Here is a 57,671-nt window from a genome sequence, read left to right on the forward strand (position 1 = left end):
AGCCGAAGCCGAAGCCGAAGCCGAAGCCGAAGCCGAAGCCGAAGCCGAAGCCGAAGCCGAAGCCGAAGCCGAAGCCGAAGCCGAAGCCGAAGCCGAAGCCGAAGCCGAAGCCGAAGCTTTATCAATTCGCGATACGGAAGAGGTTCTGGCGCTTCAGGATGCGAATCAGCATCTCTGCGCGTCTGTGAAGCATCTAGATGCCGAGAACGAATTTCTACGCGCCGAGCTCAGAGAAATTCTCGAAGAACTTCAGCTTCTGAGAAATCTTCTGCCTGTCTGAATCAGAGGCCCTTGCGATGATGGCGCTACGCTGCTAAACCACCGCCACCGCAGGACAAACGGGCAGTAGCGCAGCCTGGTAGCGCATCAGTCTGGGGGACTGGGGGTCGTGGGTTCGAATCCCGCCTGCCCGACCAGTCCTGCGGTAATTTCCAAAAAGTTAAGTTTGTTAAAAGGCCTAAGAGGCCTTTTTCCCGTCTGTGCGCTCTTCAGTCCAGAGCGTCCACAGCAGGTGAAGCGCCGCCATGATTGCTGGCCCCAAAAATAGACCCAGAAGCCCCCAGGTTTCTGCTCCCCCAAGGATACCGAGCAGAACCCACAGGAAAGGCATCTTGGTGCTGCCACCAATCAGAACAGGGCGCACAAAATGATCTGCCACAAAAATCACGACTGATCCGAGAGCCATGACGACAATAGCGCCAATCATGCTGCTCTTGGCGAGGAGCAGCAAGGCGACCAGCCCCACGGTAGGCCATGCCAGAAAGGGGATCATCGCTGCGACTGCCGTCAGCATGGCAAACAGGAGTGGCTGGGGTGCGCCTGTCAACATATAGGCTACACCCATAATCGCGCCTTCTCCCAGTCCAACAAGAACCAGCCCTGCAAGTGTTCCGTGAACGGAAGAGATCATCTGCTTGGCCAGACTTTCCCCTTGGGCCCCAAACAGTCGATGGGACCCAACAAGCCCTTTACGGATGACGTAATCGCCGTCCTTGAGCAGGAAGAAAAGCGTCAGCAGTGAGAACGCAAAGAGCGTTCCTCGTCGAGCCACCTGAGATCCGACCTGCTTTGTCATCTGCATACCGTGACTTACGTCCACAGAATGGAGCAGGCGGGACAGGCGCTGAGGACTTGTCATGTGGTTTTGCCACCAAGTCGTGGCCTGGGATGAGATGAACGGAAGATGCGGCACCCACTCTGGCATCGGAATACCATTGTTGCGGACGTCATCTATCCACTCGAGTGCACTTCTGATCTCATCAGCAAGCTTCACGCCGACGAGTGAGACCGGGACGAGGAAGATCAGGGCAACGACAAGGGTGAAGACCATCGGAAGCCAGTCACTTCGGCCAAAACGGCGCTCCGCCCGCTGGTACAAAGGCCAGAGCGAAATGGCAAAAACACAGCCCCACAACAGAGCCGGCAGGAAGCTCTTGAGCGTGTAGAGACCGATAGCGACAAAGAAGAGAGCCAGAAATCCGCGAGCCCGCCGCTGGATGGTTCCGGTAGAATCAGACGCTTCTACCGGGATGACTTCAGGGGAGCGAGGAGGGAGCTGGTCGATCATGGGGATCCTGAAAATGGAAGCCTGCAAAGAAGATAGCGATGGCTACCTGCGTCGGATAAGTCCAACTTGCAGGCTCCGGGAAACGCTACGGCTGTCAGTTGAACAGAGAGCATCCGGATTGAATGGTGAGCCCAACGGCCTGTTGGGAGAATTGTTGCCGGTATGCAGCCTGAATTGCACGAAGATTGTGCTGCAGGTTCTTGTCAGCCGGGGCGACGACCCAAAGAATGCGGGAAGGCTCCCGGCCGACAATATGCGTCACCGTGTTCATCCATTGACCGTCAGCATTGAAAACGGTCAGGCCGCTCGGAAAGCGTGGAGTGATTTCCTTCGTCACGAAGTCCTGCCATTCAGTATCCGTGATCGGGAGGCCGCCTGGGCGGGTCTGCCCGAACATCATCCGAATTTGCAAAGTATCCTGAGCGCGCATTTCGCGGCAGAGGTCGGGTGTGACACTTACGGGCACAACGCATCCTCCCAGAAGAGGAAGCGCGAGGATGAGGGCGGTGAAGCCAAGTTTTTTCATAATGTTTTTCGCGTCAGAGCATTTTGAAGAATGAGAGCCTCATCAGGCGTGAAAAGCCCCCGTCTGATGAAAAGGTCTATTAGAACAAGATTGACGTTGAATTTGAAATCATCCGTGTCCCGAACGTGTGCAAAAACGCTTGTCAGCGGAAGCAGATGGAAGCTCTCGACTTCGCCATCTTCTGCGATGGGGGTAAAATCGCGTGGCAGAATCAGGTCGTAGCAATGCAGGACATCTCGCCTGAGCCCCTCAGGGCGCTCCATGGCGTATTGAAGGCGGCTGACCGGCTGGGCATGGCCTGCCAGGCTTTCAGGGATCCCAGCCTCTTCCTTCGCTTCCTTGATGACGGTTGTGTGCGGATCAAACCCTGCACTCATGCCGCCAGCCACAAGATGATCGAGTTTCCCCGGATCCAGTCGTTTGGTCATGCTTCTGCGCGCAATCCAAAGCATGGGGCCGGAAGGATGGTCTTCAACCAGACCATTCAGATGCACGCCCTCGGCAGCAACCCCGAGAACCGGAATGGCACCTCGATCTACCTGACCAACGACAACACCAAGATCGTTCCTGACGTCAAAGGGCTCGTTATGGGAGGCGTACACACCCTGTTGGGCCAATGTCTGTGAAAGAGGGAAAAGCTCCTGTCCCGAAGCAACTCCGAAGCCTGTCTTATCTTTCAGGCCTAAATCTTCCAGCAGATCTGCGATTTCAGGAGAGATCCATCCGATCTGTTTCTGGGCGCAGAAAAACGGAAGCCGGTTTCCTGGCAAGCGGGCACTGTTACAGGCCTCGATATGGCGAAGAAAACGAGAAAGGGACGGGGATATGGATTTATCGAACACGATGGAAAGTTTCGCATGTGCAGGAGAGATTGCAAAGCGAAGCCTCTCTTTCTCATAGTCCGGCATGTCAAAGAAATACGATTCGACGTCGGAAATGCTGCCGCTAGGGCAACTCTGGAAAAAAATCCGCCCCGAAAATCCTGTGCGTACCTTCTTTTGGGTCGGCGTAGCTCTTGTTCTTCTCCTTGTTGAAAGCGGAACGACTGTTGCAACGCCCTGGGTCTTCAGTCGCATGGTTGCTGCCCTGTCAGAGCATCAGGCGCTTCTCGCAATTCCTGTCTGGCTGATCGCACAATATACGATCATTCGGGTGGTCGCGGGGATTTCAACTCCTCTCCGCGAAATGCTTATTGCCCCACTTGAGGCCGATCTTCAGCGTCGGGTGGCTCTAGTCGGGCTTGAGCATCTTCATGCCATGAGTGTGCGGTTTCATCTGGATCGCCAGACCGGAGCACTGACAAGAACGCTGGATCGGGGCTCTGATGCCGTCGGAACGCTACTCAGCCTCGTACTTTTTAACGTGCTGCCCAATACGATTGAGTTAGTGATGACGCTTTTCGTCATCCTGCGTGTGTTTGACTGGCGATATGTCGCGATTGTTGTTGCCGGGATCGGCGTTTATGCGGCTGTCTCCTACGTTTTTACGCGGATGCGCATGACAGCGCGGAGGGCGCGGAACACAGCCAACAGTCAGGCGCAATATCAGCTTGTCGACAGTATGCTGAATTTCGAGACTGTTCGAAGTTTTGCAAACAGTCGTCAGGAAATTCTGCGGTATGACCGCTCCAGGCAGGCGCTGAAAAGTGCGGAAATCCGGCTAAAAAGACTTGTTGGCTTTTCCCAGATGGCGCGAAGCCTGTTGATTGCCTGTGCAACGACGGCTCTTCTGGGGTTGGCCGCACATGATATTGTGCTGCACCGGATTGGTGTTGCTCAGTTCGTCCTGATCGGAAGTTATCTGCGTGGATTATATAGTTCAGTGGGGGCGCTGAATTATGTGAGTGCCGGATGGCGCAATGCCCGGGTTGATCTTGAAAACTATCTTGAGCTTCTGGGGACGCATTCTGAAATCGTCGAAGCAGCCAACCCTGTCCATCTTCCGGTCAGGCTGGCTGATGGTGGCGCAGCAAGGATCACATTCGATCATGTGTCCTTCAGTTACGATCCTGCGCGTCAGATTCTTCATGATATTTCACTGGAAATCCCTGCAGGCACATCCCTGGCCATCGTAGGGCATACCGGGTCTGGCAAATCCACCATGGGGCGGCTTCTGACGCGGGCCTATGATCCAACGTCAGGTGCGATCCGGATTGATGGTCATGATTTGCGGGATGTCGCTGTGGAAGATCTTCAGCGCGTCATCGGGACTGTCCCGCAGGATACGGTTCTGTTTAATGCAGGGATTGGAGAAAATATCGCTTACGGAGATCCCTCGGCTCCGGAAGAAGAGGTTCATCAGGCAGCCCGTAAAGCGCAGATTCATGACTTTATCGATGAACTGCCAGAAAAATATGAAACGGTTGTTGGCGAGCGTGGACTGAAACTTTCTGGTGGCGAAAAACAACGTGCGGCGATTGCCCGTGTGCTGCTCAAGGACCCACGGATTTTGTTGCTGGATGAAGCAACCAGCGCACTCGATACGTGGACGGAAGCCGCAATCCAGCAGGAGTTGCGCGAACTGGCCCAATCACGGACGACCGTCATCGTAGCGCATCGTCTTTCAACGATTCAGGATGCGGATCAGATCGTTGTTCTTGATGCCGGGCGGATCGTTGAGCGCGGTACCCATTTTGAATTGCTCCGTAAAAACGGCTATTATGCCCGAATGTGGTCGGTTCAGGCGGGCGAAACAGTCATGAGGGCTTGACGAAAGGCCGATCGTTCGCCATAAGCCGCGCCTGATTTACGGAACACGCCGGGCCTCGCTGTCCTGCGTCATCCAGCATCGAGGAAAGTGCTACCATGTCTCGCCGTTGCCAGGTCACGGGCAAGGGCGTGCTGACGGGCAATAACGTCAGCCACGCCAATAACAAGTCCCGCCGTCGTTTTCTCCCCAATCTGCAGGAGACCACGCTGATCTCCGATATTCTTGGTGCTTCGGTGCGTATGCGCCTTTCCACCAACGGTATCCGTACGATCGAGCACAATGGTGGGCTGGATTCGTTCCTGCTGGGAACGCCGAACCGCAAGCTTCCTGAAGAAGCTCAGGTCATCAAGCGCCGTATCCTGCGCGTTCAGGAACGTAAGGCTGCACAGACTGCCTGAGAAATCTTTCCGGCTTTGGTCGGTTCATAAAGATTACTCTTGAAAACCATGGCGGTCTGGGTCATTCAGCCGCCACTGGGACAAATCAGGTTCGGCTTTAACGAGCCGCAGCGGAGGTGTTTCAGTCCAGACTGAAACACCTTTTATTGTTTTTTGGAGGTTCTCCGTGTCTGAAAGCGTTCAGGAAGCCAAATCGGCTCTCTCGAAGATCCGCAACATCGGTATTACCGCACATATCGATGCTGGTAAGACCACCACGACCGAGCGCATCCTGTACTACACGGGTGTCTCCCATAAGATCGGTGAAGTCCACGACGGCAACACCACCACCGATTACATGGCGCAGGAGCGTGAGCGCGGCATCACCATCACGTCCGCTGCTGTGACGTGTGAGTGGAACGACCACCGCATCAACATCATCGACACCCCGGGCCACATTGACTTCAACATCGAAGTGAACCGTTCGCTCCGCGTGCTCGATGGCGCCATCTTCGTGATCGAAGGTGTTGCAGGCGTGCAGCCGCAGTCCGAGACCAACTGGCGTCTTGCTGACCGCTATAACGTCCCGCGCATCATCTTCATCAACAAGCTCGACCGTACGGGTGCAGACTTCTACTACGCTTTCAGCACGCTGAAAGAGAAGCTGGACATCGTTGCAGTTCCGCTGCAGCTGCCAATCGGTGCTGAAGAAAACTTCGTTGGTGTTGTCGATCTCGTTGAGATGCGTGCCATCATCTGGGAAGGCGGCGAACTTGGCGCCAAGTTCCACTACGAAGAAATCCCGGCTGACCTGAAGGAAAAGGCTGAGGAAGCTCGCCAGACGCTTTTGGACACGGCGCTCGCCATGGACAACGAAGCCATGGAAGAGTACTTCGAGAAGGGTGACGTTGACGTTGCTACGCTGAAGAAGTGCATCAAGAAGGGTGCGATCTCCGGTGAGTTCCGTCCGGTCATGTGTGGTACGGCGTTCAAGAACAAGGGCGTTCAGCCCCTTCTTGATGCCGTTATCGACTACCTGCCGGCTCCTGACGAAGTTGAAGGCATCCGCATCGCTCCGCCGGAAGGCGAAGAGGTTGACGAGAACTTCCTGCCTATCGTTCCGGTTGATCCAGACGGAAAGTTTGCTGGCCTTGCGTTCAAGATCATCTCCGACAAGTACGGCACGCTGACCTTCGTTCGCGTCTACCGTGGCGTTCTGAACGCTGGTGACACGATCCTGAACACGACGAAGGGTCACAAGGAACGCGTCGGCCGCATGTTCCAGATGCATGCTGACAAGCGTCAGGAAGTGAAATCCGTTGGTGCGGGTGACATTGCTGCGTTCGTTGGTCTGAAGGACACGGTCACGGGTGACACGCTGGCTGATGCCGCTGATCCGGTGGTTCTGGAGCGTATGCAGTTCCCGGTTCCGGTTATCGACATCTCTGTCGAGCCGAAGACCAAGGACGCCGTCGAGAAGATGACGCTGGCGCTGCAGAAGCTGACGGCTGAAGATCCGTCCCTGCACCTCAAGACGGATCAGGAAACGGGTCAGACCATCCTGTCCGGCATGGGTGAGCTTCACCTGGACATCATTGTTGACCGTCTGCGTCGTGAATACGGCGTTGATGCTAACATCGGTGCGCCTCAGGTGGCTTATCGTGAGACGATCACGAAGCCGCACGTTGAGACCTACACCCACAAGAAGCAGTCTGGTGGTTCGGGTCAGTACGCTGAAGTCAAGATCGAGTTCGCTCCGTCTGACAAGCCGGACGAGATCATCTTCACGAACAAGATTGTCGGCGGTACGGTTCCGAAGGAATACATTCCGGCAGTCGAAAAGGGTATCCGGATGCAGAGCACCACGGGTGTTCTGGCTGGCTTCCCGACGGTGGACTTCCAGTTCACGCTGCTTGACGGTAAGTACCATGACGTTGATTCGTCGGCTCTGGCCTTCGAAATCGCTGCCAAGGCCTGCTTCCGTGAAGGCATGAAGAACGCCGGTCCGGTGATCCTTGAGCCAATCATGGACGTGGAAATCACGACGCCGAACGACCACGTCGGTGACGTCGTGGGCGATCTTAACCGTCGCCGTGGCATCATCCAGAGCCAGGAAACGTCTGGTTCAACCGTGATGATCCGCGCACAGGTGCCGCTGAAGGAAATGTTCGGCTACATTTCCCATCTGCGTTCTGCAACGAAGGGTCGTGCATCCTTCACCATGCAGTTCCACCACTACGATCCGGTGCCGCGTAACGTGGCAGAAGAGATCATGGCAAAGTCCGCTTGATCTTTTCACCTCCGGTGAACGACAAACCCCGTCAGAGCAATCTGGCGGGGTTTTTTGTTGAATATCAGTGAGCTACGGATGCAGCTTCACAATAGAGCTAACACTTAGTCCGTCATTGGCGTTTTTGCTGTTAGTTAGATGGAAGGGCCGAGAGCTTTTTTTGCGCTACATTTAAGTGAGAGCTAAGTGATAACGCGCAAATTACCGGATTTTGGCTTTGTTAATGGTGATGAGCACCATTTAACGCAGGCTATGCCTTGGATGGGCGGCCTGATGGCAAGCGCAATCTATTTTGCCTCTGTTTCCGTCAGGCAGATAGAAATTGTTTGGCTTGGATTTTCAGTGTCCGGTGCTCTGAAAACAATATGCCGCCCCTGAAGTTATTGGGAATGCATCAATTGCTCTCAGTGGTCCGAAGCATGTGTTGATCCGGATCGGGTGGCTGGCCGGTTCTCGCCGAATAAAAGACGGTGTCTGTGGTGGGAGATAAAATATTCTCCCGCCACAGAGCTGTTAATCAGTGCAGGTTATCAGTGCGGCGGATAAAGGCTGCAACATTGTCATGTAACTGTTGAAGAGCAGTTGGGTCCACGTAAACCATGTGTCCAGAAGAATACTGAGCGTATTCGATATTCTTCTGAAGGTTCAGAGGCATCGGCAGGTGCTTCATCTCGTAAATGCCCTCATAATAAGGCGTTGCGAGATCGTAGTAGCCGCCATTCAGCATGACATGCAGATTGGGGTTCGTCTTGATGGCCATGGCGAGATCGCTCATGACGTTCGGAACGCCCTTCGGCTGATAACCGTGGCCTGGCTGCGTGTGCTTGTTGTCCCAGTGATCTTCCGGGTTGAACAGGCGATAGGTCTCGTCTGTGCCGTACTTTAGCGTGTTGCGAACATAGTCGTTGAAGACCGACACATAGGCCGAACTGATGGCGCTGGACTGTGGATCGTAATCCACTTCTTTGGACATTGGATCAAGCGTTGGGCTCGAATAGCGTGTATCGAGACGACCCGTCGCCATGCCCGTCTTGGCCTGGAGTTGCTGCTCGAACTGGCCGCCATTTACGCGAAGGTCTGACCGCAGGATATAATCAGTCGGAAGGCCGGTGTAGTCATGGAGCTTTTCGGCAATGGCCTGACGCTCATTCTCGGGCAGGTCTGCACCCTGACGCAGAGCTACGGTGTAATCCGTTACTGCAAAATGTTCGACTTCCTTCAGAAAGGCTTTCAGATCAGCATGCTGCTGCGGCAGGCAGTGGTGATACCAGGCGGTCGCGGCGTAAGTTGGAAGTGCAAGAACGTAAGGGTCGTCGACGCCGGGATTGAATTGCGGGCCATCAGCGCTGTTGTCGTAGTTCAGGATCTGGGAAAGAAGAATGACACCGTTGAAGTCGATGTTTTCTTCCTGCTCAAGATCATTGATGACGACTGCTGAGCGCATCGTACCGTAGCTTTCACCGAACAGATATTTCGGTGAGTTATAGCGATGGTACTTCGCTAAAAACTTGGAAATGAAGTGCGTGAAGGCTTCACCGTCTCCGTCGACCCCCAGAAATTCCTTGGCAGCATCCTTGCCTGCGATCCGGGAAAAGCCTGTCCCCGGTGCGTCGACAAACACCACATCCGAAACATCAAGTAGGGACTGTGGGTTGTTGATCAGAGCGTATGGAGCGGCGGGAAGATGCTGGTCGCCCGGCGTATTTACGCGGCGTGGTCCGAACGTGCCCATATGAACCCAGACGGATGCTGAACCAGGACCGCCATTATACAGGAAGGTGATCGGGCGCTTGGCTGAGGGGGCGCCTTCTTTGAAATAGGCTGTGTAGAACATGGAAGCGACAGGAGGATTTTTATCCTCATCATCCTTCCCGGCTTCAACCTTGACCCCGCGTTTGTTCAGAACGTCGTTTGAATCATTATAGCCTGCACCATGAACCAGAATGGTTCCCGCAACAGCCTGATAAGGGATGGTCGTACCATCAACGACGACCGTAGCGCGCGTAACGCTATCGGCATTCGGCGCAGGTGTATCCTTGCCTGTCTCTGCGGCGAAAACAGGTGTTGCCATCATGGCAACACCGAGAAGAAGAGCCTTGCGTAGCATTCAGAAAGGGCTTTCTGCTGATTGTGTTGCCCTTCTCTAAGCGCATAGCTGCCTTGCAGACAAGACGTTGTTATAATGTTTCGTTTTTAACCGAAAGCACGGTTGGCGTGCATGATCGCGATGCCAATTTCTCTGAGCAGATTAAAGCACCGTTCCAGTGGTTGGAAGATCTCACGATGTTCGCGTGCAAAGCCGCTTTCTTCTCCCGCACCTCCGAGTTCTCCGAAATCAAGATTGGAGACGCTGAGAGCGGACATGGGAAACAGGTCATCCAGAAGATCGAGCGAACGTGGAACATCAAGGCACAGGATAAGATTTGTGATGGAATCCCGCGTCAGGTTATTGCGTGGCCCAAAATAAGGGATGCGGGTGGAGAGAAGCCATAGTCGGTCAATGAGAGCAAACCGGATGGCATGAAGCAGCTTTTCACAGGGTTCCATATGCGGTGCATCTGGCCATGCTGCCCGCAAGGCGATGTGGTCTGTCTGGATACGACGGAACATTGCAGGAGCGCTCGTCCAGAACTGTAGCACTTCGAGACCGTGTGAGATGGTCAGATAATTCTGGCGCTCTTCTTCGTCTTCCGCTTTTGAAGCCCGATCAAGCCATGTTCCCGGATCAAGCTGGCGTACGGTTGCCCGCAGAACCTCCAGATCAGAATGGGCTAACGCCTGACGTGCAAAATCCATGGCCTCGCGGAAACGCGGCGAACTGGTTACGAAATGTTCGAAAGTTTCCGGATGACGCTGTGCGGCGTTGCCCAGGCCATGCAGAACATTCGCCCACCAGCCCAGTTGCTGGAGAATGGCGTTGTTCGGAATGGCCCGAAGCTGACTGGGGTGTGTGATACGGGTTACGGTTGCGGCATCAGACTGTCGCGCAGAAGGGCGCGAGCCTGTCTTGTCAATAAGAGATGGCCCGAAAGCGCTCAGAAGAGCCGCGTATCCTGGATCGTTGACGAGCGTGCCCATATCGAGCGCAATCGTGGAAAAGAAATCAGCGGCAAAATCGGGACGATCATAGACCGGATCGTTTACGCTGGTGGGAACATGAGCAACGTGCTCGGCCAAAGTTGCGATGGTGGACGCGGCAATACTGTTTGTCCCGAAGAGCGTGTAACCATCGCCGCCCTGAAAGGCTGTTTCCACCCGACAACCCACACCAGCGTCGCGGAAAGCAATCCGTGTCCGGGCAGGGGAGAAGTAGTCGAGGCGTTGGCGCAGACTGAACGGGTGCGCACCGCGGCCAATACTTTCACCGTGCGTATCGAACAGCGTCAGGGAGACATCTTCAAGGTCATGTTCCTTGAGAAGATCCAGCGTGCGCATCCGTAGACGTTCGACAAGATTCGTTGCCGCCAACTGACCAACGTAGCGCCCAGAATCCGAATACCCGAACTGTAGCGACAGACGACCGTTGGCGCGCAGATAGTTTCGCCAGTGTGGAGAGCGGAAGGCTTCCTCAAGAATTGTCTCGCCATTTTCCAGCGCGCTTTCTGTCTCGAAAAGCGGGGAAATTTCGATCTGATGGTCCTGAATGCCAAAGAGGCGTGCAAGCCAGAGTGTGGCGAGCAGAGTGTATCCACTTTCCGTCTCGGCAATCAGGAAGCGGATGGGCGAACCGGAATCGATATGCTTGAGGATCTGCGCCATCGTCATCATCAGGCGAGCAGCAGAAGCGGGCTCTACAAGAAGTGAACCAAAATCCACGTGACGGGGTGTCAGATCGTCGAGAGCATCATTGATGCGAGACAAGAGTACGCGGCGGCGGGACGGGAGTGCGGGGTCATCCGTCAGGCCGAGGCGCGTCCGGGCAACATTGTAGATCTGAGCGGCATTGAGGCGTGTATGAATATGCGCGATGCTCAGACCATGGCTCATGAAGCCAGCACGAATGGTCCTCAGCGTCAGGGTTGCTGAAGCGTCCAGATCTGTGGCGGCATCGCGGAAGAGGGGAAGAAGCTCGCGTGCATCGAGGAGAGCTTTCTCGCGATGTGTGATCAGTGTCTGGGCAAAGTCACGAATGGTTTCAGGTGCGGCATGCTTTCCGGATGGGCAGGCTGCATGTTGCGTCTTGACGGCTTCCATGGCGCGACGGACGCGCATTGCCAGAGCTGACTCCTGCAGATTGAGGCCAATAAGGCCTGTCTCAAGCCGCTCAAGTTGCGCAAGTTTGAGTTCCAGCCGGATGCGGATCGTGTCCCACCAGCCGATGTCGTTGCGCCCATCGGTATCAAAGCCGACCCAGCTTGCCAGAATAACGGGAGCTGGATCGACGTGATCGGCTTCATTCGCCCATCGGGAGGTCATGTGTTCGATAAGGGATGCGCTCAGGTTATCGAGTGCATCGCGGCCCCGCAGAATTGCTGCAAGAGCCAGGGATTGTTCATGTGCGAGTGTCGGTGGCGTCGCGCGTCGGTGCGTTGTCAGGCATGGCAGGGGCAGTTCAGGATCTGAAGCCCGTTCAGCCAGAAGAGCATAGACATGATCTGCCAGAGCAAAAGTTGGGTGAGCCGTAAAAACGGCTGCAATGGCAGCTTTGGAGAGGACTTCCGGAGAGGCTGCCTGTTCGACCAGGCGTGCTGCAACCTGTTCGAGACGCGTTGCAGGATTGGCGTCATCCAGGCCAACATACTGACGTAGATGAGCAGCACGCTGGATGAAATGTTCGTCGCGCAAGGCACGAACGGTCTGTTCCAGCTCCTCGATCTTCTCGCCCTTACCGATAGACAGATCCTCACCAATGGAGGCAATCAGATCACCCAGACCATTACGCTCTTTAATAAGCTGCGTGGTCATGGTGTCGATGCGTGCGGAAAGGGATGTGTCGTGCCGGGAGGCGCAGTCAGACATCGGGAGCAGTCTCGCTTCTGCGGAAGGTAAATTGAAAACGGGCAAGTTATGTTCCATGCCCGGCCTGTAAGCGCAACCTTGTTGCGAGCGCGACAGGGCATGAGGATGATGCTATCGAGGCATACATGCATCCGGATATGAAGAAAGATGTCAGGCAGGCCAGTTCACAGCGGCCTAATTCGCCTTCCAGATTGGCTGGGGCTTTGCTGATCGGCATGGGGGCGCTCGCGACGGGGACGACCTATCTTGCGGCGCATCACCTGCATGAAGAGAGTTGGGCTCTCAGTATTCTTAGGGCTGGTTCAAAGGCCGGTGTCGTCGGCGGACTGGCGGACTGGTTTGCTGTAACGGCCCTGTTCCGGCATCCGTTGGGGATTCCCATTCCGCATACGGCTATTCTACCACGGCAGAAAGTTCGTCTGGGTCAGGCTCTTGGAAAATTCGTCTCCGGTCAGTTTTTCACCGAGGCCGATGTCCATCGCGCGCTTTCAAAAATCGACCTGCCGGGCCTGATCGCCGATGCTCTGAACGAGTCTTCGACCCGTCTTACATTGGTTGCGACTCTCAGGGCCAGTATTCCCAGCCTCTTTGATCGTCTTGAAGACGGCCGGGCAAGCTCCGCGTTGTCCCGGGCGTTGCCAGTTCTTCTGAACGGTGAGGAAATGGCTCCTCTGGTTTCGCGTGCCATGCGGGCCATGGTCGACAGCGAAATGCATCAGGAGGTGCTGTCTTTCCTGCTGGCCAAGCTCAAGATGACAGTTGCGGCAAAAGAAGGTGACCTAAGACAGTTTGTTGAAGACCGTGTTCGTGAGCAGGGTGGTCGTTTCCTCGGATGGGCCATTGGAGGCTCTGTTTCCAATCGTGTATTGACGGCTCTCCAAGCGGAAATCGAACGTATCGACCCCATGGATTCGGAAATCCGACATGGTTTTACGGCATGGGTGAGAGCCGAAATCGATCGTATGGAAACTGACCCCGAACGTCGTCAGGATATGACGCAGGCTATTGGCTCGGTTCTGACTCATTCCAGTCTCAAGGCGTGGAGCGGGGAACTTTGGGATCGGGTCCGTCGCATGGCGGAAGAAGATTGCACTAAAGACGATGGCTGGAGCGCATCGGTTCTGGATGCTGCCATTATCGGGTTGGCAGGCTCAATGCGTGAAAACGATGCCCTGCGAGAGCGGATCAATCAGGCCGTGGAACGTATGGTTTCCAGGTTGCTTCCCGGAATAAGGGACAAGCTGGCCGGGTTCATTGCCAATGTCATGGCAGGTTGGGACGGCGACGATCTGGCGCAGCGTCTGGAGGCTCGTGTGGGGCGAGATCTCGCCTACATCCGCGTCAACGGGACTGTAGTGGGTTTTCTGGCGGGGGCTGGCCTTGATGTCATTTCCCGTCTGTTTTTTGGTGTCTGACGGGCTTATACCCTCTCAGGATATCACAAACTTCTTGACCTTTGTGACAGCATGGGTCATCTGGAACCTAATCAGGACTTCCTAAGTCTTGAATGAATGCAATGTGAGTGTGCAAGCTATGCTGAGGCTCTCCAAACTGGCTGATTATGCCACCGTCCTTCTGGTCCATCTCGGGCAGCATGAGGGTCTGGCAACAGCCGCCGCTCTGGCCGGAGAGACTGGCGTCCCGGAACCTACTGTTGCGAAGCTCCTGAAAGGACTGGCCTCAAGCGGGCTTGTTATTTCCCATCGTGGAGCTCGCGGCGGATACCGCTTGTCCCGGCCGCTTGAAGAGATCACGATCGCCACAGTCATTGCTGTTGTTGATGGTCCGATCTCAATTACGGCCTGCTGTGACGGGCGTGAGTGCGAGCATAGCTCCCTGTGCGGTCTTTCAGGCCAGTGGGACATGGTGAATGACGCCATCCTGCGAACGCTCAACAGCATTACCCTTGCGGATATGGACAAACATTCCGCCCTGCATAGCGGGAAGGTTTCCAGGGAGCCTTCTCTCGACACGACCGGCGCTGCGGCTACGCCCGTAGCGGATCCGGTGAACTGAGGACACGAGACGATGCCAGCCGTGACGGAGACCCGCGAGACAGTCGAGAAGCTCGCGAAGTCCAGCTACGAGTGGGGCTTCGAGACCGATATCGAGATGGATATCGCTCCCAAAGGCCTGAATGAAGAGACAGTCCGCCTCATTTCTGCGCGCAAGGAAGAGCCTGAGTGGATGCTGGAATGGCGTCTGAAGGCGTTCCGCATGTGGCTGGAAATGAAAGAGCCGGAATGGGCCAAGGTCAGCCATCCTCCGATCGACTATCAGGATGCCCATTATTTCGCTCAACCGAAAAAGAAGCCTGGCCCGAAGAGCTTGGATGAAGTCGATCCAGAGCTTCTGAAAACCTATGCAAAGCTCGGAATTCCCCTTCACGAGCAGGCTCTGCTGGCTGGTGTTGAAGGTGCGGAAGAACAGAAGCGGATGCCGGTTGCCGTGGATGCGGTGTTCGACAGTGTGTCTGTGGCGACGACGTTCCGTAAGACGCTGGAAGAGGCTGGGGTTATCTTCTGCCCTATTTCCGAAGCCATTCGCGAGCATTCGGATCTGGTCAGGCAGTACCTTGGTTCAGTCGTTCCCGCGGGTGACAATTTTTTCGCCGCGCTGAACTCCGCTGTCTTCACGGATGGATCTTTCGTGTACGTGCCCAAGGGTGTGCGCTGCCCGATGGAGCTGTCCACATATTTCCGCATCAATGCGCGCAATACCGGGCAGTTCGAGCGGACTCTCATCATCGTTGAAGAGCGCGCCAGCGTTTCGTATCTTGAAGGGTGCACTGCTCCTCAGCGTGATGAGAACCAGCTTCATGCTGCCGTTGTCGAGCTGATTGCGATGGACGACGCCTCCATCAAGTATTCCACGGTTCAGAACTGGTATCCGGGGGATGATGAAGGGCGAGGCGGTATCTATAACTTCGTAACGAAGCGCGGCGCCTGCCGTGGTGCACGCTCCAAGATTTCCTGGACGCAGGTTGAGACAGGGTCTTCCATCACGTGGAAATATCCATCCTGTGTTCTGGCTGGTGAGGGATCGGTTGGTGAGTTCTACTCCGTAGCCGTGACCAATAATCATCAGCAGGCTGATACGGGTACGAAGATGATCCATCTGGCGCCCAATACGCGCTCGACGATTATCGCCAAGACCATTTCGGCCGGTAAATCAGACAGCACGTATCGTGGTCTTGTTCGCATGCAGCCAAAGGCTCGCAATGCGCGCAACTTCACGCAGTGCGACAGCCTTCTGATCGGTGACCAGTGTGGTGCACATACGGTGCCTTACATTGAAAGCCGGAACATGACGGCTCGCATCGAGCATGAAGCAACGACGTCAAAGATTTCTGAAGACCAGCTTTTCTATTGCCGCTCCCGTGGACTGTCTGAAGAAGACGCGGTTGGTCTGATCGTCAATGGATTTTGCCGCGAGGTGCTCAAGGAGCTGCCGATGGAGTTCGCGGTCGAGGCTCAGAAGCTGCTGCAGATCAGCCTCGAAGGAAGTGTGGGTTAAGACATGAGTGATTTTCTGAAAATCCAGGGTCTCGAGGCCCGCATTGATGCCGACGGTACGCCGAAGGAAATCCTTAAGGGGATTGATCTCGAAGTTCCCAAGGGCGAAATCCACGCCATCATGGGTCCCAATGGTTCTGGCAAGTCCACGCTGTCTTATGTGCTGTCCGGCCGTGAAGACTACGAAGTGACGGGCGGTAGCGCGACCTTCAAGGGTGAGGATCTGCTGGCGCTTGAGCCTGAAGAGCGTGCGGCGCTGGGCGTGTTTCTGGCGTTCCAGTCTCCTGTCGAACTTCCGGGCGTGAACAACGCAAACTTCCTGCGTACAGCCGTCAATGCAGTCCGCCGGGCGCGTGGTGAAGACGAGTTGGACGCAGTTGCTTTCCTCAAGGCTGTTCGTGCTGAGACCAAGCGTCTTTCCATGTCGGATGAGATGCTGAAGCGTGCCGTCAATGTCGGCTTTTCTGGCGGTGAGAAGAAGCGCAATGAAGTGCTTCAGATGCGGCTGTTGCAGCCGTCTTTCGCCATTCTTGACGAGACGGATAGTGGCTTGGACATCGATGCGCTGCGTATCGTTGCAGATGGCGTAAACTCGCTGCGTGGCCCTGATTTCTCCGCTCTGGTCATTACCCATCATCAGCGTCTGCTCGACTATATCGTGCCAGATCGTGTGCATGTGATGGCCAAGGGCAAAATCATTTATAGCGGTGGCCCGGAAGTGGCGAAGACGCTTGAGAAGCAGGGCTATACGCAGTTCCTCGAGGCAGCAGCGTGAGCATAGCGACAACAGTTCAGGCCTCGTCAGGGCTGGAGGCTTTTGTCGCACGTTCCGCAGGGCACGGAACTGCGCTGGCAGCCATGGGTATTCCGACGCGCCGTGTTGAGGCGTGGCGCTATACGCCACTTCGTGCGTTTGCCGACACCGTCTGGGCGGAAGCTCCCGCGCTTTCGGATGCGCAGGCTCAGACATTGCTTGCCCGTCTTCTTTTGCCGAAGGCCGGAAGTCGTGTGGTTTTCGCTAATGGTCGGAAGGTCGAAGCGCTCAACAGCCTGTCGGACAGCATTGTTTCGACGGCAGCAGGAGTAGCGGACCCGCTTGAGGATCGCTTTTCGGCAGTTCTTAATGCAGCGCTTGTGCAAGATGGCTTGTCAGTTCGTGTACCTGCGGGAACAGACGCCGGACTGCTGACACTGGTGTCTCTGACAACTGGCGAGAACATCTCCACGCATCTGCGTCATCAGATCGTACTTGAAGAAGGTGCGTCCCTGACGTTGTTCGACGTCAATGCGGGAGAGGGTCGTTATGTCACCAATCCACGCTTTGACATTGTTGTCGGCAAGGGCGCGCGTTTGACGCATGTGAAGCTGCAACAGGAAAGCCTGGCAGCAGGGCATCTCGCTATTATTGCGGCTTCTGTCGATGCCAATGGCAATTATGACAGCTTCACCCTGAACAACGGTAGTGAATTAGCCCGTCATGAAGTCGTGGCCAACCTGACAGCCGCTCATGCACAGGTTCATGTCAATGGAATCCAGATCGTCGATGGCAGTCGCCTGAATGATCTGACGTCCATGATCCATCATGCCGCGCCGGATTGTGGTTCGCGTCAGACCGTCAAGACAGTGCTGTCCGAAAGCGGACTGGGTGTGTTTCAGGGCAAGATTCTTGTGGATCGCATTGCCCAGAAGACAGACGGCTACCAGATGAATCAGGCCCTTCTGTTGTCTGAGAAGGCGCAGATCAACAGCAAACCTGAGCTGGAAATCTATGCGGACGACGTAAAGTGCAGTCACGGGGCGACCGTGGGGGCGCTGGACGACGAGCAGCTTTTTTATCTGCGTTGCCGCGGTATTCCAGAAACCGAAGCACGTGACATTCTGGTTCGCGCTTTCCTTCTGGATGCGCTGGATCTGGTGTCAGACGAGACACTGCGCGATCTGTTGCAGGGGAGCATTCGCGCATGACTCCGGCGGTGCGTTCCCAATTCCCGATCCTGTCCGAACGGGTGCATGGGCGCCCGCTGGTCTTTCTCGATAGCGCCGCGTCGGCCCAGAAGCCTGAACGTGTGATTGAAGCGATGCGTGAGGCGGCATATCACCAGTATGCCAACATTCATCGTGGCCTTCACTGGATGAGCGAGCGTACGACGGAAGCCTACGAAAGCACGCGCGATGCTGTCGTGCGGCTACTGAATGCGCCAGACCGCCACGAAGTCATCTTCACGCGAAACAGCACTGAAGCCATCAATCTGGTTGCCCATAGCTTAGGGTCGCTTCTGAAGCCGGGGCAGGCCGTCCTGATTTCTGAACTTGAGCATCATGCCAATATTGTTCCGTGGCTCATGCTGAAGGAGCGTGCAGGGATCGAACTTCGTGTTGCTCCCATGGCGGAAAATGGTGATCTGGATCTCGAAGCGTATGAAGCGCTTCTTGAAGATGGGAATGTTGCTCTCGTTTCCATCACGCATATGTCCAATGTGCTGGGAACAGTCACGCCTGCGAAAAGGCTGGCAGAAATTGCACATGCCCATGGAGCGCGTATCCTATTTGATGGGTCGCAGTCTGTCGTGCATCGCAAAATCGATGTTCAGGACATCGGGGCCGATTTCTTTACCTTCACGGGTCACAAGCTTTACGGGCCCACAGGTATTGGTGCGCTTTGGGGCAAAAAAGAGCTTCTGGATGTGATGCCACCTTTCCTGGGCGGTGGAGAAATGATCCAGAATGTCTCTTTCGAACGTGCGACCTGGGCAACGGTGCCGCATAAATTCGAAGCTGGAACCCCTGCCATTCTCGAAACGATCGGCCTCAAAGCGGCGATCGAGTTTGTGGAAGACATTGGGTACGACACCATTGCCACCCATGAAACTGAACTGACCGTTTATGCTGAACAGCGGCTGGGTGAGGTTCAGGGTCTTAAAGTCCTTGGATCTCCGGACGTGCGTGGCGGTGTTCTGTCGTTCACGCTGGATGGGGCGCATCCTCATGATCTGGCGACGTTGCTGGATCAACTGGGAATTGCCATCCGGGCTGGGCAGCACTGTGCAGAGCCGCTGATTCGTCGGCTTGGCCTGCATGCCACGGCTCGTGCCAGTTTTGGCATCTACACAACGCAGGACGAGATTGACGTTCTGATCACAGGCCTTGAACGGGCCCGGATGATGCTCACATGAGTGAAGCCATGACCGAAAATCCAGTAGAAGAAACCACCGTACCTGCACCTGACGGAACAGCTCCGGACCAGGATGCTGTTATTGCGGCAATTGCTACGGTCTATGACCCGGAAATCCCGGTTAATATTTACGAGCTGGGCCTGATCTATGCCATTGATCTGCATGATGATGGCCGGGTCAATGTGGAAATGACGCTGACGGCGCCAAACTGCCCCAGCGCTCAGGAACTGCCAGAAATGGTGAGGGATGCCATTCTGAAGGTTCCAAGTGTAACAATGGCCACGGTGGAAATCGTCTGGGATCCGCCTTGGGATATGAGTCGTATGAGTGACGATGCGCGACTTGCGCTCAATATGTTCTGATCTGAAAGGGCAAAACCATGTCCGAAACTCTGACACGTCGGCCGCTTCCGACACTTATGACAGTCTCTGACCGCGCAGCTCAAAGGCTACGGGTTCTCTATGCCGGGGCTCATCAAGGTGAATTGCTGCGGATCGGCGTAGGAACGCGGGGTTGCTCAGGCCTGTCCTACGAGATGACCTTCGTTAAGGAACCAGCTGACACTGATGAGCGGGTGGAAGATCAGGGCGTAACCCTGCTGGTGGACCGCAAGGCTACGCTGTTTCTGACCGGAACAGTGATGGACTACGAGGTCAAAGACCTCGAAGCCGGGTTCACGTTCAGGAATCCAAATGAGAAGGGGCGCTGTGGCTGCGGCGAGAGTTTTCACGTTTGATCCGTTTCGGATCGCGTGAGAACACCAGAACCGTTTCCACTTCCGTGGACCAGAGGAACTGGTCCACGACTGTCCAGTTCAGCAGGGAATATCCTGCTTCTTTCAAAGCACGACCGTCCTTTTCAAGGGCTGCCGGATTACAGCTGATATAAACAATGTCCTTCACGCCAGATTTGGCGAGCGGGATTGTCTGTGCTCCGGCACCTGCATAAGGCGGATCCAGAACGACAGCACGTGTCGATTTCAGATCATGCGGAAGAAGCGGCTGCCGCATAAGGTCGCGCTGATAACCCTCGACGCGACGTCCACCTGCGGCCGCCTTCAGGCAATTTGCAGCAGCGAGTTCGCCTTCATACGCAAGTACGCGTCCCTTTTCTGAAAGGGGGAACGTCAGAGTACCGCAGCCAGCAAAAAGCTCTACGGTGATATCTTTTTTGTTAAGGGATGGCAGTCCCTCAACAGCCGCTTGAACAATAGCGTTTTCAGCGTCGCGTGTTGCCTGAAGAAAAGCTGCAGGCGGCGGAGATGTTTCCACCTCCCCAAAGCGTTCCGTGACGGGTTTTGTCTGAGAAACCGTTTCAATCGAACGGTCTTTCGGATTCTGCCACGATATTCTTGGAAGATTGTAAGCCCGACCAAAAGCCGCCAGCTTGCTGCGATCAGCACTCGTCAGTTCTGCAGGGGTAGAGAGCGTCAGGTCCGGACCACTGTCCAGAAGGTTCAGCACCAGGCTGCCGCGTCCCGTCAGGGCACCCAAGGTTCCAAGGACCTCTCGCAATGGCGAGAGAAGGGCAAACAGGTCCGGATGCAGAAGATGACATTCCGTCATATCAACGGGATCACCATTCCGGCGGTGTAGCCCCAGAATAATGCCTCCAGGAATACGCTGAACAGCGAGGTCCATCCGGCGACGCGTATAGGGTGCTGTCTGGTACTGACTGGAAGTTGGAATATCCTCGAAGCCTGCGGCATCCAAGGCAGCGGAAACGCGGGCCGTCTTCCACTCCAGGAGGGCTGGAAGTGACATTTCCTGAATCGCACATCCGCCACATTCGCCGAAAAGGCTACATGGGGGGGCAACGCGATCCGCAGATGGATGAGTAACTTCGATTAGTTCAGGACGAGTTCCTGAAAAGCGCGCAAGTACTTCTTCTCCCGGCAGTGTGCCGGGAAGAAAAAGAACATGCCCATCATGATGAGCAACGCCGTCACCCGCGGCGCCAAGACCTTCAATCCGGAGGGGGAATGCTCCGGTCCCCGGGTTATTCATCACCGTAATGACGAGCGTCATGCTGAACCGGAAGAGTCAGATCCGTCTCTTCGGAGACTGACAGACGACGCCGACGGGGCACCAGCATGAATGCGGGAGTATCCCCGCCAAAGCCAGTTTTGGGCGCGTCGTTTTCAAAGGCTGGAGCCAGCTCAACAGATTTGCGATTCTGAACAGGCGCTGAAACAGGGGGGGCTTCCATAATGGTCACCCCTGCCTCAACGGTTTCGTCCCGGCCGTTGCGGTTGCGTTTGCGGCCACCACGACGACGTTTTCTGCGCTGTCCTTCCGATTCGTCGTCATTCCCGGCTTCGACTGCGTGCTGCTGATGAGAGAGAGGCTGCTTTGGAGCCACAATCGGACGACCATTTTCGTCTTCCTGTGCCCAATCCACAGAGCGGATTTCCGGAGCATCAAGACGTGCAATGGTTTTTCCCGTCAGAGTCTCGATAGCCTCAAGCAGACGACGATCACGGGGGCCAGCAATGCTGAACGCATGTCCGTGTTTGCCGGCACGGCCTGTGCGACCGATACGGTGTACATAGTCTTCTGCATTGAACGGAAGATCAAAATTGAAGACGTGAGACAGGCCGCCAATATCGATTCCGCGTGCGGCAACGTCAGAGCAAACGAGAATTTTCAATTCGCCTGATTTGAAGTTGTCCAGCGTAGAAAAGCGCAATGACTGCGCGAGATCACCATGTAGATGACCTGCTGCGAAACCATGTTTTGTCAGGTAACGCTGGAGCATGTCCACGTCACGCTTGCGATTGCAGAATACGATTGCACTCTGCACATCCTGCGAGCGAAGCAGCTTGCGAAGAGCTCGACGTTTCTCGTCTTCGTCGACGATAATCAGACCTTCTTCAATCGTCGTTGCGACGGAAGAGGGGCGGGAGACCGTAATCTCCACCGGATTTCTCAGAAACTCGTCTGCGAGTCGACGGATTTCAGGAGCCATTGTTGCGGAGAAAAACAGCGTCTGGCGATTGCGGGGCAGAAGGCTGACAATCTTCTCAATATCGGGAATGAATCCCATGTCCAGCATACGGTCTGCCTCGTCGATCACGAGCGTGCTGGTTTGCGTCAGCAGCAGGCCGCCACGACTGAAAAGATCAAGAAGGCGACCGGGAGTTGCAATCAGAACATCCACGCCGCGGTTCAGAACATCCCGCTGTTCAGCCATGCTTTCTCCGCCAATCAGCAGTGCATGGGTCAGCCGGAGATGTTTGCCGTACAGCTTGAAGTTATCTGCAACCTGCAGGGCAAGTTCCCGTGTTGGCTCAAGAATGAGCGAACGTGGCATTCTTGCGCGCGCGCGGGAGCCTGACAGCTTCTCAAGCATGGGGAGTGTAAAGGACGCCGTTTTACCGGTTCCTGTCTGCGCAACGCCCAATACATCATGGCCTTTCAGGACTTCCGGGATAGCCTGGGCCTGGATAGGCGTTGGGTGTTCATAACCCAACTCCTGAATTGCCTGCATGATGGGCTCTGAAAGAGCCAGATCTGCAAAGCGGGGCTGATCAGCAGCTGGTGTGGAGGTCTCGGAAAGAACGGGCGTTTCTGCCGGTGCTGCTTCAGTGTCTACGACCACTGCAACATCTGTCACAGGCGTTTCTACGGCGATTTCGACCGGGAGAGGATTTTTTCTAGGCCGCCCACGACGTGAGGGTACTTTGACGGGCTGAGCTGGAGGCGTCGTCAGAAGATCAGAGTTTTCGAGGGCGTCTGAAGTCGTTTCTTCCGTGACCGGCAAGACTTCAGATGGGAGTTTTGGTTTCCGTCCGCGTTTTTTAGGGGGCGGAATGGGGGTGCTGTCTGTCACCACTTCAGCTGCCGCTTTGGGTTTCCGGCCACGGCGCGGTTTGGGGGCCTCAACAACAGCAGCTTCTTCGACTTTTAGCGCTTCCTCGACGACGGCCTTAGGTTTGCGCCCACGCTTCTTCGGAGTTGGAACCACGAGCTCTTCGGCTACAGTTTCGATAGCGACAGCTTTGGGCTTACGACCGCGACGTTTGGGTGCAGGAGTATCGACAGCCTCCTGCGGAGTCGTTTCGATGACCTCTTCCGCAACGCTATCGACTTTGCGACTGCGACGACGTGGTGGAGGCGCAGATTCGGAAGCAGCGTCTTGTGTTTTTGCCTGCCGGGTACGACGAATTGGAGTCGACTTTGTAGACTCAGCTTCTGCTTCGGTCACAGCCGGATCTGCAGCCTTGGTGCGTCGGCGAACGGGTGTGGCAACTGCCTCGATAGCAGTCTTTTCTACCGCAGAACGACGGCCTCGCGTCTTCTTCTCTGTAACGACTGGTTGAGAGACAGCCTCATCAAGGCGCTCTGGTTCAGTCGATGAATTCTTGGTTGCCTTTGCACGAACGCCAGCGGGGCGGCCGCGTTTTGCAGGGGCAGAGGTACGGGACTTGGAAGGACCGGAGGTCGTTTTCGCGCTCAAATGACTCTCGAGACTCTCGTTGACGGTACAGGCCAGATAGACTGCGCCGGAGTTGAGGGCGGGCACGTGTCCCGCAACTTTAAAGTGGTGCGTTATCGGCTAAACGCTGGAAAGGCAAGCGATACAGCCCATAGAGCGCCATATCGCTACCACAATCACATGCCGTGCGCCATGGCTGCAATCAGAATGTTCAGAAGACCCAGCCCCGCCATCAGGACGGTCCGGTTCCGCAGAGTGTCAAAAACGGCTGGCTGTGGCCGAAGGGCCCGTCTTGCACGCAGGAAAGGTCCACGAGCTGTTGTGATGAAGACGATCGCCATTGCAATGCCGATTAACTGCATGGCGTTAATCGTCCAGTTGACGGCGCCAAAACCGCCCTCATGGATGACAAGTGCCCAGCCACTGACCAGCGAAAACGGAACAACCTGCCAGAGTCCTTTGAAGAACCGGGTATAATTCTGCAGCAGTACCGAAGCGCGCGGGCCTGGGTCGAGCAGGCCAACCGTGGAGCGGACAACCAGAGCCGAATAGATCGATCCGCCGATCCAGTAAGTCATGCAGAGAAGATGGATTGCGAGCACGAGGCTCCAGACAATTGAACCGGTCATTGATCCTCATCATGGTCAGGTGCGTAAAGGAAGGGCAGGGCGTATCCCTGACGTATCTTTGCAAGATTACCCGACCCCACCGGCAGAATGCCATAGGGAACGCGGAAGAGCTCTCTGCTTTCTGCAAACAGTGATCTCATCAGGAGAAACAGCGCCGTGTCTTCATATCCACTTGCCCTTCTGACACCACAGGAAAGCGATAGGATGGATCATGCGGCTTCAGCCGTTGTTCCTGTTTCACAGCTCATGGAAAGGGCGGGATGGGCAGTCGCACGTGCCATTCGCAAGCGGTTCGCACCCTGCCGCGTCGCAGTGGTGTGCGGCCCGGGAAATAACGGTGGGGATGGCTATGTTGCTGCCCGTTTTCTTGCGCAATGGGGGTGGCCAGTGCGTGTTGTGGTCATGGCGGCTCCCAGGGAGGGTAGCCCCGCCCATGATGCTGCCAGTCACTGGAATGGGCCGGTACTGCCGTTCGATGTCCGCTCCGTTGAAGGGGTGGATATGATTGTGGATGCCGTTTTTGGTTCAGGTCTCAAGCGGCCTGTTCAGGATGATGTGGCAACAGTGTTGGGGGCTGTTCCGCTTCGGGTTGCCATTGATATGCCGAGTGGCGTGTCCGGGTTGACGGGGTGTGTGCTTGGGCATGCGCAGGCCTGTGCTTTGACGGTAACGTTTGTGCGTCCGCGCCCGGGGCATTTGCTTGAGCCCGGAAAAGGGCTGTGTGGTGAGCTGGTTTGTGCAGACATTGGTATGCCCGCCGAGGCCTGGGACGGCCTTGCTCCGAAAATCAGTCTCAACTGGCCGGGGCTTTGGATGCTCCCTGTTTCCGGTGATGGTGATTACAAATATCGCCGGGGTGTTGTGAGTGTCTGCGGCGGAGCCGTCATGCCGGGAGCAACGCGGTTGGCTGCCAAAGCGGCGCGTCGGACAGGTGCGGGACTTGTGAGGATTGCTGCGGGCCACGCTGCGGAAGCATACCGACTCGGTGATCCCGGACTGATTGTTGATGACGGGTCGCTGTCGGACTTGCTGGAAGATCAACGACGGAAAGTCTGGATCTGTGGGCCGGGGCTTGCACCTGATGAAGTTTCTGCCGTGCTACCTGAGTTGCTGGGTGCTGATCGAACCGTTCTTGCAGATGCTGGGGCGCTCGCTTGGGGAGCTGAGGATCTGTCACGCCTGCAAGGGGTTGCTGCCGTTACGCCTCATATTGGTGAGTTCAAAAAACTGTTCGGTCCGGTTGAGGGTAGTCGCCCGGATGCTGCTCTTGCTGCCGCGCAGAAACTCAATGCAGTCATGGTCATGAAGGGGCCGGATACCATCATTGCCGCCCCGGATGGACGTATTGCCATCAATGCCCATGCGACGTCCGCGCTGGCCACAGCTGGCTCCGGAGACACGCTGACAGGAGTTATTGCAACGCTTATGGCCGCAGGGATGGAGGTCTGGGAGGCGTGTTGTGCTGGTGTCTGGCTTCATGGTGAAGCTGGGATACAGGCGGCGAGGCAGCATGGCGGGTGGCCCGTAGCAGAGGATCTGGACCTGCCGCTCGGTGCTGCCCGAAAGCTTGCAACAGAGCTTTCCAAGGGCGATTTAAGCAAAAACCCGGTGGCCGCCCTGTTGTGAAGTAGCGTGTCATGCGCTAAAGGCCGCGCTTCCAAGGTTCGGTAACACGAACCCCGGAGACGGGGCTGAGCGGGCGTGGTGGAATTGGTAGACACGCCAGATTTAGGTTCTGGTGGCGCAAGTCGTGGGGGTTCAAGTCCCTCCGCCCGTACCAACCCGGTTTCCTGAGAAGAGATTTTAACTTACCCGACCGAGAGGATCGCCTGGCTCATGCAGGTTACGCCCACGCTCAACGAAGGACTTAAGCGCGCCTTCACTGTCGTTGTCCCTTCTGCGGACCTGCAGGCCCGTCGTGCAGCCCGACTCGCTGAAGTTGCGCGCACGATCAAGCTTCCGGGTTTCCGTCCGGGCAAGGTTCCGGCCTCTCTCGTCAAGCAGCGTCACGGCGCTGCCGTCAACGCAGAGCTGATGGAAGAAGTCATCAACGATACGGTTGGCAAGCTGGTTCAGGAACAGGACGTTCGTCCGGCCATGCAGCCGAAGGTCGAGCTGGTTTCCGCTCCTGATTCCGAAGGCGATCTTGAGTTCAAGATTGAGATGGAAGTTCTGCCGGCAATCGAAGTTCCGGATCTGTCCGGTCTGAAGCTGACGCGTCTGACCTCCAAGGTTGATGAAGAGGTCGTTAACAAGGCTCTTGCTGATCTCGCCCGTCGCAGCCGCAAGTTCGAAGCCATCGAAGAAGATCGTGCAGCCGTAAAGGGCGATGTGGTCTGCGTTGACTTCGTGGGCAAGCTGGATGGCACGCCGTTCGACGGTGGCACGGCAGAAGATGTGAACGTCGAAATCGGCGGTGAAGGCTTCATCCCGGGTTTTGCCGAGCAGATGGAAGGCATGAAGGCCGGGGAAGAGCGCGTCATCAACGTGACGTTCCCGGAAGACTATCAGGCTGAAGAACTGGCCGGTAAGGCCGTGACATTCGACATCAAGGCGAAGTCCCTGAAGAAGCCTGTTGATCCGGAAATCAACGACGATCTGGCCAAGGACATTGGTCTCGACAGCATCGAGCAGATCCGTTCCCTGATCACGGAGCAGGCTGAAGGCGAGTACAAGCAGCTCTCCCGTCTGCGCATCAAGCGTGAGCTTCTGGACGCCCTGTCCGAGAAGACCGACTTCGAAGCTCCTCAGAGCATGGTTGATGCCGAGTTCGCTCAGATCTGGGCCCGCGTCGAGCAGGACCGTGAAGCTGGCCGTATGGACGAAGAAGACGCAGGCAAGGACGAAGAGACCCTGCGTGCAGACTATCGCCGTATCGCAGAGCGTCGTGTGAAGCTGGGTCTGTTGCTGGCTGAAATCGGCCGCAAGCAGGAAATCCAGGTTTCCCGCGAGGAACTTCTGGGTGCGATGCAGCAGGAAGCGCAGCGCTATCCGGGCCAGGAAAAGATGGTTTTCGAGTTCTTCTCCAAGAACCCGCAGGCTGTTGAAGGTCTTCGTGGCCCGATCCTGGAAAACAAGGTTGTCGACTATCTGATCGAGCTGGCTGATGTCACCGAAAAGGAAGTCACACCGGAAGAACTCGCAGAAATCCCGCCTGCAGAGCTCTGAGAGTACTGACGCAGAAAAGGCGGGCACTCTTCGGAGTGCCCGTTTTGCTGTCTGCTCCCTTTGACGGAACGCTCTGCCGGGTCCATGTTAAAGAATACAGACAGCCCATCGGGCATTGAGGAACAGACAGTATGACCATTGGGGACCGCGATCCCGTCGAGGTGTTCAACAACTCTCTGGTGCCGATGGTAGTCGAGCAGACTGCCCGCGGAGAGCGAGCTTTCGACATTTTTTCACGTCTCCTTCAGGAGCGTATCATCTTCCTGACCGGCCCGGTTTACGATCAGGTTGCTTCTCTGATCAGTGCGCAGCTCCTTTATCTTGAGAGCGTGAATCCGACCAAGGAAATTTCTTTCTATATCAACAGCCCAGGCGGTGTCGTTTCTGCCGGTCTCGCGATCTATGACACGATGCAGTACATCCGCTGTCCTGTGAGCACGGTTTGCATTGGTCAGGCGGCGTCCATGGGGTCGCTGCTTCTGGCCGGTGGTGAGAAGGGGCATCGGTACTGTCTGCCAAATGCGCGCGTGATGGTGCATCAGCCTTCTGGTGGTGCGCAAGGTCAGGCGTCCGATATTGAAATTCAAGCTCGTGAAATTCTGCTGATTCGTCAGCGCCTGAATGAAATCTATCGTGAGCATACCGGGCAGACGCTGGAAGAGATTGAGCGCAAGCTCGAACGCGACAGCTATCTGTCTGCTGAAGAAGCTAAAGAGTTTGGTTTGATTGATGCGGTCGTGCGCCGTCATCCGGCAGTTCAGTCTGCTCAGGACTGACCGGTTTCAGAACGCAAGAGGAGTTTTGCTCCTCTTGGAAAAGAAAAGCGGCATCCCGATATGCCGCTTTTCATGTCTTGGAGTTACGTGCTCCGGGGTTGCCGAAGGCTGAGACCTCGGCCTAGAGTTTTAAGTGCTTCAGCATGTCTGCTGCCGAAAAGCGGTCGGTGCGTGTGTGAGGGGAAAGAGGAACAGCGATGAGCAACAAATCCGGCGATTCAAAGAACACCCTGTATTGCTCGTTCTGTGGGAAATCCCAGCACGAAGTTCGCAAGCTGATCGCTGGTCCAACAGTTTTCATCTGTGATGAGTGTGTTGAACTCTGCATGGACATCATTCGCGAGGAGCATAAGACGCACCTTGTGAAATCCCGCGACGGTGTTCCGACGCCCAAGGAAATCTGCAAGGTTCTGGACGATTATGTCATTGGGCAGTTCGAGGCCAAGCGCGCGCTGTCGGTCGCCGTTCACAACCATTATAAGCGGCTGGCCCATGCGCAGAAGAACAGCGATATCGAGATCGCGAAATCCAACATTCTTCTGATTGGTCCTACAGGTTCGGGTAAGACGCTGCTTGCGCAGACGCTGGCTCGTATTCTTGATGTCCCATTCACGATGGCAGATGCCACAACGCTGACCGAAGCCGGTTATGTGGGTGAAGACGTTGAGAACATCATCCTGAAGCTGCTTCAGGCTGCTGACTATAACGTCGAGCGTGCGCAGCGCGGCATTGTCTATATCGACGAAATCGACAAGATCTCGCGGAAGTCCGACAATCCGTCCATCACCCGTGATGTTTCAGGCGAAGGCGTACAGCAGGCGCTTCTGAAACTTATGGAAGGGACGGTTGCGTCCGTGCCGCCGCAGGGTGGTCGCAAGCATCCGCAGCAGGAGTTCCTGCAGGTTGACACCACGAACATGCTGTTCATCTGTGGTGGTGCTTTTGCGGGGCTGGACAAGATCATTTCGGCTCGTGGCAAAGGATCAGGCATCGGCTTTGGCGCGGATGTGCGTTCTGAGGATGAGCGTCGTCTGGGGGCAATTCTTCAGACAGTAGAGCCTGAAGATCTGCTCAAGTTCGGTCTTATTCCGGAGTTCATTGGTCGTCTGCCGGTTATCGCAGCGCTGAATGATCTTGATGAAGCTGCCCTGATCCAGATTCTCAGCAAGCCGAAAAATGCTTTGACCAAGCAGTATGGGCGCCTTTTCGAGATGGAAGGGGTCAAACTGTCCTTCACGGAAGACGCACTTTCCGGCATCGCCAAGCGGGCTATCGAACGCAAGACCGGTGCCCGTGGCCTTCGTTCCATTATGGAGAACATCCTGCTTGGGACGATGTTCGATCTTCCAGGACTGGAAGGCGTTGAGGAAGTCGTCATCAACCGTGAAGTGGCGGAGAGCAAGGCCAACCCGGTTTATGTGTACGGGAAGGGCAAAAGCGAACCGACAGAACAGTCTGCTTGATGATGTCGAAAAGGCCGTCTTGTCAGTCGGCCTTTTTGTCACAACATTGAAGACAGACGCTGTCTGAATTCGTGCCTTTTCTGCATGAAGAGACATTACGGTGCTCGCGCTGCCAGGCGGGCGGGGGCCGTAAGATCGTCCCTACGGAGATCAAGTGAATGACTGACGATACAAAACCCAAGACGCGTCGCCGCACAAAGAAAGTGGACGATACTGCGGTTGTTGAAAAAAAGACTGTCCGCAAACCTCGTGCGACAAAAGCGGCTAAAGAGGCTGTGCCTGCAGAAATTGTGACGGAGGCCGCTCCGGCTGCTCGTCATGATGTCATGGCGGTTCTTCCGCTGCGGAACATTGTCGTTTTCCCGCATATGATTGTTCCGCTCTTCGTTGGGCGTGAGAAATCTGTAAAGGCTCTTGAGGCAGTTACGCGGGACAGCAAACAGATCCTTCTTGTCGCGCAAAAAGACGTCTCGCAGGATGATCCATCTGTTGACGATATCTATCGCTACGGGACGGTCTCCACCATTCTGCAGCTTCTCAAGCTGCCAGATGGAACAGTAAAGGTTCTCGTTGAAGGCACGCGTCGGGTTCACATCACGCGACTGTTTGACGTGGACGGGCATTTCGAGGCCGAGGTTGAAGAAATTGCAGATGCGCCGCTCTCCGCGACGCCAGGCAGCGATCTCGAAGCACTTGGGCGCTCGACGGTTTCCCAGTTCGAGCAATACATCAAACTCAACAAGAAGATCCCGCCTGAGGTCATGGTCTCGATCAATCAGATCGATGATCTCTCCAAGCTTGCGGATACGATTGCGAGCCATCTGAATCTCAAGATTTCTGAAAAGCAGGAAATTCTTGAGATGCCTTCCGCTGAGCAGCGTCTCGAGCGCGTGTTTGCTCATATCGAGACGGAAATCGGGGTTCTGCAGGTTGAGAAGCGCATCCGGAACCGTGTGAAGCGGCAGATGGAGAAGACGCAGCGTGAGTATTATCTCAACGAGCAGCTCAAGGCGATCCAGAAAGAACTTGGAGAAGGCGAAGACGGCAAGGATGAACTTGCCGAGCTTGAAGAGAAGATCAACAAGACGCGCCTGAGTCGTGAAGCCAAGGAAAAGGCCCATGCCGAGCTGAAGAAGCTGCGCGGTATGAGCCCGATGTCCGCAGAGAGCACAGTCGTCCGGAATTATCTAGACTGGCTGCTGGGTATTCCGTGGAAAAAGCGCTCCAAGATCACCAAGGAGTTCACGCACGCTGAAGGTGTGCTTGAAGCCGAACATTACGGTCTTGAGAAGGTCAAGGAGCGCATCCTTGAATATCTTGCCGTGCAGACGCGTTCCCAGAAGATCAAGGGACCAATCCTGTGCCTCGTTGGGCCGCCGGGTGTCGGTAAAACGTCTCTGGCACGCTCGATCGCCAAGGCAACGGGCCGTCAGTACGTTCGTATGTCACTTGGTGGCGTGCGTGACGAATCGGAAATCCGTGGTCATCGCCGGACGTATATCGGTTCCATGCCTGGGAAAATTATTCAGGGCATGAAAAAGGCGAAAACGTCCAATCCGCTGTTTCTGCTGGATGAGATCGACAAGCTGGGGGCTGACTGGAGAGGCGATCCGTCTTCCGCGCTTCTTGAAGTGCTGGATCCGGAGCAGAACTCCACCTTCGCCGATCACTATCTGGAGGTCGACTACGATCTTTCAGACGTCATGTTCGTGACGACGGCCAACAGCCTCAATATGCCTCAACCGCTTCTGGACCGCATGGAGATCATCAATCTCTCGGGCTATACGGAGGACGAGAAGGTCCAGATTGCGCGTCGACATCTGCTCTCCAAGCAGGCGGAAGCTCATAATCTCAAGCCTGATGAGTGGACCGTTTCTGATGAGACGCTTCTTGAGTTGATCCGGTCTTATACCCGTGAGGCAGGTGTCAGAAATCTCGAGCGCGAAATTGCCCGTCTGGCCCGTAAGGTTGTGAAGGAAATCATCACGACCGGCGTAACGCACGTTGAAATCACACCAGAGAATCTTGGTAAATACGCAGGCGTGCGTCGTTTCCGTCACGGAGAAACCGAGACGGAGGATATGGTTGGTGTCGTAACCGGCTTGGCCTGGACACAGGTTGGCGGTGAGATCCTGACCATCGAAAGCGTTATGGTTCCCGGTAAGGGGCAGGTGAAGCAGACGGGTAAACTGGGTGATGTGATGCAGGAAAGCATTGCAGCAGCCCTGTCTTATGTCCGCTCACGGGCACAGGATTTCGGTATCCGGCCGCCGCTCTTTGAAAAGCGGGATATTCACGTTCATCTTCCGGAGGGAGCAACCCCGAAGGACGGTCCGTCCGCGGGTATTGCGCTTGCAACGTCTCTCGTCAGCATCATGACGCAGATCCCCATTCGCCGGGATGTTGCGATGACGGGCGAAATTACGCTTCGTGGGCGTGTGCTGGAGATTGGCGGCCTGAAAGAGAAGCTGCTGGCTGCATTGCGAGCTGGAATCAAGACGGTTCTCATTCCGAAGGACAATGAAAAGGATCTTGCAGAGGTTCCTGAAAATGTCCGTCATGCGCTCAAGATCATTCCAGTCGCCCATGTCGATGAGGTTCTGAAAATTGCCCTCACGCGCATGCCTGAGGCAATTGAATGGGATGAAAGTGTGGACCCAATAGGTGGAATTGCTGGCGAGAAAGCCTCTCCGGCGGCACTTCCACACTAACGGTTGGGTCCTTCTGCGATTCTTACAGTTGACGCGGCCAAAAAGCGCTTCATAGTGCGGCCGCAGATCGAACAAGCACCTGAGCCGCAAGACTCTTCGGAGGATGGCTCGGGTGCTCTAACACCAGAAAGGCACATCATGGAGAAGCCCCTCAACAAGCAGGAACTGATCGCCGCCGTTGCAGACGCCGCCGATCTTCCGAAGGCAAAGGCCAGCGAAGTTGTCGATGCGGTGTTCAGCACGATCGAGAAGACGCTCGCCAAGAAGCAGGAAGTCCGTCTCGTGGGCTTCGGTAGCTTCGTGACCGCTACGCGTAAGGCTGCCAAGGGCCGCAACCCGCGCACGGGCGAAGAGATCGACATTCCGGCATCTACCTCTGTCCGTTTCAAGCCGGGCAAGGGTCTTAAGGACGCCGTAAGCGAATAAAAATTCGCTTTTATGGTTCTGGGTGTCTTTACGGGCGCTCAGAACCGTGTATATAGGCCACGTGTTTTCTGAGGGCGATTAGCTCAGCGGTAGAGCGTCTCGTTTACACCGAGAGGGTCGGCAGTTCAATCCTGTCATCGCCCACCACATGAAGACTGACTGTACATATGGCCTGGCGTTTCGAATTGTATGAGACGTTGGGATCGACTTCCGATCTCTGTAAAGAAAAAGCTGAGGCTGGAGCGCAAGAAAAGCTCGCCATTCAGGCTTTTGCCCAAACCTCTGGGCGCGGAACTCGTGGTAGAAGCTGGGTCGATCCTGGCGGTAATCTGGCAATATCCCTTCTTTTTCGACCTGTGAACGCAACAGATTTTCTGGCTGCTATTCCTTTTCTGACGGCTCTGAGCCTCTACGAGACTGCGCGGCAGTTCAGTACGGGTGAAGCTGATTTCATGTTGAAATGGCCAAATGATCTTCTACTCTTTGAACGCAAGATGGCAGGCGTTCTGATCGAAGCGGGGGGGCGCGCAGATCACAAATGGATCGTCGTTGGCATTGGAGCCAATCTCCGGCAAGCTCCCGAAATTGAGGGCCGCAAATTGTCCGCATTGTCCGAAGTGGCTGCGCCTCCTGATCCTGTGGTTTTTGGTCATAACCTGACCCTTCAGATGGATCATTGGGTCGCTGTCTGGGAAGCTGCAGGATTTGCTCCAATTCGGGAAGCGTGGCTTGACCGTGCGCATCCTGTCGGACGTCATCTTGCGGTTCAGCGCCGTGAAACATATATATCAGGTTCATTTTCAGGATTGGACGAGCAGGGGCGTCTGCTTCTTGCGCTTCCAAGTGGTGAAATCATACCGGTTGTAACCGGCGATATCTTGCTGGACTGAAGGACCGGATTGAAACGTGCTTCTCGTCATTGATGCTGGCAACACGAATGTTGTGTTTGCAGTCCACGATGGATCGTCGTGGGTCGGTCAATGGCGCATGTCCACGAGCGACTCCCGTACTGCTGACGAATATGCTGTCTGGCTTCTGGGCCTGTTTGATCGCATTGGGCTGAATGCTGGCTCCATCACACGTGCTATCATCGGAACGGTTGTTCCTGCGGCGCTTTACGATTTACGTCGTTTCTGCAGGCAGTGGCTGGATGTTGAGCCGCTTGTAGCCAATGCAGGTCTGGAGTGGGGCATTGAAGCGCTGGTTGATAATCCTTCCGAACTTGGAGCAGACCGCCGTTTAAACGGTCTTGCAGCCCAGCACTTTTATGGCGGCCCTCTCATTGTTGTTGATTTTGGCACGGCAACGACGTTTGATGTCGTGAATGAACATGGCCAGTACTGCGGTGGAGCAATTGCTCCGGGCGTTAATCTTTCCATCGACGCTTTGCACAGAGCTGCTGCCCGTTTGCCACGTATGAGCATCGGGCGTCCTCTGAACGCGATTGGCCGAAGCACAAGCGTTGCCATGCGTTCCGGACTCTTCTGGGGCTATGTTGGCCTGGTTGAAGGGATCGTAGGAAGAATTTCCGAAGAAATGGGCGGTCGCCCCAAGATTATTGCAACGGGTGGTCTCGCGCCTCTGTTTTCAGAGGGCACCAACCTGTTTGACGTGATGGCCCCGGATCTGACCCTGGATGGCCTCCGTCTTCTGGCTGATCGTAATGCGATGGCTCAGCACACCCATTCCCCCGAAGGCATGTAGGCTTTCGGCAATGAATATCACTGATGATGTTAACAAATGTAAGGAACAACTATGACGGATACACCTGACGGTTTGTCCTTCCTGCCTCTGGGTGGGACGGGCGAAATCGGCATGAATTTCAATCTTTATCGTCTCACGAAAAACAACAAGGAAACCTGGCTCGCCATCGACTGTGGCATTGGCTTTTCGGGCAATGATACGCCTGAAGCCGAAGTTCTGATGCCAGATCCGACATTTATTGCGGATCGAGCAAAAGACCTCTGCGGCCTCGTGATTACCCATGCGCACGAAGATCACCTTGGTGCTGTCGCGCATCTATGGCCGTATCTGCGTTGCCCGGTTTATGCGACCCCGTTTGCTGCGGCTGTTCTGCGTCGGAAGCTGCATGAGGCTCATCTGGTCAATCAGGTGAAGATCCATGTCGTGATGCCAAGCTCGCGGTTCCACGTCGGACCTTTCGATCTTCAGTTTGTCGCTGTCACCCACTCTGTGGCTGAAGCGCAGGCTGTTGCTCTCCGGACGCCGCATGGTCTCATTGTGCATACGGGCGACTGGAAGCTCGATGAGAACCCATTGGTTGGCCCTAAGACGGATCTTGAAGAATTCGGTCGCCTCGGAGACGAGGGCGTTCTGGCCATGGTGGGTGACAGCACCAACGTCATGAAGGAAGGTCGCTCAGAGTCCGAAGCAGATGTCCGCAAGGGCCTGACGGATCTGATCACGAGCCTTCATGGCCGCGTGGCCGTGACGTGCTTTGCCAGTAACGTGGCGCGCGTTGAGAGTATCGCCAAGGCTGCCATGTCCGCTGGTCGTGCGGTCATGATCGTGGGGCGTTCCCTGCGTAATCTTGAAACGGCTGCCCGTGAGTGCGGCTATTTCAGTGATCTGCCGCCGTTCCTGACGGAGCAGGATGCACGCGATATCCATGATGATAATCTTCTGATGATCATCACGGGAAGTCAGGGCGAACCTCGTTCTGCGCTATCTCGCATCGCCTCGGATACCCATCCGAATATTTCGCTCGGCGAAGGCGATACGGTTATTTACAGTTCACGCGTCATTCCGGGGAACGAGCAGGCTGTCATGGCCGTGCAGGACAATTTGTCCCGTCGTGGCGTGACGGTTCTGACGGACAAGGATGCGAAGGTGCATACGTCCGGCCATGCAACGGGCGATGACATTCGTGTGCTATACGGGATTGTCCGCCCGAAATACAGCATTCCGACCCATGGTGAATGGCGTCATCTGACAGCTCATGCCGCTCTGGCGCACGAGATGGGTTCTGAACCGATTCTGCTGGAAGATGGTGACATTCTGAACCTGTCTCCGGGTGATGTCCGGGTTGTCGACACGGCGCCGACTGGTCGTCTGGCACTGGATGGTGGGCGCCTTCTGCCGATGACGGGTGGTGTTCTGGCGGCTCGCCGCAAGATGCTGTTTAACGGCATGGTCATTGCGAGCTTCGCTGTAGATGACGAAGGCTATGTCATTGGCGAGCCCAAGATCAGTGCACCTGGTCTGCTTGAGGCGGAAGATCCGGAAAGCATTCGCATTCAGGAAGAATTCGCTGATTCCATTGACGAAATCCCGGATGAGCTGCGACAGGACGACACGGCATTCCGTGACGCAGCCAAGACGGCCCTGCGCCGTGCTCTGGGGCGCAAGCTTCAGAAGCGTCCGCTTGTCGATGTTCATCTGCTGCGCGTCTAAGAGAAGAAATAGAGTATGCGTCTGAGTAAAGCCTTTCAGCCGACGTTGAAGGAAGTCCCGGCGGAGGCGCAGATTGCGTCTCATCGCCTTATGCTGCGTGCAGGTCTGGTTCGTCAGACATCGTCCGGTATTTACGCCTGGCTGCCAGCCGGTCTGCGCGTTCTGCGGAACATCGAGAAGATCATCCGCGAAGAGCAGGATGCCATTGGCGCTCAGGAAGTCCTGATGCCGACGCTTCAGTCTGCTGATCTGTGGCGCCGTTCGGGGCGTTATGATGCTTACGGTCCGGAAATGCTCCGTATTCAGGATCGGCATGGTCGTGAGCTGCTGTATGGACCGACCAATGAGGAAATGATCACGGATATCTTCGGATCGTCCGTCAGTTCCTACAAGCAGCTTCCGAAGGCGCTGTATCACATCCAGTGGAAGTTCCGTGATGAGGTCCGCCCGCGCTTCGGTGTGATGCGTGGTCGTGAATTCCTCATGAAGGATGCCTACTCCTTCGATGCAGACTATCAGGGCGCGGTTAACAGCTATCGCCGCATGATGCTGTCCTATCTGCGGATTTTCCAGCGTCTTGGCGTTCGCGCTGTGCCAATGGTTGCAGATACGGGACCGATCGGTGGCGATCTCAGCCATGAGTTTCTGGTTCTGGCCCCGACAGGTGAAAGCGGCGTGTTCTTTGACGCGGCTCTTGAAGAGCAGGACTGGCTGGGCCGTCCGGTGGACTGTGACAACGAGGAAGATCTCGCTGCATTTTTCTCTTCCGTAACGGATCACTACGCCGCAACGGATGAGAAGCATGATGAGGCTGCCTGGGCAGAAGTGCCGGATGACCGGAAGCGGGAAGGGCGTGGCATTGAAGTGGGCCACATCTTCTACTTCGGCACCAAGTACACGGAATCCATGGGGATCGAAGTCAGCGGTGCCGATGGGGCGAAATTCTCGCCTCATATGGGCTCCTATGGCGTCGGTGTGTCCCGTCTGGTCGGCGCGATCATTGAGGCCTCGCATGACGAGGCTGGGATCATCTGGCCTGCTTCCGTCGCGCCATACAAAGCTGCGATCCTGAATCTGCGCCCGGGTGACGAAGCCTGCGATGCAATCTGCGAAGAGATCTACGGAACCGATTCTGAGAACTTCATGTACGATGACCGCTCCGAGCGTGCAGGTGTGAAGTTCAATGATGCTGATCTGATGGGTCATCCCTGGCAGATCATCGTTGGTCCGCGCGGTGCCAAGGAAGGCAAGGTTGAACTGAAGCGTCGTGCAGACGGCGAGCGGTTCGAACTGCCGGTGGCTGAAGCGCTGGCCAAGATCGGAGCAGCCTGATGTTCGGCCGCTTCGAGCGTATGGTGGCGGGGCGCTATCTGCGTGCCCGCCGTGGCGAACGCTTCGCCTCGATCATTGCAGTTTTCTCATTGGTCGGAATTGCGCTTGGGGTGGCTACGCTCATCATCGTCATGTCGGTGATGAACGGGTTCAAGGCTGATCTGATGGGGCGTATCCTTGGCTTGCACGGGGATCTCACCGTGTTTGGCTACGGGCGCCCTATCGAGGCCTATCAGAATGACGTCGAGGCTATTCGTTCTGTGCCGGGCGTGAAGTCAGTCATTCCCATGGCGCAGGGAACCGTTCTTGTCGAAGCTGGTCGGTATTCGACTGGCGCAGAGGTTCAGGGTGTCGCCCAGCAGGATCTTCGGGACTGGCGTGCTCTGAGTAGTGGTGTCATCGCCGGCTCGATTGATCGCTTTACTGGAGACGATGCCGTTGCCATCGGGACGACGATGGCAGATCGTGCTGGCTTGACGATCGGCTCCCCCATTACGCTCCTGTCCCCGGATGGTCAGGCAACGCCGTTTGGCACAATGCCGCGTGTGAAAACGTATCATGTGGCCGCGATCTTCGATGCCAACTGGAACGACTATAATTCAAACATCGTTCTGGTACCGCTTCCTGCTGCACAGAAATTTCTGATGCTTGGGAATGCCGTTTCCTTGATTCAGGTCTCGACCAACGACCCCTCGAACGTCCAGCCTACACGTCAGGCCATTGTGCAGCGCCTTGATGACCCACGTCTGCGGGTTCTGGACTGGACGCAGAGCGCGAATGGTTTTCTCGATGCCGTCACGGTCGAGCAGAACGTCATGTTCCTTATCCTGACGCTCATCATTCTGGTTGCGGCCTTCAATGTGATTTCGTCCCTCATCATGATGGTGAAGGACAAGACGCGCGATATTGCTGTGCTTCGTACGCTTGGTGCGAGCCGCGGCGCGATCATGAGAATCTTCCTGATGAATGGTGCATTTGTCGGGATTGTTGGAACCGCGGCAGGGTCAGCACTGGGTATCGCGTTTGCGCTCAATATTGAGCGTATTCGCCAGTGGCTCCAGTCTTTGACGGGAACCAATCTTTTCAATCCGGAAGTCTATTTTCTTGAGCGGCTGCCAGCCAAACTTGTCTGGTCGCAGGTTGGAGAGGTGATTGCCATGTCACTGGTGTTGTCGCTGCTGGCTACACTGTATCCGTCCTGGAGAGCCGCAAGGACTGACCCGATCGAGGCTCTGCGTCATGAGTGAAGCCCGAATGACGGCTCTACGGTTGGAAAATCTGACCCGTCGCTTCAAATCTGGTGAAGAGACTCTGGAGATTCTCTCTGGAGCATCGTTTTCTCTTTATCCAAGTGAAATTATAGCCCTTGTGGCGCCAAGCGGTACTGGTAAATCCACGCTGCTTCATTTGGCAGGATTGTTGGAAGCACCAACAGAAGGCACTGTCTATATTGGCGAGAAGCCGGTCAGCGGTTTGAGCGATACCGTGCGAACCGCAGTGCGCCGGGATCAGATTGGTTTCGTGTACCAGTTTCATCATCTTCTTGGTGAATTCACGGCTTGTGAGAACGTGATGCTGCCTCAGTTGGTAGCCGGTGTTTCGGCAAAAGCTGCAAAAGCGCGTGCGGAGGATCTGCTAGGTCGTTTTGGTCTGTCTCATCGCCTCAACTCCCTGCCTGGACGTCTTTCTGGTGGAGAGCAGCAGCGCACGGCGATTGCCCGTGCGCTTGCCAATCGCCCGAAGCTTCTTCTGGCGGATGAACCGACGGGCAATCTGGATATCGCGACTTCCGATCATGTTTTTGACGAACTCCTGCGTGTGGTGCGTGAGGAGGGCGTTGCAGCCCTTATCGCAACCCACAACAAGGAGCTCGCAGCGCGCATGGACCGCACGGTTACGTTGCGAGATGGAAAGCTCGTTCCTTTCTGAATTGCCCTGAACTGACGAGAAGAACGCTGTATCTGCTCGTCGGTCCTGATAGAATGATGGCATGTCTCATGCCGATTTCGTTCATCTTCGCAATCATTCCGCATACTCCCTGAGTCAGGGAGCCATTCGCATTGCAGATCTTGTCGGGCTCGCCACCAAAAATGCCATGCCTGCCGTCGCTTTGACGGATAGTGGCAATCTTTTCGGGGCGTTGGAATTTTCCCTCTACTGTCGCAATGCCGGTGTGCAACCTATCGTTGGCTGCCAGCTTTCCCTACCATCGCGTAGCACAAAACCTGGCGCGCCTTCCGAGCCGTTGGTGGTTCTGGCACGGAACGAAACGGGTCTTGCCAATCTGCAGGTCCTGTCCTCGCATGGCTTCCTGAACGGTGATCCTGCTGACCCCACTGTTGCCGTAGATGTACTGTGCCGGCATGCGGATGGTCTTTTTCTGCTCACCGGGGGTAATCGTGGGCCGATCAATCGCCTGATTTATGATGAACAGAAAGACGAGGCGGAAGTTCTTCTGCGCCGTTTGATGGAGGCATTTCCACAGAACATTGCAGTCGAACTAAATCGTCTGGGTGAGGCTGGCGAGCGCGAAATTGAGAGTATTCTTGTGCCTCTGGCAGACCGGCTTGAAATTCCTCTGGTCGCAACAAACGAATGCTTTTTCCCCACGCCGCAGATGCATGAAGCGCACGACGCGCTGATCTGTATCGCACAGGGGCGGACCATGGCGGAGGCTGACCGCTGGCATGTTTCACCACAGGCATGGTTCAAGACGCCTGCCGAAATGCGGGAGCTTTTCAAGGATCTTCCGGAAGCCTGCGATAACACGCTGATTATTGCGCAGAAATGCGCCGTGGCCGCCTGTACCCGCAAACCACTGCTGCCCATCTGTCCCAAGGTTCGCGAAGGTTCAACGGAAGAAGAAACGCTGCGGGCCATGGCGTGGGAAGGGCTGGAAAAGCGGCTTGAGGCGATCAATGCCGATGAAGATAAACGGAAAATCTATTCCGAACGTCTTCAGACGGAACTCGACATCATCGCGAAGATGGGATTCCCAGGTTACTTCCTGATCGTTGCCGACTTTATCCAATGGGCCAAGGCTCATGATATTCCCGTGGGGCCAGGACGTGGATCGGGCGCTGGATCACTGGTCGCTTACGCCCTGACCATTACCGATATCGATCCGCTTCCTTTCGGGCTCCTGTTCGAGCGCTTCCTGAACCCGGAACGCGTCTCGATGCCTGACTTTGATATCGACTTCTGTCAGGACCGCCGTGACGAAGTGATCCGGTATGTCCGCGAAGAATACGGCGGCAGTCGCGTCGCTCAGATCATTACTTTTGGAAAGCTGCAGGCGAAGGCGGCTGTCCGGGATGTCGGGCGTGTGCTGGGTCTGCCTTACGGCATGGTTAATCGCGTTGCCGAGCTTATTCCGAACAATCCTGCCAAACCCGTTACCCTAGCGCAGGCGATTGAAGGAGAGCCGCGCCTGCAGGAAATGCGGGACAGTGATGAAGCCCTGAAGCGTCTTTTGGAAATTGCTCTTCAGCTTGAAGGGCTCTACCGCCATGCCTCGACCCATGCTGCGGGCGTGGTGATCGGGGATCGTGAACTGGTCGAACTTGTACCGCTCTATCGCGATCCGAAGAGCGATATGCTGGTTACCCAGTACAACATGAAGTTTGTGGAACAGGCTGGGCTGGTGAAGTTCGACTTCCTTGGCCTCACAACCCTGACAATTCTGAAAAGAGGTCTGGATTTTCTTAAAGAACAGGGTGTTATCGTCGATCTCTCACGTATTCCTCTGGATGATGCCAAGACCTTCGAAATGCTGGCCAAAGGGGATACGGCCGGTGTCTTCCAGTTCGAAGGCGCGGGTATGCGGGACATGCTCAAGCAGATGGCTGCCAGCCGTCTGGAAGATCTGATTGCGGGCGTGTCTCTGTATCGTCCGGGGCCAATGGCCAACATTCCGGATTACTGCCGCCGCAAACATGGTGAACCATGGGAGCCGCCGCACGAAGAGATCCGTGACATCCTTGAAGAGACCTATGGCATTATGGTCTATCAGGAACAGGTCATGCAGATCGCCCAGAAGATGGCAGGTTACAGTCTGGGTGGCGCTGATCTTCTAAGACGCGCCATGGGTAAAAAGATCGCGTCCGAAATGGAGAAACAGCGCGAGATCTTTACGGAAGGTGCAACAGCCAGAGGAATTCCCCAAGACAAAGCCGTCGAAGTCTTTGATCTTATGGCTCGTTTTGCTGATTATGGCTTCAACAAGTCTCACGCTGCAGCCTATGCGCTGGTTTCGTATCAAACAGCATGGATGAAGGCGAACCATCCTGTTGCTTTCCTTGCGGGCTGCATGTCACTGGCACGCGAAAAGACGGATAAGCTGGCAGCCCTCTGTCAGGAAGCGCGGCGGATGAACATTAAAGTTCTCCCTGTCGACATCAACAAGTCCATGGCAGATTTCTCGATCGAGACACTTGAGGATGGTCGTCAAGGAATTCGATACGCCCTATCCGCCATCAAGCGTGTTGGTGCAGCTGCAATGGACTCTGTCGTTGCCTCCCGTGGCAATAAGCCTTTTCAGGATCTAACGGATTTTGCAGAGCGTTGTGATCCTAAAAGCCTGAATAAAATACAGATAGAAAGTCTTGCAAAATCAGGAGCTTTTGACAGTCTTCTTAAGGATCGTCATACCGTTTTTTCGAGTGCAGACATTCTGTTACGTCGGGCGCAGTCGCGGGCTCAGGAGCAGCAGATGGGCCAGTCAGGGTTGTTTGGCGGTAGCGGCCAGGATCGTGAGATTCTGCGGTTGAATGAAGGGCGTCCGTGGCCGGATTTCGAGCGCCTGTCGCTTGAGGCCTCGGCCATTGGCTTTCACATGAGCGCTCACCCGTTGGATGCTTATCGTACGGTTCTCAGAAGGCTGGGTGTCACACCCTCTAACGCTCTGGAAAATGCTGCAAAAACAGGCACTATGCGCGTCAAGATAGCGGGGTGCGTTGTTGATAAGAAAGAGCGTCCGACCCGCACTGGCAAAAAGATGGCCTGGGTCAACCTTTCGGACAGCGGCGGCGGGTGTGAAGTTACGCTCTTTGCGGAAACTCTGATTTCGTGCCGGGATCTTCTGGTGGCTGGACAGGCTATTCTGGTGACAGCAGAGCTTAAACTGGATGGAGATGCACTGCGGATTACGGCGCAAAGCGTCATGGATCTCGAAACCGCTGCCGCGGCTGAACGGTCTGAAATGCGCGTATGGCTGAAGCAGATGGATGCGCTTCCCACGCTTTCTGAAATGCTGGCGGAGATGCGGGGAGGACACGGGAAAGTTGTTTTTCTGCCCTCTCTCGAAGAAACGAGAGATGTGGAAATCGCGCTTCCAGGCACATATCGCGTCACACCCCGTCTGGCTGAACGCCTGCGCACTGTTCGGGGTGTCGAGAAGGCTGAACAACGCTGATCTGGCGGAAAACCCTTGCAATCTGACCGAAGATCGGCCATATCGCGCTCGTCCGCTGGCATCCCTCGTGGGAGAAGGCGGTCAATCCGCACGCATGGCCCTGAGGTTTTCTGGTGTTCCGTAAGGGACGTCGCCATGCGGAGGTCCAACCAGATGCTAGGAATTTGAATCATGGCAATGCCAGAATTCACCATGCGCCAGCTGCTCGAAGCCGGTGTTCACTTCGGTCACCACACCCGTCGCTGGAACCCGGCCATGGCGCCGTACCTGTTCGGTGTTCGCAACCAGGTCCACATCATCGACCTGCAGCAGACGGTTCCGCTGCTCGACCGCGCTCTGAAGCTGGTCCGCGAGACGGTTGCCAACGGTGGCCGCGTTCTGTTCGTTGGCACGAAGCGCGCTGCTGCTGAGCACGTTGCTGAAGCTGCACAGCGTTGCGGTCAGTACTATGTGAACCATCGCTGGCTCGGCGGCATGCTGACGAACTGGAAGACCATCACGGGCTCCATCAAGCGTCTGCGCCAGATCGATGAAATGCTTGCTGGTGACACGGCTGGTCTGACGAAGAAGGAAGTTCTCGACATCACGCGTGACCGCGAGAAGCTCGAGCGTTCCCTCGGCGGCATCAAGGAAATGGGCGGCCTGCCAGACCTGATTTTCGTGATCGACACGAACAAGGAAAAGCTGGCTGTTGAAGAAGCCAACAAGCTGGGTATCCCGGTCATCGGCATTCTGGACAGCAACTCCAACCCGGCTGGCGTTACGTTCCCGATCCCGGGCAACGACGATGCAATCCGTGCGATCACGTTGTATTGCGACCTGATCTCCGGCGCAGTTCTGGACGGTATTTCCGCTGAACTGGCTGCTTCGGGTCATGATATCGGTGCTGAAGAAGAACTGCCGGCTGAGACGGCTGTTCTGGAAGCCGCTGAAGAGCAGGCTCCAGCCGCCAACTGAGACAGCGTGCCGTGTCATCATCTGAAGATGCGGTAACTGGAAGAAACATGCATGCGGTCGGGCGTTTACGCTCGGCCGCATGATCTTTTCGAGGGATAAGAGAACATGGCAGAAATCACCGCAGCCCTGGTTCGCGAACTGCGCGAGAAGACCGGCGCAGGCATGATGGATTGCAAGAAGGCTCTGACGGAAGCTGCTGCTGACATGGAAGCAGCCATCGACTGGCTTCGCACCAAGGGTCTGTCCCAAGCTGCCAAGAAGTCCGGCCGTACAACGGCTGAAGGTCTGGTTGGCGTTGTTTCCGGTCCTAACCGCGCCGCTATGGTTGAAGTCAACGCTGAGACGGACTTCGTTGGCCGTAACGAAGCATTCCAGGCTTTCGTTGAGCAGGTTGCTCAGGTTGCTCTGGAAGTTGGCGAAGATCTTGAAGCCATCAAGGCAGCCAAGGTTCCGTCCGGCCGTACGGTTGCCGACGAACTGACGCATCTGATCGCTACGATCGGCGAAAACATGTCGATCCGTCGCGCTCGCGTCCTGTCTGTTGAGTCCGGTGTTGTCGCCAGCTACGTCCACAGCGCACTGCGCCCGGGCATTGGCAAGATCGGCGTTCTCGCAGCCCTTCAGGCTCCGTCCGAGTCCGACGCTCTCCTGACACTCGGCCGCCAGATTGGTATGCATGTTGCTGCAACCCGTCCGGCTGCTCTGGATGTTGCAAGCGTCGATCCGGAGTCTCTGGAGCGTGAGCGTACGGTTCTGATCGAGCAGGCCCGTGATTCCGGTAAGCCGGAAGCCATCATCGAGAAGATGGTCGAAGGTCGTATCCGCAAGTTCTATGAAGAAGTTGTTCTTCTGGAGCAGGTCTGGGTTCTCGATGGCGAAAGCCGCGTGGCCAAGGTTGTGGAAAAGTCTGGCGCGAAGCTGGTTGGCTTCGAGCGCTTCCAGCTTGGTGAAGGCATCGAGAAGGAAGAAAACGACTTCGCTGCCGAAGTGGCTGCTGCTGCTGGCACCAAGTAAGATCTTTTTCCATTTGATCAGGCAGGCTTGTCTGCCGGGTTGAAACCGAAAGAGATTGGAAACTCCCGCACGGTACTCGTGCGGGAGTTTTTCTGTTTTTGGTCTTTGTCGGGAGCATCGTGCTGTGATGGAGTGGGAAGCGGCTGCGCTTGTCCTGTCTGTTCGTCCTTACGGAGAAGGCAGTGCTCTTGTTCATCTGCTGAGCGAAGAGCATGGCGTTTCACACGGAATGGTGCGCGGTGGCGGGTCCAGAAAACAGGCTCCTCTTTGGCAAACAGGTAATCTTGTCATGGCGCGCTGGCGTGCCAGACTGTCAGATCAGCTTGGTGCCGTTACGGCTGAACCTGTTCAGAGTGTAGGGGCAAGACTGCTTGATCTTCCTCTTCAACTGGCCATGGTGAGTAGTGCGTGCGCTCTGGCGGATGGTGCTCTACCCCAGGGGGAAGCTCATCCCGAACTTTTCATGCGCCTGATCCGGCTTCTGACGTTGATAGGAATCGCGCCTGAGCCGCCTCCCATAGCCGCCTATCTGCGCTGGGAACGAGAATTGTTGGGCGAACTGGGTTACGGGCTGGATCTTTCTGCCTGTGCCGTTACCGGCGGTTGTGACAACCTGAATTTTGTCTCCCCCAAGTCCGGGCGCGCCGTGAGCGACGAGGGTGCTGGCGCCTGGCGCGATCGGCTGTTGGTGCTTCCTGCGTTTCTGGCCAATGAAACGGAAGAGGGCAGCCCCGAAGACTGGTTGGCAGGAATGACGCTGACCGGCCACTTTCTTTCACGGTGGGTTTTTGGCGTGCGGCACCAGCCCTTGCCTGCGGCGCGCGAAAGGCTGTTCGAACGTATTCGCAGGCTGACCGGAAAAGATGAGATCATCGAAGATCTCAATATCGAACCTGCACAGGACCCGGACGAACTCCGCTGACGACATCCGGGTCGGCAGTCCAGTTCCAGACGGACCAGTCCCATCCCGGATGCTGGTTGATTTCCGCTGTCATGCGCTGCTCATCATCGGCGGAAACAGGGTGGCTGAGCTGATAGGCATGATAGGCCACCATATTGCCCATATAGACGCACCCACATGCGGTCGGGTCCGCATAGAGCATCACGGCGACATTGCCCTGCATGCGATAGGTCATGGTGTTCGGAGGCAGCAGGTTCATCATCTGCCATCGGGCTGTGGTATCAGCCTGATGGGCGACAAAGCCGTTGCGGGCCAGCGTATCTTCTTCATGAAGGATCGGCTGGTATGGCGAACAGGCTGAAAGAAGAACGAGCGCAACGCTGGACAGGAGCGGGCGCCAGTGTCTAAGTCCTGCTGAGAAAAGGGGAAGTGCATGGGCGTTGATCTGGCGGGTCATATTGAGGATACCAAGCTCGCGGAGGCTCTGAGCGAGCGATATATTGCGTATGCGATGTCGACGATCATGTCGCGGTCCCTTCCGGATGTGCGTGATGGTCTCAAGCCGGTGCACCGGCGCCTCCTCTATGCGATGCAGCAGCTACGCCTTGATCCCACATCAGGGTTTAAAAAGTGTGCACGTGTCGTCGGTGACGTGATCGGTAAGTTTCACCCGCACGGTGATGCGTCCGTTTACGAAGCACTGGTGCGCTTGGCGCAGGATTTTGCCGTTCGATATCCGCTCGTCGAAGGGCAGGGCAATTTTGGCTCCATCGACGGCGATGGCGCAGCGGCCATGCGTTATACGGAAAGCCGTCTGACCGAAATCGCGCAGACGCTGCTGGACGGTATCAATGATGATGCCGTGGATTTCCGCCCGACTTACGATAACGAAGACCACGAACCTGTCGTCCTTCCAGGTACATTCCCGAACCTGCTGGCCAACGGCGCTGCCGGTATTGCCGTGGGTATGGCGACGAGTATTCCGCCTCATAATGCCGCGGAAATTTGTCGTGCGGCAAAGTATCTGATTGAAAAGCCGGATGCGACCGTCGCTGAACTGGTCGATTTCATTCCCGGTCCGGATTTCCCGACCGGCGGTATTCTGGTTGAAGATCGCGAGTCGATCATTCGCTCCTATGAAACCGGTCGTGGCAGCTTCCGGACGCGTGCGCGCTGGGAAGTGGAGCAGGGCAGGTTTGGAACCTGGTGTATCGTTGTCACGGAAATTCCTTATCAGGTTCAAAAGTCCCGTCTGATCGAACAGATCGCCGAGTTGATGGAGCAGCGTAAGCTCCCGCTGCTCGGAGACGTGCGGGATGAGAGCACGATGGATATCCGTCTGGTGCTGGAACCCAAGACCAAGGGGTGTGACCCCGAAGTCCTGATGGAGACGATGTTCCGCAATACTGCGCTGGAAAACCGCTTCAGCCTGAACATGAATGTTCTCGGCGGAGACCGCGTGCCGGGTGTGCTGTCAATCAAGCAGGTTATTCAGGCCTGGCTGGCGCATGTCCATGAAGTGCTGGTGCGTCGGTCAAACCATCGTCTTGCGGCCGTTCTGCGCCGTCTGGAAATCCTGGATGGTTTCCTCGCGGTTTATCTCAATCTGGATGAAGTCATTCGCATCATCCGGGAAGAGGATGAGCCGAAGGTCAGCCTGATGAAGACCTTCACCCTGACGGATATTCAGGCGGAAGCCGTTCTCAACATGCGTCTGCGTTCGCTGCGCAGGCTGGAAGAAATGGAGATCCGCAAGGAGCGTGATGCCCTTGCGGATGAACGCAAATCTCTTGAGACCCTTCTGGGATCTGAAAAGCGCCGCTGGACCCGGATCGGCAAGGATCTGGATGCGACGATCAAGAAGTTCGGAAGTGGCCCGCTGGGCGATCGACGGACGCAGATTGCACAGCCCCCTAAAGCTATCGATATTTCGGCAGCGCTTGAAGTGGATCGCGAACCGCTGACCATTCTTCTGTCTCGCGAGGGCTGGATCAGGGCTATGAAGGGACATGGGCTGGACCCACAGGGGCATCGCTTCAAAGAAGGGGACGAAGCCGGTCTCATGACGGAATGTCAGAGCACGGATCGGATCTGTCTGATTGCCAGTGGAGGCAAGGCGTTCACGCTCAAAGCCGCGGATCTGCCCCGTGGACGTGGTTTTGGTCAGCCTGTTCGGACGCTTGTGGATATTGCACAGGAAGAGCGTGTGGTTGCGATGTTCCCTGTCATGGAAGACGGCAAGCGCCTGATCGCGTCTGAGAGTGGGCGTGGCATGATTGTTTCTGAAGCTGGGATCGTGGCGGAGAAGCGGACCGGCAAGCAGGTCTTCAACGTCAAGGAGGGCGAAAGCATCTTCGCCTGCATCCCGGCTGTTGGAACGCATGTGCTAGCTCTAGGACAAAACAAGCGTGCCCTGATCTTCCCAATGGAGCAGGTGCCGGAGATGAGCCGTGGATCGGGCGTCTCCTTCCAGAAGCTTGGAGAGAGCACACTGCGTGATCTCCGGGCTTTCACGCTTGAGGATGGACTTCTGTGGCAGGAGGGACAGCGCGTCCGTCCGGCTGCCGATCTGGCACCGCTGGAAGGGCGCCGTGGGGCGGTCGGGAAGGCTGCACCGCAATGGATGCTGCGCAAACCGAACTAACCTTTCAGGCGGAGAGAATCAGGGGCGTCCAGTGACCACCCTGGAAAATCTCGGCAGGCTGGAAGGTGGCTTTGTAAGCCATTTTCTGACTGCCAGGGACATAATATCCCAGATAGAGGTGAAGATGTCCGCGCTGTTTGGCCAGGTGGAGCAACCACAGGATCGAGAATGTTCCCCAGGATGCAGCAGGGGTCGTGGGGTCGTAAAAGGTGTACACGGCGGACAGTCCGTCCGACATGACATCGACAAGAGACACACAGACGAGTTGGTCTGACGGAGTACGAAACTCTATGACAATGGTTTCGACTGGAGTGTTTGAGATCAGATCGGCGTAGTCCTGCCAGGACATATGGGCCATATCCCCATCTGTATGGCGGCTTTTCTGATACGCCTGAAACAGTGCAAACTGTTCCTGCGTTGGAATTGGCGCTGTAATGGCAGCCTTGACGTCCTGATGGCGTTTCCAGATGCGCTGTTGTGTGCGGGACGGCCGGAAAAGAGCCACAGGCAGGCGCATCGGTTTGCAGGCCCGGCAGTCCATGCAGACGGGGGCATAGGCAATCGTATGGCTGCGTCTGAACCCGGCCTGGGAAAGACGGTCATGCAGGGAGGCAGCATCGGGGCCAGAAAGATCTGTCAGTACCTTGCGCTCCATGCGATTGGGCAGGTACGGGCAGGGAGCTGGCTCTGTCGTATAGAAGAGCTGAGGACGATGCTGCACAGGGTCGCTCCTCTTGGAAAATACCGGATTGATTGCCTAGCGTAGCTCAGACATCCGGCTGACGCATCCATCATCTTCGCGGAAAGAGCACAGTCTCGGTCTGCCAGGGAGTTTTATGAGGCACTGGCCTGTTCTGGATTTCGTTCTGACGTGCCTTCGCTGGGCACTTCCCATTATGGTCACACTCCATGCCTTGCGCCACAAACGCAACACGTCTGCGTGCGCTGCGTGGATTGGCGTCTGTTGGATCGGGCCATTTCTTGGAACCGCACTTTACCTGATGTTCGGTATCAACCGTGTTCATCGCCGGGCGCGCAAGATGATCGACCATCACTCCTGGGAAGGGCGCGAACTCCTCGCCAAGTACCGGCAGGTGATGGAAGGGGACCTGGCCCCGCTTGCAAAAATGCTGGGTCGTCTTACAGAGCGCCCCCTGATGCGCGGGAACTCCGTGAAGGTTCTACACGATGGGGATAATGCCTATCCTGTCATGATAGATGCCATCCGGCAGGCGAAAACATCGGTTATTCTCTGCTCTTATATTTTCCGGGCAGACCGGATTGGTGAGCAGTTTGCTGAAGCTCTGGTGGACGCACACAGACGCGGTGTGGAAGTCCGTGTTCTGGTGGATGGAATCGGGAGCGGCTATTTCCGCTGTGCGATAGAGCGACGGCTTAGACGCGATGGCGTGAAATGTTCCCGGTTCATGCATTCCGTATGGCCATGGCGCATGCCTTTCATCAATCTCCGCAACCATCGCAAGATCCTTGTTGTGGATGGGCGGGTCGGTTTCATGGGGGGCCTGAACATTGGCGAAGAAAACATGCTTCGCCTACGGACAAAACTTCCTGTCGCGGATACACATTTCGAGCTGCGTGGCCCGGTCGTGCATCAGTTGTCCGTGGCATTTGCATGGGACTGGTCGTTTACGACGGGAGAAGAACTCAAGGGCGAACCTTATCTGCCCGAACCGCTGCCCGTCGGCGATATTCCCATGCGGATCGTTACGTCCGGCCCGGATGCCGATCTTGAGAAGATTGAATATGGCATGTTGCAGGCCATTATTCTGGCCAAGAAACATGTGCGTCTCATGACACCCTATTTCCTGCCGGATGACCGGTTTACCTCGGCTCTCAATCTGGCAGCTTTGCGTGGCGTCGTGATTGATATTGTTGTGCCGAAAAGCAGCAATCACGCGATTATTGATTTTGCACGCGACGCCAACCTGAGACCTTTTCTGGATGCGGGGTGTCGGGTCTGGATGGCCAATCCGCCGTTCAATCATTCCAAGCTGATGGTCGTGGATGAGGAATGGAGCTTTGTTGGGAGCACCAATCTGGACGTCCGCTCCCTACGCCTGAACTTCGAAATCAATCTGGAAATTTACGATCGGGACGTGGCTCGGGATCTGTCAGCTTTTATGGATACGCATCGCAAAAACCGACTGACTCACCATGACATTGATCGGACACCCTATCTGATCCAGATCCGTAACGCAGCACTCAGGCTGTTCCTGCCCTATCTGTAAGGCTTAGGGCGTGAGCCGCAGCGTGACGGAAATCGGACGATGATCCGAGCCGAAACGCGGGAGTGCACGGGCTTCCAGGCGGTTCACGCCGCGGACAAGACAACGGTCCAGTCGCAGGGGAAGACGGTCCAGCATCCGGTGGGTTTTTTCCTTGGGGCCAACGTCATGAAATCCGGGGAGCATGACTGGGCCCACAAGATTGAAATCCCCCATGATGACAGCGCGTCGATGCATGCTGGTCGTCAGACTGCGAAGCTGTCGGCGGTTGAGGATCTGTCCATGGGACAGGTGCACGTTGGCCAGGGAAAAACTTCCGAAATCGATGATCTGCGCCGTGCGCTTCACAACCAATCCACGCGGCAGATGGCAGAAAGACGGAGGTCGCGTGAACGGCAGACGACTCCAGCATGCCGTGCCATGCGGGCGACCGGGAAGCGGAATACGATCATAATAGCCCCCCAGGATTTCAGGCAGAACATCAACTGGTTCCTGCGCTTCCTGCATCAGAACGACGTCCGGATTTTCCGCGCGGATAACGGTCAGAACGTCTTCCAGGGACGCACCGTCCCATCGAAGGAGGTTCCAGCTCAGAATGCGAAAAGGTGAGCCCGACAAAAGCGATGCCGTCACTTGGAAGACTCCGAAATATAAAGATGCCGTGGTTCTGGTCGGTGAGGGCCAGCAGCGAATTCACTGGTAAGCGTGTATCCAACAGCCAGCAGGACGGGGCCAAGGAAAATCCCGAGGCCGCCAAAAGCCACAACCCCGCCAAGAACACCCAGGACGGTCAGCAGATAGGGTAACTGCGCGCCACGTGAGATGAAGATCGGTCGGATCAGATGGTCTGCACCGGAAATAACGATGACGCCGTAAGCCGCCAGAAACAGCCCATGTCCCACATGGTGGGTCATACCAAGCCAGATGGCAGCGGGTATCCAGATCAAAGGCGCGCCAATGGGAAAGACCGCAACAAACGCTGCAATACCCGCCAAAAGAACCGGGGAAGGAACGCCTGCAATCATGAGGCCGATCCCTGTCAGAACGCCCTGAATGATTGCCGTACCAAGTACCCCGTACACCGTTCCCCGGATTGTCCGTCCGATGACATTGATGAGACGGGGGGTGGCACGAGGGCCAGCGATCCGGGCGATCAGCGCGGTAATGGTGAGACCCAGCGAATCGCCGTTCAGCCAGAGGAAGAATGCCACAAACAAAGCCATGACAAGCTCCACCAGACCACTGGCCAGCTTCATCAGGATGGCAAGCGTGTAGTGAGCGATCTGGCCGAAATAGGGACGCAGCATTTCCGTGGCCGCGCCAACATCATGGGTCAGATGGTGCCACCATTCGACCAGATGGGGCCCTGCCAGCGGGATATGAGCCATCCAGGCTGGAGGCGGTCCGTCCGAGCCTGCCCTGAGAAGGAGCGTATCCAGGGTGCCAATCGTTTCCGGGATGTCACTGATTCCAGCGGATGTGAGAACGGATAGAGGAACGATAATGGTCACGGCACTGAGAAACATCATGCCCAGTGCGGCAAGCGACGGCCGGATATGGCGTCTCAGCCATCGGTAGATGGGCCAACTGGAAAAAGTGAGGATAGCCGCCCAGAGGATGGCCGAAAGGAACGGCCAGAGGATGACGCCGCATCCATAGGCTATGCCAACAAGGACGAAGCCCAGAATGATCCGCTCTGTTGTCATGGAACAGACTTCCGGGGGGTCAAGGGCTTCAGGGCAGGGACCTGCATATTCATGGCTGAACAGTCTGCCACGCTCTGGCGCCCCGCGCATCCCTCGACCTATGGTAGAGGAATGACGAATTCACCGCTTCTTGCCGCACAGGACCTCCTTGCAGGGACAACGGCTTACGTTCCGCTGGATGCCAGCGTTCTCCTGCCCGGTCAGAACGGGAATCCGGACGCTGCGTTCCGTGAGGCCCATATTCCGGGTGCACGTCGATTCGACATTGATGTCTTTACCGATCCGGAGAGCCGCCTGCCGCATACCGTTCCGGGTGCTGCCCGGTTTGCGCGTCTGATGGGTGAGCTTGGTCTGACCGAAGATACGCCGATCGTCTTTTATGATGGAAAGGGAAGTGTAGGAGCCTGTCGGGGCTGGTGGCTGGCGCGCCTGTTCGGGCACCGGAATGTCAGGATTCTGGATGGTGGTCTGGCTGCGTGGCGAGAAGCCGGAGGTACCATTGAGCAGGGCGACGCTGTGGCTGTTGAACCTGCCCACTACAGAACGCGTCCACGGTATGGCCTGTTAGCTGGAAGCGGCGATATTCTGGAAGCCTCCTCCCAGACGGTCGTGTTGGATGCCCGTAGTCATGGGCGTTTTACGGCGTCTGTGCCAGAGCCGAGACCGGGTGTGCGTGGCGGCCATATGGCGGGCGCTATCAGCATGGACTGGACACGACTTGTCGACGAGCATGGTCATTTCCTTCCGCCGGAAACGCTTCGCTCCTTGTTCGCACCGGTTGCCGGGCGGAGGGTGATTACAAGCTGTGGATCAGGACTGACAGCCGCAACACTTCTGGCTGGGCTGGCAATCGCCGGGCTGCCGGATGGCGCACTTTATGATGGGTCCTGGGCGGAATGGGGGAGTGATCCGGATGCGCCGATTGTGACGGGAGAACAGGCATGAGCGATCTCGAAACACGTGTCAGCGCGGGCTGGAACCGCTTGGCGTCAACCCTTGTACAGGGTGGGCGTGCAGAGGCCAGCGAGGGCGGAACACTGGTGAACCTGCCCGTATCGCGCGGTTCGACGGTCTTGTTTCCCACGCTTGAATCCATGAACCGGATGGATGGCCGCAGCCATGCCCACAAGGCGGTTTATGGCGCAATGGGAACACCGATTCAGCATGAACTTGAAGTGCTTCTGTCGGCGATTGAAGGTGGTACGCACACACAGGTTGTCAATTCCGGTCTGAGTGCCTGCACGACGCCGTTGCTGGCGTTTCTCGGGCAGGGCGACCATCTGCTTCTGCCCGATTCGGTCTATGGGCCAACGCGCCGCTTTGCTGACACCATGCTCAAACGTCTGGGCGTCAGCACAACGTACTATGCTCCGATGGCGACACGCGCAGAAATTGAAGCCCTGACCCGGCCTGAAACGCGCATCATTTTTGCTGAAAGCCCCGGCAGCCACACATTCGAAGTGCAGGACGTGCCAATGCTGGCGGATGTGGCCCATCAGGCAGGGGCGTTGCTATTCCTCGATAACACATGGGGAATCGGTGTTTTCCAGCCGTTCGAGCATGGGGTCGATGTGTCGATTCAGGCCCTGACGAAATATCCCGGGGGCCATTCGGACGTTATTATCGGCTCCATCACGGTCAATGATGAGGCGCATTGGAAGACCTTGCGGGATGCCTCCATCCAGCTTGGCCAGTGTGCCAGCCCGGATGACTGCTGGCTGACCCTGCGTGGTCTGCGAACCATGGGTGTGCGCCTCGCTCATCAGTCCCGTTCAGCACTTGAAATTGCTCAATGGCTAAAAACACGTCCGGAAGTGGCGCGCGTGCTGCATCCGGCTCTGGAAGACTGTCCGGGGCACAACATCTGGAAGCGTGATTTTACGGGTGCATGCGGGTTGTTCGGTGTTGAGCTTCAGCCGGACATCAGTGTCGTGGCTGCGGAGCGGATGATCGACGGTCTGAGCATGTTCGGGATCGGGGCCTCCTGGGGAGGCTACGAAAGCCTTGTGCTGCCCACGACCGGACATGTTCGCCGCGTGACGGGAGACGGTGGGCCAAAAGCGGCGACCTTCCGCCTGCATATCGGTCTGGAAAGCGTGGAGGATCTCAAGGCAGATCTGGCGCGCGGACTGGATGGTCTGGCAGGGGTGGATCAGTAATGCCAAGCAAGGAATGGATTATCTGGTGGGTCATGCTGGTGGGTTATGCCGTCATGACCGCAACCCTGTTGTACGGTTTCTGGCTGTACGGAACGGCGATGTTCCACCAGATCAATTTCTGGATCACGCTATTCATCATGGTCGCCATGATCCCGTCTTTTCGGGATCTGGGTCGACGGAAGAATGGATCAACGCCGCCGAAACCCTAAGGCTTCGGCAACGTGATGGCGTTGAATCTGCTGCGTGTCTTCCAGATCCGCAATGGTTCGGGAAACCCGCATCAGGCGTGTCAGTCCCCGATTGGAGAGGCGCATTTTCTCGGCGGCCTGTTCGGCCATGGAGCGAGCATCATCATCCATGACAAACAGGTCTGGTGAGACCTGAGCATTGCAAGCACCCTGCCGTTCGATCTGCCGTGCCCGCGCTTTTTCAACGCGGGCACGAACCGTCGCACTGTCTTCACCACGTGGTGCCCGGCTGATTTCGACAGGGGAGAGAGGGTCAATCTGTACGCAGATATCCATGCGATCGAGCATGGGGCCTGAGATTTTGGCACTGTAATCCTCACCGCAGCGAGGCGCTTTGCGACAACTGCGTTCCGGGTCTCCCAGATAGCCGCACCGGCAGGGATTCATCGCGGCAATAAACTGGAAACGGGCCGGATAAGTCGTGTGCTGGGCAGCGCGTGCGATGGAGATGGACCCCGTCTCAATAGGCTGACGCAGCGATTCCAGGCAGGAGCGGGAGAATTCGGGTAGTTCATCAAGAAACAGCACCCCGTTATGCGCCAGACTGACTTCACCGGGTCTTGCTTTCGCACCCCCACCGACCATGGCCGGGAGGCTCGCACTGTGATGCGGAGCACGATAAGACGGCCGAACCGTCAGGCGTCCCTCTTTCAAAAGACCGGAGACACTATGAATACGGCTGGTTTCCAGCATTTCTTCCGTTGTGAGATCCGGCAGAATACTTGGCAAACGACATGCCAGCATGGATTTTCCTGCGCCGGGCGGTCCACTCATGAGAACGGAATGTCCACCGGCGGCGGCAATCTCCAGAGCGCGTCGACCCAATGCCATACCTTTGACGTCTGCAAGGTCTGGCCCGTAATCGGGCGTGTAGCCCTGCGCCGGTGGAACAGGCGTCAGAACCTGTTCGCCTCGAAAATGGGAAACAAGCGCGAGCAATGTTTCTGGAGCCAGAATGTCATGATCTGGATTGCCCCAACGTGCTTCCGTACCCTGAAGCGAAGGACAGATCAGGCCTAGCCCCTCTGTCGCGGCACCCAGAGCGGCTGACAGAACACCGTTGATTGGATTAACACGCCCATCCAGAGACAATTCACCAACGGCGGCATAAGCAGACACGGCTTCGAACGGCAAAAGTCCCATCGCCACCAGCAGACCCAGGGCAATGGGAAGGTCAAAATGTGCGCCTTCCTTGATGAGGTCGGCGGGCACCAGATTGACCAGAATACGTTTGGGTGGAAGCGCGAGGCCCATCGCTGTCAGAGCGGCGCGAACGCGTTCGCGCGCTTCTCCAACAGATTTATCCGCCATGCCGACAACCAGAAACGCAGGCAAACCGGTAGAAACCTGAACTTCGACCGTGACCGGAACAGCTTCGATGCCTGAGAAGGCAAAGCTCTGGATACGGGCGAGAGTGGGGGTGGTCTTGGGAGGTGTGTTCTGGCCGGATGTCGTCATGGGACGAGATCGTAGCCAGAACATATTACTAGATGGTTAACGCTGGTAAATCAGGCGTGCACGGAGCGTACCATCCATAGCGCGCAGACCGTCCAGAAGCTGCTGATCCATGTCAGGGCCGGTCGATTCGGCTTCAACGACGACGTATCCGACTTCACCATCCGTTTGCAGATACTGTGCCGTCACATTGCAGTTCTCGGCTGCGAATAGCTCGTTGATCTGCCGCATGATGCCGGGACGGTTGGCATGAACGTGCATGAAACGCGTGCCACGTGGCCGCTCCGGAAGCTGTACGCTCGGAAAATTTACGGCACCAATGGTGGAGCCAACATCCGAATAGTCCACCAGCTTACGAGCGACTTCAACGCCAATCCGCTCCTGCGCTTCCATGGTGGAGCCGCCGATATGCGGGGTGAGAAGCACGTTTTCCAGACCCTGAAGCGGGGCAACAAAACGCTCGCCAGCAATCTTCGGTTCGACCGGGAAAACGTCCACACCTGCGCCCATGAGGTGGCCGTCCTTGAGAGCAGCAGCCAGCGCCTCCAGGTCCACGACATTACCGCGCGCGTTGTTGAGCAGGATGGAGTTGGGCTTCATTGCCCGGATTTCAGCTTCGCCAATCAGCAGATCCGTGTCCGGTGTTTGCGGAACATGGAGCGTCACGACATCCGACTGAGCCAGAAGATCTTTCAGCGTGGCAACAGCAACTGCATTGCCATGGGGAAGACGTGGCATGATATCGTAGTACAGGACGCGCATACCGAAGGCTTCGGCCAGAACGGAAAGCTGCGAGCCGATCGAACCGTAACCGACAATGCCGAGCGTCTTTCCGCGAACTTCCCAGGCATTGATGGCAGACTTGTCCCACCCACCCTGATGGCACTGTTCGGAACGGGAGGGGATGCGGCGCATCAGCATGACAACTTCGCCCATCACCAGCTCGGCGACGGAACGTGTGTTGCTATAGGGGGCGTTGAAGACCGGGATACCGGCCATGCGAGCAGCTTCCAGATCAACCTGGTTCGTTCCGATGCAGAAGCAGCCAATCGCCATGAGGCGATCAGCGGATTCAAGAACCTCTCTCGTTAGCTGCGTGCGGCTCCGGATGCCGACCATATGCACGCCCTGGAGTGCTTCCTTGAGAGCATCGCCTTCAAGGGCGCCTTTCAGGCGTGTGACCTCTGCATAACCCTGCACATTGAAATGCTCGACAGCACTCTCATGGATGCCTTCAAGCAGGAGAATGCGGATCTTGTTCTTGGGGAGAGAGAATTGCGCGTCCATATTTCCATCCCGGTCCTGAACCGGAAGGCTCCGGCTCTCATTCCAACCTGTCCCGGCCCATGATCACCGGGGCGTCATGCCTAACGCATCGTTCACAAATGGGAAAGGTGGCTCACGATCTCTGGAAGCAGGGCAGGGTTGCCACAGGCCAGAACCGTTCCATCGCTCT

General features: G+C 56.2%; 48 protein-coding genes and 3 tRNA genes (1 of these 51 only partly in view). 36 read left to right on the plus strand and 15 right to left on the minus strand.

Annotation, left to right across the window (positions count from 1 at the left end):
• Both HKD32_RS06895 and HKD32_RS06900 read left to right on the plus strand, forming a co-directional pair.
• Positions 1-280: hypothetical protein (locus HKD32_RS06895; RefSeq protein ID WP_194257771.1), on the plus strand; the 280-nt coding region annotated here is incomplete at its 5' end.
• Positions 281-339: 59 nt separating this feature from the next.
• Positions 340-416 (plus strand) — tRNA-Pro (locus HKD32_RS06900).
• Positions 417-457: 41 nt separating this feature from the next.
• On the opposite strand, the gene HKD32_RS06905 is transcribed toward HKD32_RS06900, so the two are convergent.
• From HKD32_RS06905 to HKD32_RS06915, 3 genes are all read right to left on the minus strand, one after another.
• A complete protein-coding gene (locus HKD32_RS06905) occupies positions 458-1,567 on the minus strand; it encodes an AI-2E family transporter (protein ID WP_061933240.1) in 1,110 nt (369 codons plus the stop codon).
• Positions 1,568-1,661: 94 nt separating this feature from the next.
• On the minus strand, positions 1,662-2,093 hold the full coding sequence (locus HKD32_RS06910; protein WP_061933238.1) for a DUF3574 domain-containing protein: 432 nt from the start codon (positions 2,091-2,093) through the stop codon (positions 1,662-1,664).
• A complete protein-coding gene (locus HKD32_RS06915) occupies positions 2,090-2,935 on the minus strand; it encodes an NUDIX hydrolase (RefSeq protein ID WP_337905505.1) in 846 nt (281 codons plus the stop codon). The genes HKD32_RS06910 and HKD32_RS06915 overlap by 4 nt, the downstream gene beginning before the upstream one ends.
• A gap of 64 nt (positions 2,936-2,999) precedes the next feature.
• Here HKD32_RS06915 and HKD32_RS06920 point away from each other — a divergent pair, with 64 nt between their 5' ends.
• The 3 genes from HKD32_RS06920 to fusA all read left to right on the plus strand — a co-directional run bounded on the left by HKD32_RS06920 (position 3,000) and on the right by fusA (position 7,469).
• Complete coding sequence (locus tag HKD32_RS06920; RefSeq protein ID WP_061933234.1) at positions 3,000-4,802, plus strand: ABCB family ABC transporter ATP-binding protein/permease; 1,803 nt, start codon at positions 3,000-3,002, stop codon at positions 4,800-4,802.
• 95 nt (positions 4,803-4,897) lie between these two features.
• A complete protein-coding gene (rpmB, locus tag HKD32_RS06925; RefSeq protein WP_010501379.1) occupies positions 4,898-5,200 on the plus strand; it encodes a 50S ribosomal protein L28 in 303 nt (100 codons plus the stop codon).
• 166 nt (positions 5,201-5,366) lie between these two features.
• Complete coding sequence (gene fusA, locus HKD32_RS06930) at positions 5,367-7,469, plus strand: elongation factor G (protein ID WP_023942740.1); 2,103 nt, start codon at positions 5,367-5,369, stop codon at positions 7,467-7,469.
• 517 nt (positions 7,470-7,986) lie between these two features.
• Here fusA and HKD32_RS06935 read toward each other — a convergent pair.
• Positions 7,987-9,576, minus strand: coding sequence for a S10 family peptidase (locus tag HKD32_RS06935; protein ID WP_061933232.1), 1,590 nt, complete (start codon positions 9,574-9,576; stop codon positions 7,987-7,989).
• Positions 9,577-9,662: 86 nt separating this feature from the next.
• Entirely contained in the window at positions 9,663-12,428 is a 2,766-nt protein-coding gene (locus tag HKD32_RS06940) for a phosphoenolpyruvate carboxylase (RefSeq protein ID WP_228118854.1), read from the minus strand.
• A 125-nt stretch (positions 12,429-12,553) separates the two neighbouring features.
• Between HKD32_RS06940 and HKD32_RS06945 the strand changes: the two genes are divergently transcribed.
• From HKD32_RS06945 to HKD32_RS06980, 8 genes are all read left to right on the plus strand, one after another.
• Complete coding sequence (locus HKD32_RS06945) at positions 12,554-13,843, plus strand: DUF445 domain-containing protein (protein WP_061933227.1); 1,290 nt, start codon at positions 12,554-12,556, stop codon at positions 13,841-13,843.
• A 118-nt stretch (positions 13,844-13,961) separates the two neighbouring features.
• Positions 13,962-14,444 (plus strand): SUF system Fe-S cluster assembly regulator, encoded by a 483-nt coding sequence (locus tag HKD32_RS06950; RefSeq protein WP_010501388.1) that lies wholly within the window; start codon positions 13,962-13,964, stop codon positions 14,442-14,444.
• Positions 14,445-14,456: 12 nt separating this feature from the next.
• Positions 14,457-15,944 (plus strand): Fe-S cluster assembly protein SufB, encoded by a 1,488-nt coding sequence (sufB, locus tag HKD32_RS06955; RefSeq protein ID WP_007282126.1) that lies wholly within the window; start codon positions 14,457-14,459, stop codon positions 15,942-15,944.
• A gap of 3 nt (positions 15,945-15,947) precedes the next feature.
• On the plus strand, positions 15,948-16,718 hold the full coding sequence (gene sufC, locus HKD32_RS06960) for a Fe-S cluster assembly ATPase SufC (protein WP_061933225.1): 771 nt from the start codon (positions 15,948-15,950) through the stop codon (positions 16,716-16,718).
• Complete coding sequence (sufD, locus tag HKD32_RS06965; protein WP_061933223.1) at positions 16,715-17,908, plus strand: Fe-S cluster assembly protein SufD; 1,194 nt, start codon at positions 16,715-16,717, stop codon at positions 17,906-17,908. The genes sufC and sufD overlap by 4 nt, the downstream gene beginning before the upstream one ends.
• Positions 17,905-19,116: a cysteine desulfurase gene (locus HKD32_RS06970; RefSeq protein ID WP_061933221.1), complete on the plus strand. Its 1,212-nt coding sequence runs from the start codon at positions 17,905-17,907 to the stop codon at positions 19,114-19,116. The genes sufD and HKD32_RS06970 overlap by 4 nt, the downstream gene beginning before the upstream one ends.
• Positions 19,113-19,478, plus strand: coding sequence for an SUF system Fe-S cluster assembly protein (locus HKD32_RS06975; RefSeq protein ID WP_010501398.1), 366 nt, complete (start codon positions 19,113-19,115; stop codon positions 19,476-19,478). Before HKD32_RS06970 ends, HKD32_RS06975 begins: the two co-directional genes overlap by 4 nt.
• Before the next feature lie 17 nt (positions 19,479-19,495).
• Positions 19,496-19,852 carry a HesB/IscA family protein gene (locus HKD32_RS06980; RefSeq protein ID WP_062505602.1) on the plus strand — a complete coding sequence of 119 codons (357 nt, stop codon included), beginning with the start codon at positions 19,496-19,498 and terminating at the stop codon, positions 19,850-19,852.
• On the opposite strand, the gene HKD32_RS06985 is transcribed toward HKD32_RS06980, so the two are convergent.
• The 3 genes from HKD32_RS06985 to HKD32_RS06995 form a co-directional block, all read right to left on the minus strand.
• Positions 19,797-21,143 (minus strand): class I SAM-dependent RNA methyltransferase, encoded by a 1,347-nt coding sequence (locus HKD32_RS06985; RefSeq protein ID WP_082905370.1) that lies wholly within the window; start codon positions 21,141-21,143, stop codon positions 19,797-19,799. The two genes, HKD32_RS06980 and HKD32_RS06985, sit on opposite strands and share 56 nt — an antisense overlap.
• Positions 21,115-22,827, minus strand: a complete 1,713-nt coding sequence (locus HKD32_RS06990) for a DEAD/DEAH box helicase (RefSeq protein ID WP_061933377.1) — start codon at positions 22,825-22,827, stop codon at positions 21,115-21,117. The genes HKD32_RS06985 and HKD32_RS06990 overlap by 29 nt, the downstream gene beginning before the upstream one ends.
• 902 nt (positions 22,828-23,729) lie before the next feature.
• On the minus strand, positions 23,730-24,182 hold the full coding sequence (locus HKD32_RS06995) for a hypothetical protein (RefSeq protein ID WP_010501407.1): 453 nt from the start codon (positions 24,180-24,182) through the stop codon (positions 23,730-23,732).
• A gap of 204 nt (positions 24,183-24,386) precedes the next feature.
• On the opposite strand from HKD32_RS06995, the gene HKD32_RS07000 reads away from it, so the two are divergent.
• From HKD32_RS07000 to recO, 18 genes are all read left to right on the plus strand, one after another.
• On the plus strand, positions 24,387-25,808 hold the full coding sequence (locus tag HKD32_RS07000) for an NAD(P)H-hydrate dehydratase (RefSeq protein ID WP_194257898.1): 1,422 nt from the start codon (positions 24,387-24,389) through the stop codon (positions 25,806-25,808).
• Positions 25,809-25,877: 69 nt separating this feature from the next.
• A tRNA-Leu gene (locus HKD32_RS07005) sits at positions 25,878-25,962 on the plus strand.
• A 56-nt stretch (positions 25,963-26,018) separates the two neighbouring features.
• On the plus strand, positions 26,019-27,350 hold the full coding sequence (tig, locus tag HKD32_RS07010) for a trigger factor (protein ID WP_023942716.1): 1,332 nt from the start codon (positions 26,019-26,021) through the stop codon (positions 27,348-27,350).
• Positions 27,351-27,481: 131 nt separating this feature from the next.
• On the plus strand, positions 27,482-28,126 hold the full coding sequence (locus HKD32_RS07015; RefSeq protein WP_010501413.1) for an ATP-dependent Clp protease proteolytic subunit: 645 nt from the start codon (positions 27,482-27,484) through the stop codon (positions 28,124-28,126).
• Between the two features lie 197 nt (positions 28,127-28,323).
• On the plus strand, positions 28,324-29,589 hold the full coding sequence (gene clpX / locus HKD32_RS07020; protein ID WP_010501414.1) for an ATP-dependent Clp protease ATP-binding subunit ClpX: 1,266 nt from the start codon (positions 28,324-28,326) through the stop codon (positions 29,587-29,589).
• A 158-nt stretch (positions 29,590-29,747) separates the two neighbouring features.
• Positions 29,748-32,300 (plus strand): endopeptidase La, encoded by a 2,553-nt coding sequence (gene lon, locus HKD32_RS07025; protein ID WP_061933213.1) that lies wholly within the window; start codon positions 29,748-29,750, stop codon positions 32,298-32,300.
• Positions 32,301-32,438: 138 nt separating this feature from the next.
• Positions 32,439-32,726 (plus strand): HU family DNA-binding protein, encoded by a 288-nt coding sequence (locus HKD32_RS07030; protein WP_007282110.1) that lies wholly within the window; start codon positions 32,439-32,441, stop codon positions 32,724-32,726.
• A 72-nt stretch (positions 32,727-32,798) separates the two neighbouring features.
• Positions 32,799-32,873, plus strand: a tRNA-Val gene (locus HKD32_RS07035).
• Between the two features lie 20 nt (positions 32,874-32,893).
• Positions 32,894-33,616 carry a biotin--[acetyl-CoA-carboxylase] ligase gene (locus tag HKD32_RS07040; RefSeq protein WP_061933211.1) on the plus strand — a complete coding sequence of 241 codons (723 nt, stop codon included), beginning with the start codon at positions 32,894-32,896 and terminating at the stop codon, positions 33,614-33,616.
• A gap of 16 nt (positions 33,617-33,632) precedes the next feature.
• On the plus strand, positions 33,633-34,430 hold the full coding sequence (locus tag HKD32_RS07045) for a type III pantothenate kinase (protein ID WP_023942708.1): 798 nt from the start codon (positions 33,633-33,635) through the stop codon (positions 34,428-34,430).
• A gap of 51 nt (positions 34,431-34,481) precedes the next feature.
• On the plus strand, positions 34,482-36,140 hold the full coding sequence (locus HKD32_RS07050; protein WP_010501430.1) for a ribonuclease J: 1,659 nt from the start codon (positions 34,482-34,484) through the stop codon (positions 36,138-36,140).
• 15 nt (positions 36,141-36,155) lie between these two features.
• Complete coding sequence (gene proS / locus HKD32_RS07055; protein WP_061933209.1) at positions 36,156-37,472, plus strand: proline--tRNA ligase; 1,317 nt, start codon at positions 36,156-36,158, stop codon at positions 37,470-37,472.
• Entirely contained in the window at positions 37,472-38,719 is a 1,248-nt protein-coding gene (locus HKD32_RS07060) for a lipoprotein-releasing ABC transporter permease subunit (RefSeq protein WP_061933207.1), read from the plus strand. The genes proS and HKD32_RS07060 overlap by 1 nt, the downstream gene beginning before the upstream one ends.
• Positions 38,712-39,401, plus strand: a complete 690-nt coding sequence (locus tag HKD32_RS07065) for an ABC transporter ATP-binding protein (protein ID WP_061933205.1) — start codon at positions 38,712-38,714, stop codon at positions 39,399-39,401. The genes HKD32_RS07060 and HKD32_RS07065 overlap by 8 nt, the downstream gene beginning before the upstream one ends.
• 61 nt (positions 39,402-39,462) lie before the next feature.
• The gene (gene dnaE / locus HKD32_RS07070) at positions 39,463-42,885 is read left to right on the plus strand and encodes a DNA polymerase III subunit alpha (protein ID WP_061933203.1); all 3,423 of its coding nucleotides are present in this window, start codon (positions 39,463-39,465) and stop codon (positions 42,883-42,885) included.
• Positions 42,886-43,056: 171 nt separating this feature from the next.
• Positions 43,057-43,842 carry a 30S ribosomal protein S2 gene (gene rpsB / locus HKD32_RS07075; RefSeq protein ID WP_010501435.1) on the plus strand — a complete coding sequence of 262 codons (786 nt, stop codon included), beginning with the start codon at positions 43,057-43,059 and terminating at the stop codon, positions 43,840-43,842.
• 105 nt (positions 43,843-43,947) lie between these two features.
• Positions 43,948-44,856: a translation elongation factor Ts gene (gene tsf, locus HKD32_RS07080; RefSeq protein ID WP_010501436.1), complete on the plus strand. Its 909-nt coding sequence runs from the start codon at positions 43,948-43,950 to the stop codon at positions 44,854-44,856.
• Positions 44,857-44,983: 127 nt separating this feature from the next.
• A complete protein-coding gene (gene recO, locus HKD32_RS07085) occupies positions 44,984-45,778 on the plus strand; it encodes a DNA repair protein RecO (protein ID WP_061933201.1) in 795 nt (264 codons plus the stop codon).
• Here recO and HKD32_RS07090 read toward each other — a convergent pair.
• Positions 45,738-46,214, minus strand: coding sequence for a hypothetical protein (locus HKD32_RS07090; RefSeq protein WP_061933199.1), 477 nt, complete (start codon positions 46,212-46,214; stop codon positions 45,738-45,740). The genes recO and HKD32_RS07090 overlap by 41 nt on opposite strands.
• Between HKD32_RS07090 and parC the strand changes: the two genes are divergently transcribed.
• Positions 46,191-48,401, plus strand: a complete 2,211-nt coding sequence (parC, locus tag HKD32_RS07095; RefSeq protein ID WP_194257773.1) for a DNA topoisomerase IV subunit A — start codon at positions 46,191-46,193, stop codon at positions 48,399-48,401. The two genes, HKD32_RS07090 and parC, sit on opposite strands and share 24 nt — an antisense overlap.
• Positions 48,402-48,405: 4 nt before the next feature.
• On the opposite strand, the gene HKD32_RS07100 is transcribed toward parC, so the two are convergent.
• Positions 48,406-49,122 carry an arginyltransferase gene (locus HKD32_RS07100; protein WP_194257774.1) on the minus strand — a complete coding sequence of 239 codons (717 nt, stop codon included), beginning with the start codon at positions 49,120-49,122 and terminating at the stop codon, positions 48,406-48,408.
• A gap of 115 nt (positions 49,123-49,237) precedes the next feature.
• On the opposite strand from HKD32_RS07100, the gene cls reads away from it, so the two are divergent.
• Positions 49,238-50,650, plus strand: a complete 1,413-nt coding sequence (gene cls / locus HKD32_RS07105; protein WP_062025458.1) for a cardiolipin synthase — start codon at positions 49,238-49,240, stop codon at positions 50,648-50,650.
• 3 nt (positions 50,651-50,653) lie between these two features.
• Here cls and HKD32_RS07110 read toward each other — a convergent pair whose 3' ends face one another.
• Both HKD32_RS07110 and HKD32_RS07115 read right to left on the minus strand, forming a co-directional pair.
• A complete protein-coding gene (locus HKD32_RS07110; RefSeq protein ID WP_194257775.1) occupies positions 50,654-51,280 on the minus strand; it encodes an endonuclease/exonuclease/phosphatase family protein in 627 nt (208 codons plus the stop codon).
• Complete coding sequence (locus tag HKD32_RS07115; RefSeq protein WP_194257776.1) at positions 51,277-52,353, minus strand: AI-2E family transporter; 1,077 nt, start codon at positions 52,351-52,353, stop codon at positions 51,277-51,279. The genes HKD32_RS07110 and HKD32_RS07115 overlap by 4 nt, the downstream gene beginning before the upstream one ends.
• A 51-nt stretch (positions 52,354-52,404) precedes the next feature.
• Between HKD32_RS07115 and HKD32_RS07120 the strand changes: the two genes are divergently transcribed.
• The 3 genes from HKD32_RS07120 to HKD32_RS07130 are packed head-to-tail and all read left to right on the plus strand — an operon-like array spanning position 52,405 to position 54,721.
• Positions 52,405-53,298: a sulfurtransferase gene (locus HKD32_RS07120; protein ID WP_228118856.1), complete on the plus strand. Its 894-nt coding sequence runs from the start codon at positions 52,405-52,407 to the stop codon at positions 53,296-53,298.
• Positions 53,295-54,512 carry a cystathionine beta-lyase gene (gene metC / locus HKD32_RS07125; protein ID WP_061933189.1) on the plus strand — a complete coding sequence of 406 codons (1,218 nt, stop codon included), beginning with the start codon at positions 53,295-53,297 and terminating at the stop codon, positions 54,510-54,512. The genes HKD32_RS07120 and metC overlap by 4 nt, the downstream gene beginning before the upstream one ends.
• Positions 54,512-54,721 carry a hypothetical protein gene (locus HKD32_RS07130; RefSeq protein ID WP_061933187.1) on the plus strand — a complete coding sequence of 70 codons (210 nt, stop codon included), beginning with the start codon at positions 54,512-54,514 and terminating at the stop codon, positions 54,719-54,721. The genes metC and HKD32_RS07130 overlap by 1 nt, the downstream gene beginning before the upstream one ends.
• Here HKD32_RS07130 and HKD32_RS07135 read toward each other — a convergent pair.
• The 3 genes from HKD32_RS07135 to HKD32_RS07145 all read right to left on the minus strand — a co-directional run.
• Positions 54,701-56,218 carry a YifB family Mg chelatase-like AAA ATPase gene (locus tag HKD32_RS07135; protein ID WP_194257777.1) on the minus strand — a complete coding sequence of 506 codons (1,518 nt, stop codon included), beginning with the start codon at positions 56,216-56,218 and terminating at the stop codon, positions 54,701-54,703. The two genes, HKD32_RS07130 and HKD32_RS07135, sit on opposite strands and share 21 nt — an antisense overlap.
• Before the next feature lie 36 nt (positions 56,219-56,254).
• Positions 56,255-57,502, minus strand: coding sequence for a phosphoglycerate dehydrogenase (gene serA / locus HKD32_RS07140; protein ID WP_061933183.1), 1,248 nt, complete (start codon positions 57,500-57,502; stop codon positions 56,255-56,257).
• A gap of 92 nt (positions 57,503-57,594) precedes the next feature.
• On the minus strand, positions 57,595-57,671 hold the end of the coding sequence (locus HKD32_RS07145) for an inositol monophosphatase family protein (protein WP_061933181.1). The gene runs 718 nt beyond the window's last position; 77 of the gene's 795 nt are visible here — the last part of the coding sequence; its start codon lies off the right edge, out of view; it ends in the stop codon at positions 57,595-57,597.

Origin of the sequence: Gluconobacter japonicus, assembly GCF_015244665.1 — a bacterium.
Lineage (GTDB): Bacteria > Pseudomonadota > Alphaproteobacteria > Acetobacterales > Acetobacteraceae > Gluconobacter > Gluconobacter japonicus.

Bases quoted from the DNA above. Each gene is read 5' to 3' on its own strand.
- HKD32_RS07040 (WP_061933211.1), top strand. From the start codon at position 32,894: ATGGCCTGGCGTTTCGAATTGTATGAGACGTTGGGATCGACTTCCGAT.
- HKD32_RS07135 (WP_194257777.1), bottom strand. From the start codon at position 56,218: ATGACGACATCCGGCCAGAACACACCTCCCAAGACCACCCCCACTCTC.
- HKD32_RS07130 (WP_061933187.1), top strand. From the start codon at position 54,512: ATGCCAAGCAAGGAATGGATTATCTGGTGGGTCATGCTGGTGGGTTAT.
- sufB (WP_007282126.1), top strand. From the start codon at position 14,457: ATGCCAGCCGTGACGGAGACCCGCGAGACAGTCGAGAAGCTCGCGAAG.
- serA (WP_061933183.1), bottom strand. From the start codon at position 57,502: ATGGACGCGCAATTCTCTCTCCCCAAGAACAAGATCCGCATTCTCCTG.
- metC (WP_061933189.1), top strand. From the start codon at position 53,295: ATGAGCGATCTCGAAACACGTGTCAGCGCGGGCTGGAACCGCTTGGCG.
- HKD32_RS06985 (WP_082905370.1), bottom strand. From the start codon at position 21,143: ATGACGCTCGTCATTACGGTGATGAATAACCCGGGGACCGGAGCATTC.
- HKD32_RS06905 (WP_061933240.1), bottom strand. From the start codon at position 1,567: ATGATCGACCAGCTCCCTCCTCGCTCCCCTGAAGTCATCCCGGTAGAA.
- parC (WP_194257773.1), top strand. From the start codon at position 46,191: ATGGGCGTTGATCTGGCGGGTCATATTGAGGATACCAAGCTCGCGGAG.
- HKD32_RS06920 (WP_061933234.1), top strand. From the start codon at position 3,000: ATGTCAAAGAAATACGATTCGACGTCGGAAATGCTGCCGCTAGGGCAA.
- HKD32_RS07050 (WP_010501430.1), top strand. From the start codon at position 34,482: ATGACGGATACACCTGACGGTTTGTCCTTCCTGCCTCTGGGTGGGACG.
- sufC (WP_061933225.1), top strand. From the start codon at position 15,948: ATGAGTGATTTTCTGAAAATCCAGGGTCTCGAGGCCCGCATTGATGCC.
- HKD32_RS06935 (WP_061933232.1), bottom strand. From the start codon at position 9,576: ATGCTACGCAAGGCTCTTCTTCTCGGTGTTGCCATGATGGCAACACCT.
- HKD32_RS06940 (WP_228118854.1), bottom strand. From the start codon at position 12,428: ATGTCTGACTGCGCCTCCCGGCACGACACATCCCTTTCCGCACGCATC.
- HKD32_RS07115 (WP_194257776.1), bottom strand. From the start codon at position 52,353: ATGACAACAGAGCGGATCATTCTGGGCTTCGTCCTTGTTGGCATAGCC.
- clpX (WP_010501414.1), top strand. From the start codon at position 28,324: ATGAGCAACAAATCCGGCGATTCAAAGAACACCCTGTATTGCTCGTTC.
- HKD32_RS07120 (WP_228118856.1), top strand. From the start codon at position 52,405: ATGGCTGAACAGTCTGCCACGCTCTGGCGCCCCGCGCATCCCTCGACC.
- HKD32_RS06980 (WP_062505602.1), top strand. From the start codon at position 19,496: ATGTCCGAAACTCTGACACGTCGGCCGCTTCCGACACTTATGACAGTC.
- proS (WP_061933209.1), top strand. From the start codon at position 36,156: ATGCGTCTGAGTAAAGCCTTTCAGCCGACGTTGAAGGAAGTCCCGGCG.
- rpsB (WP_010501435.1), top strand. From the start codon at position 43,057: ATGGCAATGCCAGAATTCACCATGCGCCAGCTGCTCGAAGCCGGTGTT.
- recO (WP_061933201.1), top strand. From the start codon at position 44,984: ATGGAGTGGGAAGCGGCTGCGCTTGTCCTGTCTGTTCGTCCTTACGGA.
- HKD32_RS07015 (WP_010501413.1), top strand. From the start codon at position 27,482: ATGACCATTGGGGACCGCGATCCCGTCGAGGTGTTCAACAACTCTCTG.
- HKD32_RS06910 (WP_061933238.1), bottom strand. From the start codon at position 2,093: ATGAAAAAACTTGGCTTCACCGCCCTCATCCTCGCGCTTCCTCTTCTG.
- HKD32_RS06970 (WP_061933221.1), top strand. From the start codon at position 17,905: ATGACTCCGGCGGTGCGTTCCCAATTCCCGATCCTGTCCGAACGGGTG.
- HKD32_RS07065 (WP_061933205.1), top strand. From the start codon at position 38,712: ATGAGTGAAGCCCGAATGACGGCTCTACGGTTGGAAAATCTGACCCGT.
- tsf (WP_010501436.1), top strand. From the start codon at position 43,948: ATGGCAGAAATCACCGCAGCCCTGGTTCGCGAACTGCGCGAGAAGACC.
- tig (WP_023942716.1), top strand. From the start codon at position 26,019: ATGCAGGTTACGCCCACGCTCAACGAAGGACTTAAGCGCGCCTTCACT.
- HKD32_RS06995 (WP_010501407.1), bottom strand. From the start codon at position 24,182: ATGACCGGTTCAATTGTCTGGAGCCTCGTGCTCGCAATCCATCTTCTC.
- HKD32_RS07090 (WP_061933199.1), bottom strand. From the start codon at position 46,214: ATGACCCGCCAGATCAACGCCCATGCACTTCCCCTTTTCTCAGCAGGA.
- HKD32_RS06975 (WP_010501398.1), top strand. From the start codon at position 19,113: ATGAGTGAAGCCATGACCGAAAATCCAGTAGAAGAAACCACCGTACCT.
- rpmB (WP_010501379.1), top strand. From the start codon at position 4,898: ATGTCTCGCCGTTGCCAGGTCACGGGCAAGGGCGTGCTGACGGGCAAT.
- lon (WP_061933213.1), top strand. From the start codon at position 29,748: ATGACTGACGATACAAAACCCAAGACGCGTCGCCGCACAAAGAAAGTG.
- dnaE (WP_061933203.1), top strand. From the start codon at position 39,463: ATGTCTCATGCCGATTTCGTTCATCTTCGCAATCATTCCGCATACTCC.
- HKD32_RS06945 (WP_061933227.1), top strand. From the start codon at position 12,554: ATGCATCCGGATATGAAGAAAGATGTCAGGCAGGCCAGTTCACAGCGG.
- HKD32_RS07030 (WP_007282110.1), top strand. From the start codon at position 32,439: ATGGAGAAGCCCCTCAACAAGCAGGAACTGATCGCCGCCGTTGCAGAC.
- HKD32_RS07000 (WP_194257898.1), top strand. From the start codon at position 24,387: ATGGATCATGCGGCTTCAGCCGTTGTTCCTGTTTCACAGCTCATGGAA.
- HKD32_RS07060 (WP_061933207.1), top strand. From the start codon at position 37,472: ATGTTCGGCCGCTTCGAGCGTATGGTGGCGGGGCGCTATCTGCGTGCC.
- cls (WP_062025458.1), top strand. From the start codon at position 49,238: ATGAGGCACTGGCCTGTTCTGGATTTCGTTCTGACGTGCCTTCGCTGG.
- HKD32_RS06950 (WP_010501388.1), top strand. From the start codon at position 13,962: ATGCTGAGGCTCTCCAAACTGGCTGATTATGCCACCGTCCTTCTGGTC.